Genomic DNA, 57,429 nt, shown 5'->3' on the forward strand with positions numbered 1-57,429 from the left:
ACGCTGGCCGAGGCGTTGGGACCGGAAACCGTTGTCCACGCCACCATTGCCGGCGACGGCAAACTTATCGCCGTTCTCAAGCAGCAGGGCGTTGAAACGCAAGGGCCGCCGATCAACCTCGCTCTGCCGCCGGAGCGCATGCATCTCTTCGATGCCGCCGGGCTGCGTGTCGCACCGCGTTAGCCGGCGGCAAGATAGCGGGTTGCTTTTCATGAACCGTCGCAACTGCGCACAGCGAACGCGTTGCGCGCTTGTCAAAATAGGTGAACGTTAAGACAACCGAACGCTTCAAGAGGGCGCCCTCTGCGATCATTGCTGCCAGGGTCTTCGGCAATACGGAGGTTCGCGCCGGCACGTTCGCGCGCCTGAATCCGGCTGACTGATAATACGACCTGTGCTGAGGTTCAGTACGAACTACCGATCAGGTTCTGTTGTCCGGCTTCGTCATCCAAAGGACCGGGATGCGCCCGATCACGCTTGCGCCATTTGGCATTCTGCTCTTCGCAGGCGCGATGTGGCTGCTGTCCGCTTCGACGAGCGGTAGCGGATCACCGGACCTGACCCTTGCTCTGCTGCTGCGAGGATTCGGCCTCGGCCTTCTGTTCGTGGCACTGACGCTGGTTACGCTGCAGGGCCTTGCCGCCAATGCGCTGCCGTTTGGCATCGGGCTATTCAACTTCGGCAAGCAGGTGGGCGGTCTGACCGGCACAGCCCTCTTGCAAACGTATATTGATCACCAGAATGTCCACAACCGGACGATACTGGCGTCCCACCTCGTCAATGGAGATCCAGCCGTAGACCAGCGCTTGAAAGCAACTGCGAACGCTCTGGCGAACAGTGTCGACAGCACTGCGGCGACAAAGGCCGCCCTGCCGCTGCTGCAGCGCGCGCTTGAGAAGCAGGTCGCCACGATCTCGTTCGACGAAGCTTTCTTCGCGCTCGTCCTGCTGTTCGCGGTCGCTGCGCCCTGTCTCATTCTGTCTCATTGTCGCCAAACAATTGCTCGGCCGCCAAGCCGCTCCGCAGAACTAAAACCGCGTCCACGCCCTATACTTTGGAACAGATGTATTGGTCGGGAGAGCCATCCAGATTATCTCATGAGCCGTGTTAACCGGACGAGACAGGGATGACGAATGCAGAGGTTTTTCCGGCTTCACTCTGCAGCCGACGAAGAGGCAGCCGAGCGTCTTACCTGTCCGGCTCGTATTCCCAGTGGTAGGTGTTGATGCATCGATCCGCGTCGCTCCTCGCGCGAGGCCATCGTTAGGGCCCCCCGTAGCGGCGATATCTCCGCGCAATGCATGGATTTCCATGAGATGCAGCCGAGGCATGGCGGAACTAGATTTAGGCGGTGAGTTCGCCTGTCCAGATATTGAAAACAAGTGCTATATCAAGCGCTGACCGTCCCCAGGCTTTTTTGTCCGACAGGAGAAGCCAATGACAGCAGCGTCCAACTCACTTGGCGAAATCGACCCCGAAGCAACGCTTGCGCTGCAAATCATCGAGAGCATGCCCGGCCACGCGTGGGCAGCCGATGCCGCCGGAAGATTCACCTATCTCAGCCCAAACACCCTGGCGTTCCTCGGCAACACGCATGAGGGTCTCAACACTTCCGAAGACGACGATGAGTTCGGCTGGCGTCGAGCCGTCCATCCCGACGATTATGATCCTGTAGCCGCCAGATGGCGGCATTGCCTCGAAACCGGCGATCCCTATGATACCGAGCATCGCCTGCGGCGCGCCGATGGCGTCTATCGCTGGTTTCGAAGCTCAGGACGACCATTTCGCGATAGCCAGGGGCGCATCGTTCAATGGTACGGCACGACAATAGACATTGAGGACCAGAAGCGGGCCGAGTCAGCATTGCGTGACCGGGAGCGGGAACTCTCGCAGCTCGTGGACATGGTCCCGAGTCACATCTGGCGGCTCGATCCCGACGGCGAGCCGATCTTCTTCAATGGGCGCATGGTCGACTTTCTCGGCCTCGATGTAGCGGATCTGGACCGACCGGGCATGAGCCGGCTGGCGGTGATGATACAGGCCGCCGTTCATCCGGACGACGCGGCAGCATTCGGCGATGCACTCCGTGGTTGCTTCGCTACCGGTGCGAGCTTCGCGATGCGCTATCGCCTGCGCCGTGCCGATGGCGTCTATCGCTGGATGTCGAGCCGGGCGGAGCCGATGCGCGATGACGCTGGCCGCATCGTCCAGTGGTACGGCCTCTGTCACGACATAGACGATCAGATGCACACCGAAGCGGCGTTGCGGCAGAGCGAGCAGCAACTTCAGCACATGATCGACGCGGTGCCGGTCCGCATCTGGAGTGTGATGCCGACCGGCGGGCCGGTCTACTTCAACAAGCGATACCAGGACCATTTCCGCTCCGTTATCGCGAACTTTGATGTGCTCGGCGAGCCGGGCATCGAAACGTTGCTGCACGAGGTGATTCATCCCGAAGATGCGCCCGAGGTGCAGCGCACGTTGTTGAGGTGTTTCGAAACTGGCGGCGGCTCCGCGATGCGGTTTCGCTGGCGCGAAAAAGACGGCACCTATCGCTGGGCTGAGTGTAGGGTCGAGCCGCGACGCGATGACGACGGAACGGTAGTGCAGTGGTACGGGGTTTCTCTCGACATCGACGATGAGGTGCGCGCGCAGGCGGCGTTGCGCAAAAGTGAGCGGCGCCTTCAGCAGCTGATCGACACCGTGCCCGCTTTGATCTGGAGTACGACACGGGAAGGGACGCCTTCCTACGTCAACAAACGGTTCACCGATGTAACCGGGGCCACGCTCCACGACATCACCGCCCCGGACGGCTCGCCGTCGCTGAGCGTGATCCATCCAGACGATATCGACACCGCACGGCAGGCGATCCGCCATTCATTCGCAACGGGCGTGCCTTACGTTCAGAGATATCGCCAGAGGCGGGCCGACGGCGGCTATCGCTGGACCGAGACTCGCGCCGAGCCGCTGCGCGACGAAGATGGCAGCATTCTCCAATGGTACGGCGTGAGCGTCGACATCCATGACCTGGTGACCACGCAAGCCGCGTTGCACGACCGGGAACGAGAGCTCTCGCAACTCGTCAACATGGTTCCGAGCTACCTCTGGCGGCTGTCTCCCAACGGTGAGCCGACCTTCTTCAACAAGCGCCTGATAGATTTTCTCGGCCTGGACATAGCGGACGCGGAAAAGCCGGACACGAGCCGGCTGGCGGCCTTCATTGCCACCGTCGTCCATCCCGACGATGCAGCCAGCCTGAGGGAAGCACTCGACAGCTGCTTTGCCACCGGCGAGCGATTCTTCATGAAGTATCGCCTGCGCCGTGCCGATGGCGTTTATCGTTGGATGGAGGGCCGTGCGGAGCCACTGCGGGACCAGGGTGGACGCATCGTCCAATGGTACGGCCTTACGCACGACATCGACGATCAGCTGCGCGTCGAAGAGGCGCTGCGCGAGAGAGAACGGGCTCTCTGGCAGCTAGTTGAAACGCTGCCGGCAATGATCGATTGCGCCGCGCCGGATGGCGAACCGATATATCGCAGCCAGCAGCTCCGCGAATTCCTCGGATACAATCTTGAGGAATTGGACGAAGCGGGAAAGTCCCGGCTGGCTGGCACACTCGACGCCGGTGTTCATCCCGACGACCTGACAGGTGTCAAAGAGAGATATGCCGATTGTCTGTCCACAGGCGAGCCGTATGCGCGACGGCACCGTCTGCGGCGCTTCGATGGTGAATATCGCTGGGTCGAGACGCGCGCCGCGCCGATGCGCAACGCTGAAGGCGCCATCGTGCAGTGGAACGTTATCTGCCTCGACATCGAAAATGAGATGCGGACACAAGAGGAGCTTCGGCTGGCACAAGAGAGACTTGCGCGTGCGAGCCAGGCGGCGAGCCTTGCCGAACTCTCCGCATCCATCGCTCATGAGGTGAACCAGCCGCTGGCCGCCATCGTCGCCAACTCCAACGCATGCCACCGTTGGCTGTCCGCCGAGCCCCCGAACGTCGAGCGCGCGAAGATCACGGCCGAGCGTATCATCCGCGATGCCAACTCGGCGGCGGATGTCGTCAGCCGCATCCGTGCCTTGTTCAGACCTTCGCTTGAAATGAGAACCAGCACACCGATCCCCAGCGTCGTTGCCGAAGCACGTGACCTTATGGCCGAGGAAGCCATGCGGCGTCGCGTTCGGATGGACATCGACGTCGAAAGCAACCTTCCGCTGGTTGCGTTCGATCGCGTCCAGATCCAGCAGGTCCTGGTCAATCTCATTCGCAACGGCATGGAGGCGATGGACACCACGGCGGGCGACAAGGTTCTCGGAATGCGCGTGCGCCGGATAGAGGACACGATCCAGACCGAGGTCCGCGACCGAGGCCCGGGTATCGAACGTCCTAACAAGATATTCGAGCCGTTCTTTACAACGAAAGGGAACGGAATGGGCATGGGGCTCGCGATCTCCCGTTCGATCATCGAGTCTCACGGCGGACGCCTTTGGGCGGAGAATAGCGTGCCGCGTGGGGCGACATTCATCTTCACCCTCCCGGTTGAAGCGAAAGCTGCGCAATAACTGGCGGCGCTCAGTAAGCGCTTGGTTTTTTCGGCTCTCGGTGAAGGGGCGCCGCCGCCCCGTGCAATGCATGGATTTCCATGAGGTGCGGTTGGGGCGTGGCGGGATTAGGGTGGCGACGTGAGTCCGTCAGCCCAGTCCAGCTATCAAGAGCAAGTGCCACACGAAGCGCCGACAATCTCCAGAGTTTGTTTGTCCGTCAGGGGCACCCGATGACGACAGCGCCCGACTTACTTGGCGAGACCGATTCCAGCGCAACGCTCGCGTTAACGCATGACTTGGACCGATCCGGACCGGGAAGTGGCCGACCTTTCGCGACGAATGAACCGGGCCTGATTCGCGGCAACCTGATTAGCGATCTTGAAAGAGGCGGGTTGTCGCGCGTCTGGTCGCACCGTCCCCAATTCTTGCATCTGGGGCTTTTTATTACGGCCTATGTCCTGGGCTGCGGCTTCGCCCAGTCGCTCGCAATCATACCTGGAACAGGGATTTCCATTTGGCCTCCGAGCGGGCTTTTCATCGCTACGCTTGTCTTCGCCTCCAGGTATAGCTGGCCGTGGTGGGTGCTGGGGGGCTGTCTGGCAGAACTGTTCAGCAACTTCTTGTGGTTCCACACTCCGCTGCCCGCGGCCTTCCTGATCTTTGCCGGCAACGCTCTTGAAGCGGTGGCCGGCGCATGGCTTGTGAACCAGACCTGCAAGCGCCCAGTTCGGCTGGAAACGTTGCGGGACGTTCTCGCATTCGTCGCACTGGCCGCTGGAGTTGCGCCAGTTGCAAGCGCGACGGTGGGAAGTGCGGCGCTTTCGTGGTTTGGCATACAATCGCAAACCTTTGCGACGGCTTGGCCGCTGTGGTGGATCGGAGACGCGACGGGAGTCCTGATCGTAGCGCCACTGGCGCTGGTCGTGTTCCAGAACTGGCGCGGCAAGGCGCAGCTCTCGGCAGCGCGATGGATGGAAGCTTGCGTCCTGGGGCTGATCTTTCTTGGTATCGCCGCCCTTTCCTTGAGCGGCTATCTGCCCTTCGCCTACATCATCATGCCGCCTCTTCTTTGGGCCGCGGTGCGCTTTGAGTTCCGAGGCGCCGCCGTAGCATTGACCGTTCTCGCTCTGATCACGGCGGTATTCACGATATCCGGCGCCAGCCAATTTGCCGGCGATCCCGAGTCCCAGAAGCACAACCAGATCATGCTGCAGCTTTTTCTGGCCATCTCGGCATTTTCGGCGCTCGTCGTGGCCGCCATTTCCAGGCAGCATCAGGCGGCGGTGCTCACTTTGCGCCAAAGTGTGGAGACCTTGCGGGAGCGGGAGCGAGAACTCTCGTTGCTGGTCGAAATGATCCCCGCTCACATCGCCCGTATGGCGCCCAACGGCGAACCAACCTTCTTCAGCAAGCGCACGACAGACTATATCGGCCTCAACGACATCGCGGGCTGGGACAAGCCGGGCACGAGCCGCCTGGCGACCGTAGTCGCGGCAGCCGTCCATCCCGACGATGGACCCAGGATGAGAGAATGGCTCAGCCGCTCCCTCGCCACCGGCGAACCCTATCCCATAAGGTATCGCCTGCGTCGCGCTGACGGTGTCTACCGCTGGAGGGAGGGCCGCGCCGAGCCGCTGCGGAACCAGAGTGGGGCGATCGTGCAATGGTACACGGCCAGCATCGACATCGACGATGAGGTGCGCGCGCAGGAGGCATTACGCGACCGGGAGCGGGAGCTCTCGCAGCTTGTCGACATGGTTCCGAGCCACGTTTGGCGCCTGACGCCGGACGGCGAGCCGACCTTTTTCAACAAGCGAATGGTCGACTTTCTCGGCCTTGACGTAACGGATTTGGACAAACAGGGCATCGGCCGGCTGGCGGCGATGATAGCGGCCACCGTCCATCCGGACGACGCAGCAGCATTCGGCGATACGCTCAGTCACTGCCTTGCTACCGGCGAGCGCTTCTCCATGAGGTATCGCCTGCGCCGCGCCGATGGCGTCTATCACTGGATGTCGAGCCGGGCAGAGCCGATGCGCGATCACGCTGGCCTGATCGTGCAGTGGTACGGCCTCTGTCACGACATAGACGATCAGATGCAAGCCGAAGAGGCGCTGCGGCGGAGCGAATTGCAGCTTCAGCAGATGATCGACGCTGTGCCGGTCCGCATTTGGAGCGCGATGCCGACCGGCGGGCCGGTCTACTTCAACAAGCGATACCAGGACCATTTCCGCGCCGTCATCGCCAATTTCGAAACACTCGGAGAGCCGCGCATCGAGGAATTGCTGCAAGAACTGGTTCATCCCGAAGATGCTCCCGAGGTGCTGCGCACGTTGCTGAGCTGTTTCGAAACAGGCGGCGGTTCCGCGATGCGGTTTCGCTGGCGCGAAACAGATGGCTATCGCTGGGCGGAGTGCAGGGTCGAGCCGCGGCGTGATGAAGACGGCGCGGTTGTGCAATGGTACGGGGTTTCCCTCGACATCGACGAAGAGGTGCGCGCCCAGGAAGCGCTGCGACAAGCCTCCGACAAACTCGCGCAAGCCACTCAGGCTGCAAGTCTCGCCGAGCTTTCCGCTTCGATCGCGCACGAGGTGAATCAGCCGCTGGCCGCGATCGTCGCCAATTCCCATGCATGCCACCGTTGGCTGTCCGCCGCCCCTCCGAACGTCGAACGCGCGAAGATTACGGCCGAGCGCATAATCCGGGACGCCAATTCGGCGGCGGACGTCGTCGGCCGCATTCGCGCGCTGTTCAAGCAATCCACCGAGACGAGGACCAATGCGACGCTCAGCAGTGTCATCGCAGAGGCACGCGACCTCGTGACCGAGGAAGCGATGCGGCGGGGCGTTCGCATCAGCGTTGATGTCGGAAGCGACATTCCGCTAGTCGCGTTCGATCGCGTCCAAATCCAGCAGGTTCTGGTCAATCTCATCCGCAACGGCATGGAGGCGATGGACTCTGGTGCGGATGACGGAGTTATCAGCATCCGCGTGCGCCATATCGGGGATGTTGTCCGGACCGAAGTCAGAGATCGCGGCCGGGGCGTCGAGTTTCCCGACCGGATATTCGAACCGTTCTTTACCACGAAAGAGCAAGGGATGGGCATGGGACTGGCGATCTGCCGTTCGATCATCGAGTCGCACAGCGGGCGTTTATGGGTCGAGAAGAACGAACCACGTGGAGCGACGTTTATCTTCACGTTGCCGATTGAAGCGAAAGCGGCGTGATGACGACGGACGGCCAAATTGTCTTCATCGTAGATGACGATGAACGCATCCGGGAGGCGCTCAGTGAGCTGCTGGCCGCACATGGCATGCGTGCCGTAGCGTTCGGATCGGCGGGCGATTATATCCGCGCTGACAAGCCGGACGTCCCTGCCTGCCTCATCCTCGATATCGAGTTGCCGGATATTAACGGCCTCGATCTGCAGCGGCAGATTGCCGAGGGCGATCATCCGCCGATCGTTTTCCTGACGGGACATGGCGATATCCCGTCCTCGGTGCGTGCGATCAAGCACGGCGCCGTGGATTTCCTGACCAAGCCCTTCAGCGATGCAGACCTCATGGCCGCAATCCATGCGGCGATTGCCCAGGATCGGGTACAGCGATCGGAGCGCGCCGAGCTGGGTGTGTTGAAGCAACGTTATCTCGAGCTGACGCCGCGCGAACGTGAGGTGCTACCGCTGGTGGTCAGCGGCTTGCTCAACAAGCAGGCCGCCGCTGAACTGGGGATCAGCGAAGTTACGCTGGAAATTCATAGAAGGAACGTCATGCAGAAGATGGTCGCGGCGTCGCTCGCCGACCCAGTGCGCATCGCCGAGCGATTGGGAATACCGATCACGCACTCGCGCCGGGCAGGGGGTAACTGAGGGTGAGCAAGCGGAGGCCTGTCGTGGCGATTGTCGACGATGACCCAAGACTGCTCGAGTCGCTGGAGGACCTTCTGGAGTCCGCCGGGTATGTGGCCCGCAGCTTCTCGTCGGCGGGGGCGTTGCTGGTCAGCGGCCTGTCTGGATTGGACATGCTTATCACCGACATCGGGATGCCCGGCATGGACGGCTTTGAACTTCGTGACTTGGTCAAGAAGGCGCGTCCGGACCTGCCTGTGTTCCTGATCACGGGCCGCCACGAGATAGTGGATCAGCACCGCGCCAAGGGCATTGGCGGGCTTTTCCGCAAGCCGTTCGATGGCCAGGCACTGCTTGCGGCGATCGGCGACGCTTTACGCAACCCAGAAACGGAGGCTAAACATGAGAGTTGACCAATTGCCCTTACCGAGATCGACGCCATCATCACAGCAGCGAAGGGCTGAAGCCGAGCAGCCGCTGGTCATTATTGTCGATGATGATGCCTCTGTTCGGGAGGCGCTGTCTGAATTGATCCTGTCGGCGGGTTTCCTGCCGGTGTGCTTTACCTCAACCCGTGAATTGCTTGACGCCGACGTGTTGGAGAGCCCCGGCTGCTTGATCCTCGACGTGCGCATGCCGGGCACGAGCGGTCTCGATCTGCAGCACCATCTTGCGAAAAACGGCAACCCCAAACCCATCATCTTCCTGACCGGGCATGGCGACATCCCGATGACTGTCCAGGCGATGAAGGCCGGCGCCGTGGACTTTCTCACCAAACCGGTGCGGGATCAGACGCTGCTTGACGCTGTGATCGCCGGCATTGCGGTGGATGCCAAACGGCGGGCGGATGCCGTGATCGTCAAGCGCAATATCGAGCGCGTCGAGACGCTGACGCCGCGCGAGCGCGAGGTCCTGCGTGAAGTGGCGCGCGGACGCCTCAACAAGCAGATCGCCTTCGACCTCGGCATCAGTGAAGTGACGGTCAAGCTTCACCGCGGCAATGTCATGCGCAAGATGGAAGCCGCTTCCATCGGTGAGCTGATCCGGGCGTGGGAAACGCTGCCCGCGCCGATGCGCGAGGTCTAGAATTTGGCACAAGCCGATCCATGCCCATCCAATAGGATCGCCCGGCCCGCCCGGCCATTTCAGGTGCTTTCTCAGCGCGCCCAGGCCTTCCTGCCTGTTGGTACGCTCGTGCTGCTGCGGGTGATCCTGATGTACATCGGTGGTCCTGTTGGGTGTTTCGCGGCAAGGCCCGCGCCAAACATCGGTTACCACTGAGCGGCGCTCTTTGGCAGCGCCAGTCTGACCGACAAACTCGCAACATTTCATGCAACAGCAACTGACGCCGGCCGTGCCGCGTCGGTCCCCGCGCCGCTACCCAAGCCTAAATTGACGTGTGTCTATAAGAGCTTGCCTTAGCCCGGCCCTATCTTCGGCGTGCCTGCCCTGCACTTTGGCATCGTATGACAGATGCTTCCGTAGAGTAGGTTCGCGGCCCGGATCGGTGCATCCTGTTCCTCGCAAGCCATCACGACCGTCGCGTTTCTACCGCTCCTCGCTCGCTCCTCCCCGAACGCGACCGCACAGGCCGACTCGACGGTCGTGATGGTGAGCAGGATGTTCAAAGCACATGGATGGACATGATGAACAAAGACGGACTTTTCTCCGTCGGCGGATCTCGCCGCGATGTCTTGTTGGCAGGCCTGATCTCTACGGTTGCCGCCGGACTGCCCCGCGCTGCTTCGGCAACGAGCCGAAAACAAAACCTTCCCTCTTCCCCCTCAATCAAAGGAACCAAGACGATGAGCACCATCACGACCAAGGATGGCACCGAAATCTACTACAAGGATTGGGGCAAGGGTCCTGTCGTCACGTTCTCGCACGGCTGGCCGCTGAATTCCGACGCCTGGGACGGCCAGATGCTCTTTCTTGCCCATAACGGCTTTCGCGTCGTTGCGCATGACCGGCGCGGCCATGGCCGATCGAGCCAGGCCACGTCCGGCAACGACATGAACGGCTATGCGGACGATCTTGCAGCCGTGATCGAGGCGCTGGATCTCCGGGACGCCACGCTGGTCGGCCATTCCACCGGAGGAGGCGAGGTTGCTCGCTATATCGGACGGCACGGGACGAAGCGGGTGGCCAAGGCTGTTCTTATCGCCGCTGTTCCGCCGATCATGGTGAAAACGCCGGCCAATCCGGAAGGTCTGCCAATCGAGGTATTCGACGGCATAAGGGCTGGCCTCGTCAAGGATCGTTCGCAGTACTACCGGGACCTCGCACCGTTGTTTTATGGCGCGAACAGGCCGGACGCCAAGGTTTCCCAGGGGACTCTGGATCAGTTCTGGCTCTGGAGCATGCAGGCGGGTCTCGTGAACGCGTACGAAAGCGTCAAGGCGTTCTCCGAGACCGATTTTACCGAGGACCTCAAGAAGTTCGACGTACCAACCCTCGTCCTGCATGGCGAAGACGATCAGATCGTCCCCGTCAAGGACTCGGCAGTCAAGTCGGCCCGATTGATCAAAGGCGCAAAGGATATCTATTACCCCGGCGCGCCCCACGGGATCACGGCCACACACCAGGATCAGGTCAATGCTGATCTGCTCGCCTTCATCAAAGGATAGCACGCCCTCAGTCACGACCGCATGTTGTCCGCAATTCCTTGGAGCCGCCGATGACCACCTTTGGCAATATTTCGCGCGCCCTGAACCGCATTTCGGGTGGCGCGCCAGGTCAAACCTTGTGCGCTCGCATAGCCGAGCGGTGGCCTGAATGCTGGTTCTGTCGGCTCATGTCCCGGATTGTGGAACCGAACCACTGCGCCATCGAGCTGGAGCGCTGGCAGAGGCGCGAAACATATGCTGCGCCACGGCTGCCGCTCGGGCAACTGCGCCTGTGCAGCGCGGAGGCGATCGCCGGCGTTCGACACTACGTCGCGCTGTCGGGGGTCGCCGCCGCGCGCTTGTTCTGCCTTGAAGGCCAAAGCGCTCTGCAAGACGTCAAACTGGCTAAGCGCCCGGAGTTTATCAATCGGTAGCCGTTTGCGATTGCCGCTCATTTTGGCGGTCTCAATTCGGCGTGAAATTTTCTTGGCCAGCAGTTGCGACTATCGCAGCAGCACCGGCACTATTTTTCGAAGGCAGGAACGACATGGGCGTACTCTCGGGGTGGTCACCGGCGGAAACAGCGGGATCGGACTATCGGCTGCAAAAGTCTTTGCGGCCGAGGGCGCGCAAGTCGTCATTACCGGCCGCCGGCGGCAGGCGGTCGAGGAAGCGGTCGCACAGATCGGGGCAGGCGCGCTGGGCATTCAGGGAAATGTGGCCGACGTGTCGCACCATGACGAGGTAGCGCAACAGATCCGCCAGAGGTTCGGGGCGCTCGACATCTATATGGCGAACGCCGGCATAAACACCATCACGCACTCGGCCGACGTCTCCGAGGCAGAATATGATGCGCAATTTGCCGTCAATACGCGAGGCGTCTTCTTCGCGTCCAGAAGCTGATTCCGATCATGCGGAATGGCGGCGCAATCATCCTCACAGGCTCGCTGGCCAGCGAGAAGGTTCTGGACGGTCATGCTGTTTACGCGGGCTCGAAGGCGGCCATAAATGCCTTTGCGCGCGCTTGGGCGATCGAACTGAAGTCTCGCGGCATCCGGGTCAACGTGCTCAGCCCAGGTCCGGTGGATACGGCTATTCTCGATAAGCTAGGCATACCGTTTGAGCAGCGCGGGCTGTTTGAAAAGGCGATGGCGGAGGCAATACCCCTGGGCCGGATGGGGCAGCCGGAAGAGCTGGCAAAAGCCGCCCTGTTCCTTGCCTCGGACGCGAGCAGTTTCGTCACGGGCATCAATCTGCGGGTCGACGGCGGGATGGCAGTGCTCTGAGCCACGACTGCGATGTCGCGCCAATAGACTGGCGAATAACGCCGGTCCGGCTGTTTGACCCATACCAAGGCATTTGGCGATGCGGGCCGAAGGCCAGGAACTATGTCGTTGACGAGAGGAGGCTTTGCCGCCGTGTTCGATCCGGCCGGCTCACCAGCGCTCAACGGATCGACCGCGCCAGGCTCTCGCCACGGCGGCAGCGGCGTCTTGCAAACACAACTCTCTGGCCGCGCGCCCTCAGTGTCTGTTCCGGCGACCGCCGCCAATGCACACCCCGCATAGATACCTCAATCATGCTGCAGGGCACCTGATCTCCCTGGTGACCTACCCTGCACCTTGGCATTGTATGACAGACCCTTCCGCACAATAGGTTGGCGGGCCGCGTCGGCGCATTCTCCTGAGCATTGGTCACCACAGGCCACACGGGAGAAAGCAAATGCGAAACATAACTCGAGTCCTGGCCCTCACCGCAGCGCTTGCCGCGTCGGGCGGCGGGATGGCGCAGGCCGCGAATTCTCAGCCCAAGCCGACGATCGTACTGGTGCACGGCGCCTTCGCGGAATCGTCGAGCTGGGATGCAGTCATCACCAAGCTCAGCAAAGACGGTTATGTAGCGATAGCCGCAGCTAATCCGCTCCGCGGCGTTGCCAGCGATGCGAAAGCAGTCTCAGCCATCGTCCGGTCGGTTTCCGGGCCGGTCGTGCTGGTGGGGCATTCCTACGGCGGGCCTGTCATCACCGAGGCCGCCAATGGCAATCCCAATGTGAAGGCATTGGTCTACGTGGCAGGTTTCGCGCCGGATACCGGCGAATCGAGCCTTACGTTGTCCAGCATGTTTCCCGGCAGCACCTTGGGGAGCGCGCTTGCTCCAGTCGCGTTGCCGGACGGCGGACAAGACCTCTTCATCGAGCCGGCCAAGTTCCGCGCCCAGTTCGCCGCCGACGTTCCGCAAGAGCAGACTTTGCTGATGGCTGCCACTCAACGCCCTGTTGCGCAGGCGGCTCTGGCTGAAGCCTCGGGCGTCGCCTCATGGAAGACGCTGCCGTCCTACATGATCTACGGCTCGGATGACCGGAACATCCCGGCAGCCGTCATGAGCTTCATGGCCAAGCGTGCGCATGCGGTAAAGACCGTCGTCATCGAGGGTGCGTCCCATGCGCTCATGGTTTCGCATCCCGACGAGGTCACGTCACTCATCGAGGATGCTGCTGCATCGGTCAGTCAGTAGCAGGCCGGAAACGCCCAGCATCCGATCGAGCAACGAAAAATAGACACGCAACACCAGGAGACCAGACATGAAGATCGTCGTCATCGGCGGAACCGGGCTGATCGGTTCAAAGACCGTGGAGAGACTGCGAAACAAAGGACACGACGTGCTTGCGGCGTCGCCGAATTCGGGCGTCAACACCGTTACGGGAGAGGGTCTGGCGGCCGCGCTTGCCGGTGCGCAGGTCGTCGTCGACCTCGCGAACTCGCCGTCGTTCGAGGAAAAGGCTGCCCTGGAGTTCTTCGAGGCATCCGGGCGTAATCTTTTTGCCGCCGAAACGGCCGCCGGCGTCCGTCATCACGTGGCGCTGTCGGTCGTCGGTACCGACCGGCTGCAGGGCATGGGCTATTTCCGCGGCAAGTTGCTTCAGGAAAAGCTGATCAGGGAGTCCGGAATTCCCTACACCATCGTTCACGCCACTCAATTCTTCGAATTCACCGCCGCCATCGCAAACACGGGCGCCGTCGGGGATACCATTCATATGTCGCCGGCCTACTTCCAACCCATGGCGGCTGATAATGTTGCCGATGCGATGGCGGACGTCGCGCTTGCCGCGCCGTTGAACGGCATGATCGAAATTGCCGGCCCGGAGCGTGTCCGCATGAGCGAACTTGTCGAGCGCTTCCTGAAGGCCACCAACGACCCGCGCAAAGTCGTCCCGGATCCCGGCGCGCTCTACTACGGCCAAGTGGCAATCGACGATCGAACGCTGGTGCCCGGCGAGAACGCGCGCATCGGCGCCGTGCGTTTCGATGATTGGCTCAGCCGATACACACCACCGAAGTAAGTAATCATCGGATAGGCCCGCCATTCGCACAACAAGGAGACCAGACATGATCAAAACACTTCTCTGCGCCGCGCTCACCTCCGCTTCCGTCACCGCAGCAATGGCCAATGACGCCGCCAACGTAAAGCTTGTCTACGACCAGGCTCTTCCAAACGTGCCCGGCAAGAGCATGAAAGCCGTGCTCGTCGAGTACGCGCCTGGGGGTACGTCGCCGGCTCATACCCATCCCAAATCCGCGTTCATCTATGCCACGGTCCTGGAGGGGGCGATCCGAAGCCAGGTCAACGACGGGCCGGTGAAGACTTATCGCGCCGGCGAGAGTTTCTCGGAATTCCCTGGCGACCGTCATGCCGTCAGCGAAAACGCCAGCAAGACGGAAGGCGCTCGTCTGCTTGCTATTTTCGTCGTCGACACCAGCGAGACGGAACTTACGACGAACGCGAAATGAAATCGTAGCCCCCGGGACCATCGGGGCGTACGCGAAGGGACGGTCAGTGACATGAATTCGATCGCCATCCGCACACTTGCGGGGATTTTGGTCCCCGATACTCCGCTTGTTGGCCGAGCGATCGAACATGCCCGCCAGCGATGTGAACCCTACCTGTTCAACCACGTGGTCCGATCCTGGCTTTTCGCGGCCCGGATCGGACAGATTCAGAATATCCAGCACGACGCGGAGGTTGTTGCCGTTGCAACCCTGTTGCATGACGTCACGCTCAATGAGGACTTCGCCGGGCCGCGCCGTTTCGAAGTGGAAGGCGCCGATCTTGCCCGCACCTTCGTTCGGGAGGGCGGCTTCGACGAGCGGCGCGCCCAATTGATCTGGGACAGCGTCGCCCTCAACTCGACGCCGTCAATCGGCCTCTACAAGGAGGCTGAGGTGGCGCTTTGCACAGCCGGCATCTGTCTCGATGTCGTCGGCTTGCAATACAGCCTCATTTCGTCAGCCGAGATTGCAAAGATCATCGGTGAGTTTCCACGCCTCCAAATGAAGCGACGGATGACGCGATGCTTTTGCCATATCGCCGAGGTCAGGCCGGAAACCACCTACGACAACTTTGCCCGGGACTTCGGCGAGCGCTTTGTTTCAGGCTACAAGGCGACTTCGGCAGTTGATCTTGTGATGAACGCTCCCTTCGAAGAGTGAACGCAGTTTCGATCCAGGTTCTATCGACACCGGTCGGTTCAGCCTCGCCCTTCAAGTGACCCAAACGCTGTGCGCCCGTCGCATGCCTGCGCCAAAGCGAATTGCCGAGGGCAGCGGTCAGGTGCCAATTTCCACCTCCTATACTTCGGTTTAGGCGCCCCAACCCAATCGAGTGGCAATACATATCATCGGCACGATAGCAACAGTTCGTCTCACCGGTCATCCTTACGCTGCAATGGATTGCAAACACCTCAAGGAGATAAGTAATGAATATTGCAGCGTCACCGGTCGCTCCGAAAGGAAAAGCCGTCGCCCAACGCGCGAGTTATGCCGAGCAGTCGCCGGAACTTCTGAAGAAATTTATTGAATTTCTTGGTGCGACGCGAGAGGGGTCGATCGAAGAACCGATCCGCGACCTTGTTGCAGTCCGAGCCGCGCAGGTGAACGGGTGCACCTTCTGCCTTGATATGCACGTCAAACAGGCGAAGATTCATGGCGAGCGCGAACTGCGCCTTTACCACCTGGCAGCCTGGCGGGATTCGACCTTGTTCGTTCCTCGCGAGCGTGCAGCCCTGGCATGGACGGAAGTCTTGACCAAGCTGCCCGAGCAGGGTGTCCCCGACGAGATCTACGATCGGGTCAGGTCACAGCTTTCCGAGAAGGAAATTTCCGATCTGACCTTCGTTGTCATGGCGGTCAATTCTTGGAACCGTCTGAACATCGGCTTCAAACCCGTCCCGGGCTCGGGGGATGCGAAGTTTGGCCTGAGCAAAGCAGCACTGAGCTAATCTTTGGAACGGGTCAGAATGGCGCTTGTTTGCGCGCCATTCTGACCGGCCAGGCGAAGGCGCCGAGCTCGGCGACCAACACTGGAACCGATCTCAGCCTCCCGGCCGCGGCCGCGAGGCGCTCTCAGGAGGGCGTCATGCGCATTGACAGTCTGCATCCAGTAATATCGGCCCGTCTCATGGTGATTGATGTCGACGCTCCACTCCGCAGTGCAGCACTCTCACTTTCCGGGCCCGCAATAGGCCTGGTCGTGGTGTGCCACGGCAGTGGGGAGGCGGCAGGCGTGCTGAGCAAGTCCGACCTTGTCCGCCATCTGGCGAATTCAGGGCCAACAGAAGCGCCGATTGCGGCATTGATGAGCACGTCCATCGTGTCCTGTGGTCCCGATGACGACCTTCATTCAGTCTGGCAGACCATGGCCGCGCAAGGCCTTCAGAATGTGCCGGTGCTAGGGGCTGACTCGAAACCGCTAGGCGTCCTCGATATCCGTGATGCGATGAAGGCGCTTTTCAAACAAGAGGAACTGCAGGAACGGCTGCTTGCCAACTACATCAGCGGGATCGGCTATCAATAGAGCTTGGTCTATCGTTTGGATATACAGAAGTATGTATCGGAGGCGTCTTAGATATAATTGACAATAAATGCCGTAAATTATAGCGTATTGAAGCAAATGGGTGTCGACTGAGCCAACGGGGTTATGAAATGTTTCGTCCGGACATAAAAGAAGATGTCTTCGACGGCCCGCCCGATGGTCTTGGAAGTGGTATGTCCGTGCAAATGTCGACGGCCGGCATCGTCCATGACCTCGGCAATCTCATTCAGGTCGCCTCGTCGGCGTTGAACCACCTGGCCCGCGATCCGAGCATCCAAGCGACTCCGGCGCTTGGGCCTGTAATTGCCGGCGCCAAAACGGCTTTGGAACGGGCTGGGGACCTTGTCCGGCAAACCATCAGCCTGGCTCGAGAGAGCCACGCGGAAATCGAATACACAAACGTAGATGCTTGCCTGGCTGAGATCGAAACCCTCGTGCGGAGCGCCTTGGATGCCAATTTCGGTCTTGAGCTTCGGGTTGGGTCCGACCTGCCTTTGGTGAGATGCGATCGCTTTGGGTTGCAAAATGCGGTTCTGAACCTTCTGTTCAACGCGCGCGATGCAATGCCTGACGGCGGTTTCATCTCGATCGATGCCGGCTTGGCCTCTGAAAGCTCTACCGCCGGTCAGGTAGATATCCGTGTCGCGGATAACGGTATCGGGATGACCAGCGAGACAATGGTCTGCGCCTTCGATCCGTTCTTCACCACCAAAAGCGAAGGCCTCGGCGGCGTCGGTTTGCCGATGGTGAAGCGCTTTGTCGAGCAGTCAGGCGGAAGCATCGACCTTCAGAGCACGCTCGGGGCAGGCACGACCGTCACTCTGCGGTTGCCTGCGGTGCGATAGCGGCCGGCCAATCTCCCCCCGGTGACAGACGTGACATACAATCGAGAGATAGAGATGGATGCACAAGTCGTTGAAAACGTCCAACAGCACCGTTTCGAGTTGCCGATCGCCGGCGATATGTTTGCGGCGGCCTACTATCGGCTCGAGGGCGGGCAGGTCGCGCTGATACACACCGAAGTCCCGTCGGAATTTTCCGGACAAGGGATCGCGTCGCGATTGGCCCAAGGGACCTTCGAACTGCTCCGCAAAACCGGCCGTAAAGCGATCTTGAAATGTCCCTTCATGAGCCGCTTTTTCGCCAAGCACCCGGACTATGCAGATGTCGTCGACGGCTAGTCAGGGCACCAATGTTGAGGGTTTCCCAAGGATCTATCCAAATGCCTGACGAGTATGATTTGCAGAGGTTCGTCAGCGCACAGGATCCGGTCTACGACGACGCGCTGGCCATTCTACGTCGAGGGATGATGTGCACTCCCTATATGGAGTTCATCTTCCCAAGGTTGGCCACCAGGCGAAGCGGTACTGCGCCTGAGCCATATGCAATCACATCGCTCGACGAAGCCAGCGCCTATCTGTCATTTCCGATCCTTGGAGGCCGTTATCGGGAATGCGTTGGCACCCTGCAGCGGCTCTCCGGCCTAAGCGCTCGCGCTGTCTTCGGTGACGTTGATGCGAAGAAGTTGCACGCGTCCCTGACGCTGTTTTCCGAAGCAAGCAACGACGAGTTCCTCCTCGAGACAATCTTCGACGTCTGGTTCGACGGTTTGCTCGATGAGGAAACGATGAACGATCTCTACTTGATGTCGTAGTGGTCTGCCTGCGCCACCCGGCGTCAAGCTGTCGCGGCGCTGAGGTCACCATCCGCTGCCTTATCCCTCACATGCTGCCATCCGGCAGAGGCATGAGCTCGTGCTCTCCCGGCACGCCGGGGAAGCGGCGTTCGCGCCAATCCGCCTTTGCCTGCTCGATCCGTTCGGCTGAAGAGGAGACGAAGTTACAATAGATATGACGTGGCTCGGCCAGGGGCTCACCTCCTATCAGCATCAGTCTCGCCGCATGGAAGGCAGGCGCCTGGAGCACAATCTCAACGCCGCGCGCCAGAGCTACTAATTCGGCTCATGAAACGTACCGAGCTGGCCGACAATTCCAACCTCACCGGCGACGATGTAGATCGCACGCTCACGGTGTTCGGGTTTCACCTGGTAGCGCGCACCGCTCGTGAGCACAATTTCGGCATAGACCATGTCGGAGAACGTCCGGTGGCGTGCGCTCGGAATGAACGATGCCCGACCCGGCCGTCATCCAGTTGGCCTCGCCAGGACGGATGGTCTGCACTTTACCCAAATTGTCGCGATGGACGATCTCGCCATCGATCAGGTAGGTCACGGCCGCAACGCCGATATGCGGATGCGGTCCCATATCGAAACCGTGACCTGCGTCGAACATAGCGGGGCCGAAATGGTCGAACAGGATGAAGGGCCCGATCATCAGGCGATTCGAGGACGGCAATACGCGCCTTATCTTCAGTCCGTCCGCAAAATCACGGATAGCCAGCTGGATGAGTGTATCGATGCCTGTGATATCGCTTTGGCGGATGGTCATGGATCTCTGTCCTTCTGCATGCCTTATCAGCCAGGTGCTCGAACGCGCTTGAACGGAGCGGCGCGAAAGACTGTCTGAATGGCTTTGAGGAGCGCGAATTTGGAGCCCGCGTGGTGCTGTCCGGCGATGCCGCTTTCATTAAGAGCCGACACCCTCATCGACAGGATCGCGGCAAGATCTTCGGCCATTTCGGGCCTGTCGTGCAGCAGCGGCGCAAAGTTTTCCTGGTCTATCTCGTAAACCGTGATGGGGGTCATTGCCCGCAAACTTGACATCTCGCCAATGCCGGCGAGCAAGCCGGTCTCGCCGAAGAAATCGCCAGGTGCAAGCCGGCCGATCTCCTGCAGTTGATCATCGCCCTCGCCAATTTGCCGGACGATGACTCCCGTCCGTACGATCATAAGCGACGGCAGCATCTCTCCCTGTCGTGCGATGATTTCGCCCTTATGGTAGGTGCGAACCGAGGCCGCTTTGGCGAGCGACTCCTGCTCGGTATCCGTTAGCGCCGAGAATACCGGTATGGAATTGATGAGTTCGATCGGGGTGAAGCCATGGGAGGCCGCCATCTCGTGGCCCGGCCGGTTGGTCATGGCAATCGAGCCCGAAAATGGCTCCGCCAGCAGCATGCCGGTCGACTTTGAATGGCGATAAATGAGATCGAAGATTTCGTTCCGAGCGGCACTTCGCTGGTCGATACTTGCGACGCGAAAAAACAACTCGATCTCGATAGCTGCGGCATCCAGGCTTCTGATGGTGACCGAAGGCGAAGGCTCCTGGAGGATTGAATTGCAGCTCAGCAAGACAGTGCGCATGAGCTCTACGATGATCGCCGGCGTCTTCGTTGGCGCCACCTTGACGGTTACGGCAAGTCCATGGCTCTCGTCCGGACCGCTTAGATTTGTTACCCCGATCTTGGCGAGAAGGCTGTTTGGCAGCGCCACGACATTGTGGGTCGGGGTCAGAAGTTGGGTCGACCGCCAGTTGGTCTCGACAACGCGGCCTTCGGTTCCGTCGCCTAGAATGATCCAGTTTCCAAGCACGTAAGGGCGGCCGAGGTTAAGCGCGATCGCCGAAAATACGTCACCAAGCGTATTCTGGAGCGCCAGTCCCAGGATGACGGCAAACACGCCCGACGTGGCAATGAGCGTTCCGACCGGCACTGCAAAGACAAACGCCAGGATCGACAGGAACATTCCAGCGTAGACGACACCGACCACGACGTCCTGCAGGAGACGTGCCTCGCGCGGCTTTCGCTCGAAGACGAGATAGATACGGACAAATCCGATTAGCGCCCAGGCAAGGTGAACCCACCAGAGCAGCTTGACCGAGCCGATGAGGATCGCTCCTCCGGTTGTCTCGTTGTCCCCTGCGGTCTCGTATGGCACGACGCGCAGGTCGAGAACCATGGCCGACATGGCGAGGAAAAAGCCGAGTTGGACGACCAGCTTCGCATTGGCGAAGCGTCTGGGGATGAGGGACCAAACGACGATCCCGGCGAGGCCGAGCAACACGATGTAGACCAGAGGAGAGTTCCACCAGCTCATGAACGATCCCCGCGATGCCAAGTTCAATGTTTGGTCTCCGGCCCGGCGATCGGGCCTCTGCCGCTGGCCTTGTCTTTTTCAAGAACTGCTTCGGTGATCGAATTCGGCAGCCGTCGCGGCTTTTCGATCAGCCCGAGCACCGGCATGGCGATAATGAAGAACGCAAAATAGTAAAGCGTCGCCAGTTGGGACATGACGACGTATGCGCCTTCCGCCGGCCGGGAGCCGAGCCAGCCGAGAAAGAGGGCATTGGCAACGAACAGCCAGAAGAGCACCCTGTACCAGGGCCGATAGACCGCCGAGCGCACCTTCGAGGTGTCGAGCCACGGCACCAGGAACAGCACCGCGATCGAGCCGAACATCGCGAGCACGCCGCCGAGCTTGGAATCGATGGGCCCGATATTGAAGGTGATGGCCCGCAGGATCGCGTAAAACGGCAGGAAGTACCATTCCGGGACGATGTGGGCCGGCGTCTTCAGCGGATTGGCGATGCTGCTATTGTCGGGATGGCCGAGGTAGTTCGGCAGGTAGAAAACGAAATAGGCGAAGAAGAACAGGAACACGAGGATGCCGAAGGCATCTTTGACGGTGGCATAGGGCGTGAAGTCCACGACATCAGTTTTCGATTTGACCTCGATGCCGGTCGGATTGTTCTGGCCGACGACGTGAAGCGCCCAGATATGCAAGGTCACCACGCCCGCAAGCACAAATGGCAGCAGGTAATGCAGCGCAAAGAAGCGGTTCAGCGTCGGATTGTCGACCGCGAACCCGCCGAGCAAAAGCTGCTGGAGCCAGTCGCCGATCAGTGGGACGGCGGTGAAGAAGTTGGTGATGACAGTAGCGCCCCAGAACGACATCTGTCCCCAAGGCAGCACGTAGCCCATGAAGGCCGTCGCCATCATCAGCAGGAGGTTGGTGCAACCGAGCACCCACAGCAGCTCACGCGGCGCCTTGTACGAACCATAGTAGAGCCCGCGGCAGATGTGGAGGTAGACGGCAATGAAGAAGAACGACGCGCCGTTGGAATGGAGGTAGCGCAGCAGCCAGCCCGAATTCACGTCGCGCATGATCTGCTCGACCGAGTTGAAGGCCAGCCCCGTATCAGGGGCGTAATGCATCGCCAGCACGATGCCGGTCAGGATCTATGAAACCAGCATGATCGTGAGAATACCGCCGAACGTATAGGCGTAGTTCAGGTTGCGCGGCACCGGATAGACGATGAAGCTGTCATAGACCAGCCGCGGCAGCGGCAGGCGGGCATCGAACCAACGTTCGATTCTGGTTTTGGGCGTATAGGTCGAGTGTTTGTCGCCGCTCATCGAAATGCCCCCTGCCTCAGCCGATACGGATCTTGGTGTCGGAAATGAACTGGAACACCGGCACCGCCATGTTCTCCGGCGCCGGCCCCTTCCGGACGCGGCCGGCGGTGTCGTATTGCGAACCATGGCAGGGGCAGAACCAGCCGTCGAAATCGCCTTCCTGACCATGCGGGATGCAGCCGAGATGGGTGCAGACCTGGATCATCACCACCCAGGCTTCCTTGCCCGGCATAGTTCGATTGGCGTCGGTTGCCGGCGCATCGGCCGGCAGGTTGGCGTTGCGGGCAATTGGATCCTTGAGCTCGGCGAGACTGACTGCCTGGCCGTCCTTCCTCTCTTTTTCGGTGCGGTTGCGCACGACCACCGGCTTGCCGTGCCAGTCGACGATCAGCGACGTTCCCGGCGTCAGCGAGGAGACGTCGACCTCGATCGCGGCGGGCGCTTCGACGCGCAATGTGTGCTCGGCTGTGGGGGTTTCGGAAAGGTCGGCCATGATGGCGACTCCTATTGTTGGAAGCTGCGTCATCGCGTTGGTGGCAATCGAGCAAAAGCAGGCCACGGCTTTCGCCTTTCCAGTCTGCTCACGTCGCGTGAAATATGCCGGCCGTGGCCGGGTGTGAGCCATCGTGCCAACGGCACGTGCGTCCAATACTTTCGTTTAGGATTTCCTGAGCGAAGGACTGGCAGGGCTGGCGATGATGCCATCATGGAAGGTTCTGGATTCCTCCAGATAAACGTTGGCCACTGAGCTGGCATACGCCCCGGCATTGCGCACGGCGATCCCGAACTTCAGCCCGACCATACCTCGGCATAGGCACGCCTGGCTGTCGGTGTCGTAGTCGTCGTCTCCGCCAAGTGCGAGTTTCTGGAGCGGTTGTCTCGCGTGGCGCGGGGCAGGTTTTCCGCCGGGCGACGACCAATTGCGGGATTCAATCGGGTTTAGAAAAGGGAAAAGCGGTGAAACTCTACTACAGCCCTCTCGCCTGCAGCCTGGCGGACCACATCGCTCTGGAAGAGGCCGGTGTTCCCTTCGAGCGCGAAAGTGTGAACCTCAAGACCAAACGGACAGGCTCCGGGGATGATTTCACTACCGTCACGCGCAAGGGCTACGTTCCAGCCCTCGTGCTGGATAGCGGCGAAACGCTGACGGAAAATATCGCCGTCCTCGACTGGATTGCGTCGCAATACCCGCCACTGGGAGTGGCGGGGCCGTTGGGCCGTACCCGCCTTCTCGAAGCGCTGACCTACGTCTCAACTGAAATACACCGAAGCTTCAAGCCGATGTGGCACCAAAGCAGCGATGCCGAAAAGGCCAAGGCGAGCGCGACGATTACGAGCCAACTCGAGTTCTTCGCTGACGGGCTCGAGACCGACTATCTGTTCGGCGACAAACCCAGCGTCGCGGATTTTTATCTTTTCGTGATGCTGCTTTGGGCGGCCCGCTTCCACGTCCCTGTTCCCGCGCCTTTGCAAGCCCTTCGCGTCCGAATGGCTGCCCGACCGGCCGTGCGCATCGCAATGGATCGTGAGGGCCTCGTCTGAAGCCGAGGGCGACTTCGAGCATAAGATCAGATGCAACATATCCTCTCGCCCAAACAGAAGATCAGGAGTCATTCTCATGCTGCCGTTCCTGCGGATGCTACATCCAGCCGCTTCCAAGCGCGGGGATGGCCTACGTCTCGAATTTCTCCGGAGGGAAATCGAGGAAACGCTGGACCTTACCGACGTTCAGTCAGAGCTCGCCGCACTGCCCCCTGGCCGAGTGGTTGCAATACTGGATTCGCCGCAGTCACCGTCGAAATAAGCGCAATATTTCCTGTCGGCCGATGCAGCGGCCGGTCTAGTTGTTCCCGCTTGTTGGTCATCATAGAGGCTTCATCATGAATGCGAGTAAGGCTCCCGACACGGTCGATCATCGCCGCCGGCGCATTGTCGGTGCGACAGCAATGACGTTCGCCGCCACCGAACTCGGCTTGAGCGCGCCGGCAGCCACTTGGATGGTCGAGGCGAGGGCGTCCGCGACGCAAGCCAGGCCGGAATCATTCGGCTCGCTCAGACAGGTCAATGCCGAAAAACTGAGCGTCGGATATGCGGAGCTGGGGCCTGCCGAAGGTGCTCCAGTGATCCTGCTTCATGGCTGGCCCTATGACATTCACACCTACACCGACGTCGCTCCTCTGCTTGCCGCAAAGGGGTACCGCGTGATTGTGCCCTACCTGCGCGGCTACGGCACTACGCGATTCCTGTCGGACGAGACGATGCGCAATGGCCAGCAGTCGGCGCTCGCCGCGGATACGATCGCCCTGATGGATGCGCTGGGGATCGAAAAGGCCACGATCGCCGGCTGCGACTGGGGCGCCCGAACGGCCAATGTCGTTGCCGCGCTCTGGCCTGAGCGTTGCAAGGCGATCGTCTCGGTGAGCGGCTATCTCATCGGAAATCAGCAGGTCGGCATGGTGCCGCTGGCACCGGAGGCGGAGCTTCAATGGTGGTATCAGTATTACTTCGCCACGGATCGCGGCCGCGCCGGCTACGAGAAATACACGCGCGATTTCGCCAAACTCATCTGGCAACTCGCTTCGCCGCAGTGGAATTTCGACGATGAAATCTTCCAGCGCAGCGCCGCAGCCTTGGACAACCCGGATCACGTCAGCATCGTCATTCACAATTACGGCTGGAGGCTCGGCCTGGCACAGGGCGAGCCGGAATATGACGGTCTGGAAAACCGGCTGGCCGAAGCTCCCGTGATCACAGTGCCGACCATTACCCTTGAGGGTGATGCCAATGGCGCACCCCATCCCGACAGCAGTTCCTACGCCAAGAAATTCTCGGGCAGATACACGCACCGGATCATCACCGGCGGTATCGGCCACAACTTGCCTCAAGAAAGCCCGCAAGCCTTTGCCCAGGCTGTCATCGACGTTGACGAATACTGATCAGGCAAGCTGAGTGAGCTGCTGATGCCTGCGCTGGATGGGCGGCGAGGACATGATGGTTGCGAGCTGAACATCGAGGCGCGGCCTTGCTCCACATCGACGTTGCGCTTGACTCGTCCATATTATCCATAATAAATCATACATATCGCCTTCAAAAAAAGGCGGCAGGTCTGGGAGGACCAATGAAAATTACGGCCATCAAGGCGCGCGTCTGCAATGCGGAAATGCGCAACTGGGTTTTCGTCCGGGTCGAAACCGACGAGCCCGGGCTGTTTGGCTGGGGTGAGGCAACGCTGGAATGGAAGACCCGAGCCGTCGTTGGGGCGCTTCAGGACCTTGAGGCCCTGCTCATCGGGCAGGATCCGCGCAACGTGGAGCAGTGCTACCAGATACTTACGCGCCACGGATTTTGGCGTCTTGGCGTCGAGGGAATGTCTGCCGTCAGCGGCATTGAGATCGCGCTCTGGGACATCCTGGGCAAATCATTGGGAGTCCCCGTCTGGCGCCTTCTGGGCGGACAGGTTCGCGACTATCTGCGCACCTACACGCATCTCGGCCTCGGAGACATGAAGGCGGTCTATGAGACCGGATCCGCGGACGCGATCGTGGAACGCGGACGCATCGTGACGCAGGCAGGCTACGACGCTGTCAAGGTCGTCTGCATTCCCTACACCCACTACGTATCGCCTGCGAAAGCCGTTGATTCTGTCGCCAACATGGTTGGCTCACTTCGCGAGGCCATAGGTCCGGACATCGGCATCATGGTCGATTTCCATGGACGCCCTGCATCCGTTAACGCTGCGATGGATTACCTCAAGGCAATCGAGCCGGCCCGCATCATGTTCGCGGAAGAACCCGTGCCGCCCGAAGATGTTGCCGGACTGGCGCATATCACGGCGCGATCGGCCGTGCCGATCGCTTCCGGCGAGCGGCTGATCGGACGTCGCGAATTCACGCACTCGATCGCAGCCCGTGCCTTCAACATTGCCCAGCCTGATATCTGCCACACTGGCGGTCTGCTGGAGACAAAGAAGATCGCGGCCATGGCGGAAACGGCAGGCATCGGCCTTGCGCCGCACAACCCGCTCGGTCCGATCGCTGGCGTCGCTGCTCTTCACTTCGGCATATCGACGCCAAACGTCGTCATTCAGGAGGAGATGTCCGGTGCCGTCGCCTGGTACGACGAGGTCGTTACCTGGCCAATTCGGCGTAAACCAGGCCGCTGGGACTTGCCCGAACTGCCGGGCCTTGGCGTCACCGTCAATGAGGACGTGATCGCGCGTCACCCCTTTGAGCAGGAAGTGCTGCATGCCCGCAATGCCGTCATGCCGGACGGCACCGTGGTTGACTGGTGAATGCAATGGCAGGCCGGCTGCAAGGAAAGGTCGCAATCGTCACGGGCGCCGGCCAAGGCATAGGTGCCGCCACCGCCCGGGCTTTTGCGATGCATGGGGCAAAGACCGTCATTGCTGAACTGAATGCGGCAAGCGGGAAAGCGGTCGCCGACAAATTGCGGGCCCAGGGCGCGGACGCCCTGTTCATCGAGACGGACGTCACCGACGCATCCGCAGTCGCGGACATGATCGCGCGGACGATCACGGCCTATGGCGGCGTCGACGTTCTCGTCAACAATGCCGGCGCCAACGTCTTCTACGAACCATTGATGATGCCGGATGAGGAATGGGAGCGCTGCCTCAAGCTCGACCTCCAGGCCGCGTGGTTCTGCGCCAAGGCGGTTTTGCCGACGATGCTGGCGAAGGGCTCGGGGTCCATCGTCAACATAGCGAGCTGTCACGCCTTCCAGATCATTCCCCATACGTTCCCGTATCCGGTCGCCAAGCATGCACTTTTGGGCCTGACCCGTTCGCTGGCCATCGAATATGCCGCACGCGGTATCCGGGTGAACGCGATCGCCCCCGGCTATATCGAGACGCCAATCGCGGAAGCCTACTGGAACACATTCCCGAACCCCGCCGAGGAGAAGCGGCGAGCCTACGACCTCCATCCGCCCAAGCGAATTGGCCGGCCGGACGAGGTTGCAATGACGGCGGTTTTCCTCGCTTCGGACGAAGCGCCGTTCATAAATGCCGAGACGATCACCATCGATGGTGGGCGCTCGGTTCTCTACCACGACTAGCAACCACCATTGAGCTCAGGGAGGATCTTCATGAAAACCACAACAAAGGCTTTGGCGACATTTGCGGTACTGGCTGCCGGACTGATGAGTGGCGCAGCAAGCGCAGACGACATCAAGATCGGCTACATCAACAAGATGGGAGACCATCCATGGTTTGTCGCCGAAGTCGGCGGCGCCAAGAAAGCGGCTGAGGCGGCAGGGGCCGCGTTCGTGTCGCAGGACGTTCAGTTCGACGCCAATTTGACGATCACGACCTTCGATACGATGGTCGGCGATGGCGTGAAAGGCATCGCCATCGTCGTCCCCGACAAGGCGCTGGGACCGGTCATCGCTGAGAAAGCAAAGGCCGCAAAAATTCCCTTGGTGGCGGTGGACGACGATATCTACTACCAGGATGGCACCCAGGTCCCCTATGTCGGCATGAATGCTTACAATATCGGTGCGCGGGTGGGCGAAGAGCTTGCCAAGCTCTACAAGGCTGAAGGCTGGGCGGGCAAAGAGGTGCGCATCGCCTCGATCGAGGACCGCAAGGCCGATACCTGCATGCAGCGCAACAAGGGCGCGGAAGAAGCGTTCCTGAAGGCGGTGCCCGATTTCAAGCCGGGCAGCATCGTTCGCGTCCCCTACGACAATACGATGGTCAACGCCATCGATGTGATGACCACCACATTGACGGCCAATCCCAGCGTCACGAACTGGATATTCTATTCATGCAACGATGACGGCGTGCTGGGTGGTGCGCGAGCACTGGAGAATGCCGGCTATTCCGCAGACCAGGGCATGGGGATCGGCATCGACGGCAGCCGCGCCTGCGATGCCTTCGGATCCGGAAAGCCCTCGGCGTTCCGTGGTACGATGTGGCTCAATTCGGAAAATCATGGCGCGCTGGCGGTGAAGATTCTCTTGGCCTCCATCAAGGACGGAACCAAGCTTCCCGTTCAATCCTTCACTGACCCGGAATACATCACCGCCGACAATTTTGCGTCGGACTACAAAGCGAAGCTCTGCCACTGAACCAGATATGCGTCATGCGCCGCAGTGCGCATGACGCTCTTTGGGCCGGCAGTTCGTCGGCGGGCACACGGGATCGATCCTCGGGAGTGAGCTTTTGATGCAATCGGATTTCTTCTCGCTCGACAGGATATCGAAGCGCTTCGGCGTCGTGCAGGCGCTCGACAATGTCTCGATTGCCTTTCGGCCAGGAGAGGTGCTTGCCCTGGTTGGCGAGAATGGCGCCGGCAAGTCGACAATGATGCGAATTCTCGAGGGCGTGTTCGCACCGGACACCGGCACCGTGCTGCATGGCTCCACGCCGATCGTTTTCAGCGAACCGCGCGACAGCCACAGAGCCGGAATACGGGTCATCCATCAGGAGCCGGAGATCGTTCCGAACCTGACCGTGGCCGAGAACATTTTCGTCGGCGAACTGCCGCGGCTGGCAGGCGTCCTGCTCGACTGGCACAAGCTCGAGGACCAGACCGATAAGGTGCTTGCGACCTTCGGCATGCAGCAGGATATGCGGCCGCGGCAACTTTGCAGCACGCTCGGTCCGGCACAGCGTCAGATGATCGAAATCATGCGCGCCATACGTGCCGGCGGCCGGCTGATCGCATTTGATGAGCCGACCTCGTCACTGACCGACGACGAAGCGCGCCGTCTGTTTTCAGTAATTCGCCGGCTGCGCGGCGAGGGCACTTCGATCGTCTACATCTCTCACAGGCTGAACGAGGTCATCGACCTTGCGGATCGCATTGTCGTCTTGCGGGACGGCCGGCTGGTCGATGATTCCCCCGCTGCCGGTGCCAGCGAGCAGACCATAGCCAAGCTCATGGTGGGCCGCGACATCGCCGATCTGTTTACGCGCGAGATGTGGCAATCGGGGCAACCGTTGCTGGAGGTGACAGGCCTGACCACCGACCACGTCACCGATGTGAGCCTCAAGGTCCGCCGCGGCGAGGTGCTCGGCATTGCCGGCCTTATGGGTGCGGGTCGATCCGAACTGGCAAAGGCGATTGTCGGCTATGATAGGCGCGTCGACGGAACCATAACGATGAATGGTGCGCCCGTTGGCCCTAACAGCCCGCATGCAGCGATCGTGGCCGGTATCGGCTTTGCCCCGGAAGACCGCAAGCACGAGGCGCTGCTGTTGTTCCGAAGCATTCTTGATAACGCCTCGCTTTGCGTGCCCGACAGAACGTCGACCTTCGGCTTCTTCAACCGGCGCAAGGCACTGGAGATCGTCTCACCGCTTGCAGCAAAGATGTCGATCAAGGCGCCCAACCTCGACGAACAGGTTTCGAAATTATCGGGTGGCAACCAACAGAAGGTCGTTCTCGCGCGTTGGCTTGCGCGGCAGCCGATGCTTCTCATCCTCGACGAGCCGACCCGCGGCATCGACATCGGCGCCAAGGCGGAAATCTATCGCCTGATCGACGAACTCGCCGCCAGCGGCATCGGCATAATCCTGATTTCCTCGGAAATGCCGGAACTGATCGGGCTGGCTGACAGGGTGCTTGTTATGGCTGGAGGCCGGATCACGGCCGAACTTTCCCGCCCTGACATCGACGAGGCCACGATCCTGAGACATGCCATGCCTCAATCTGCAGCATCGCTTGGAGGACAAATTCAGTGAACAGCCTTGAGCTCAGGACAGCAACAACGCAAACCGGCAAAAGGCGCGCTTCCTTGCGCATCGCAGAGCGCATCGGCATTCACAACATAAGCCTTCTTGTTGCTCTCGCCATTCTCGTGCTCATTTTCGGCACCCTGAGAGGCGACGTGTTCTTCTCCAGCCGAAACCTGCTGAACATCGGTCTAGGCATTACCATCCTGGGCGTTCTGGCGATGAGCCAGACCGTGGTTATTGTCGCCGGAGGGCTCGATATTGCCGTCGGCGCAATTGTCGGTCTGACCACAGTATCGACGGCAATGGCCATCCAGGCCACCGGATCACCCGCCGCGGGCATTCTTGCCGGCCTGGTCCTGGGCGGTCTTGCCGGCCTCGTGAACGGCATCATCATCACCTATGGGCGGGTCAACGCTGTCATCGCGACTCTCGGTACGATGGCGATCTTCCGCGGCATCGCGTTCATCATGTCCGATGGGCAATCGATCGCGATTTTCAGCGACACTTTCCGCTTCATCGGGATCGGACGAATCCTCGGCCTGCCTCTGCTGATCTGGATTCTCTTGCTGACCGCGATCGTGTTCCATCTCTTCCTTGCCCGCTCGATCGTTGGCCGCAACATCTATGCCCTGGGCGGCAATCCCGTTGTCGCACGCTTCTCCGGCATCAACATCAACCGCTACCGCGTCGGCATCTATATCATGAGTGGAGTGGCGGCCGGATTGGCCGGGATTCTGTTGGCTGCCCGTACCGGCTCCGGGCAGCCAGTATCCGGATCCCAAGGCCTGGAACTCGAGGCCATCACAGCGGCCGTTCTGGGTGGCTGCGCCTTGCAGGGCGGCAAGGGCACGATCGTCGGCGCACTGCTGGGCGTCGCGATCATTGGCGTCCTCAACAACGGAATGATACTGACGTCCGTGCCAACCTTCTATCAGTTGCTTGCCAAGGGCTCGCTGCTGATACTTGCTGTGGTAATTGCCGAGTACCACTTGAACAGGACATGACGATGGACGCGGCGATCGCTTCGACTGGCCAAGGCAAGCAGGACATTCCTGCCGCAGATGGCACCACGTCATCGCTCAAGGATCGCATCGCACGCGATCTCGGACAGCGCATCCTCGCCGGCTCCTACGCCCAGCACTCCGTCCTGCCGACGGAAGCCGAACTTTGCGTTATCTACGGGGCGAGCCGCACCGCGCTTCGCGATGCTCTTCTGACGCTTTCGGCGAAAGGATTGATCGAGGCACGCAAGCGGGCCGGGACGCGTGTGCGCGTGTCGAGTGAATGGAACAGGCTGGATGCTCAGGTTCTGGAATGGATGCGCGATATCGAGCCCGATCTCGATTTCGTCCGCGGATTGATCGAGGCGCGGCTGGTCATTGAACCCGCTGCCGCCCAACTTGCGGCCAAGATGGCGACGTCAGGCGATCTCGCAGTCATCGAAGCGGCCTATGAAGCCATGCGCATTGCTCCGCAGGACGATCTCGCTGTGTGTCTCGATGCCGACGTCAGGTTTCATACCGCCATCCTTCGTGCCAGCCGCAACCCGGTGTTCGCCAATCTCGGCAATATGCTTGCGGCCGCCCTCAGCTTCTCCTTCCGCTTGACCACATCGGCCACCGCTAATTACCAGCAGACGCTGAGCGCGCATGGCGACGTGCTGGAGGCAATCCGGATGCGCAGGGCCGACGATGCACACGATCAGATGAAGGCGCTCATCGGGATCGCGTCGAACGACCTTCTTGCAGTGGCTCGCAAAGGCCGCCATCAACAGCCGATCGCCGCTGCCAAGGCCGATACCGTCTGAAGCGGATGGTCGGGACGATCAAGATCAGAAGCGGAGACCTGTCTGCTGAAATCGTCCCATCGCTTGGGGCAGGTCTTGCGAGGTTCGACTATGGGCGCGTGCCGCTCTTCAGGCCTTGGCCAAACGGCGGGAGCAGCAAACCGTTCGACCTTGCCTGCAACCTGCTTTTGCCATGGTCAAATCGCATCTCGGGCGGCGGCTTCATATTCGAGTCCAAATTCCACGAACTGCCTGCCAACGTCGCAGGCGAACCATTTCCAGTTCACGGCAATGGATTTTCGAGCGCGTGGAACGTCGACAGTCTGACGCAGGACAAAGCGAAGCTATCGCTCATCAGCAACGGACCCGGCCCATATCGATATCGCGCCGAGGTGAGCTACGCGCTGGCCGGGCAGGGGCTCGAGCTGAAGCTTCGCATCGTCAATCAGGCGCCGGTCAGGCTCCCGTTCGGGCTTGGCATCCATCCATGGTTCCCAAGAACGGCACGGACCACGCTTCATGCGCCGGCCTCGCAGGTTTGTCTCGAACTGCCCAGCCATCTCCCTGAACGGTTTGTCGATATCAAAACTCGTCCCGACTGGGATTTCGGCGCCCCGGCCGTATTGCCGAACGGATGGATAAACGATCTGTTTGCCGGTTGGAACGGCGTCGCTACCATATCGTGGCCGGAGCACAGTTGCAGCCTGCGGATTGAAGCTTCATCGCCCTTGAATTTCTACCTGGTCTATTCGCCATCGGACGAGAGCGACTTCTTCTGTTTTGAACCGGTCAGTCATACTGTCGATGCTCACAATCGTGGTTCGATCGACAAATGGAATGGACTGTCGGTGCTTGGGCCTGGCGAGAGCCTGGCAGCCCGTTGCAGCTTTGCCGTCAGTTAGGCGGACCTCTGCGGCGCCCTCGAATTGGCGGATGTCGGCCAGCATGTCCGGTGAGAACGAAGCCGGCTTTTCGTCCAAACGGAGCTTGGGAAGAGGGAACTCCGGCGACAGGGAACCCGTGAGCCAGGTCGACGTTTGCCGGATGTCGCTGCGCAGCTCGTCTGCTTGAGGGCCCACCAAATGTGCCTGGCAGGATTGGATCAATGACGGATGTTGAACCAAAAGAATTCGTGCTCGCAGGCATCGTCATGAAGCGACTGGTCTCCGGCGAACAGACGGGAGGCTTGTTGAGTCTCTTCGAAAACAGAAGCGACGGGCACACGAAAACGCCAATCCATGTTCATGCGAATGACGACGAGACGGTCTACGTCATCGAAGGGCACTTGACCGCAATTGTGGACGGCGAGGTGCGAACGCTCTCGCCCGGCGAGAGCATGTTTTTGAAGCGCGGCATCCCGCACCAGCTCATGAATCCCGGCAATCAGCCCGTTCGCTATATCCTGATAGACACGCCAAGTGTGTTCGAGCAGTTTCTCGCCGAAGGTGGCCATGAACGCAGCAAGGGAGAGGTGGTCGGGCCGCCGACGCCTGCCGATATCGAGCGGCTCAAAGTAGCCGCGCCGAAGTTTGGGATTACGCTTCTGCAGGACTGGCCGGCAAGAGAGTAGATGGCTTCGTGATGGCGGCTTGGATCGCCGCTAAAGCCGGCCCTTGCCCGAGGAACCGGTATTGGCTAGCCGCCGGCAAGCCAATCCGAGAGGCTGCGGGCAAAACTTCGCGGCACGATGAGTTCGCACGCGGTCTCGCCGGTGCGCAGGAAGAGCACGGGCACGTGATGGAAGGATGTTTGCACGGCGCGGCCCGGAGCGGCGGCCGGCGCGTGCCAGTTGACGGCAATGCATCCGGACAGAAGCCTTGCGATACCAGGGCCGGCCATTTTCAAACGAACACGACCTTCGCCGAGGGGAACCGAACAGCCGAGGTCGGGGTCGACGGCAAGCGCGGGCGCTTGCGCGCTCTCATCGAGAACCAGCCAGAGGCGGCGAGGTGCAACGCGGACGACGAGTAGACCTTTGTGGCGAACCGTCTCTCCAACCGAGGTGGGAAGTTTCGTGTTGAGCGACGCCGAGACGCTCTTTTCGAATTGTCTCAGTGTCGCGTCCCAGCCCTCGATCTGGATAAGCGGACAATCCGCCACGGACAGGCTGAAATCCCGAGAAGAGGTCAAGCTAGCCATGCAGCCGTTCTCCCTGCGGATCGATGAATACCGGCGAGACAACGCGGGCGCGAACCGTTTCGGCCTTCATCGGATAGACCGCCACGACCTCGCTTCCTTCTGCCGCGACATCACCGGCAAGCAGAGCCAACCCGACATAATGGCCGCGTTCGGAGCTGAAAGTGACGGAGGTGACACGACCGCGCCCATGGCCATGGGGTTTCTCATCCGGCAGGAACAGGATGGCGCCGCCGCGCAGGCGTTTTCCGTCCTCGATGCATTCCAGTCCGACCAGACGCTGCCGGTTGGGCGCCCGGAGGGCAGGGCGCCGTCGCAGGACGTCGCCGACGAAGCCGCTGCGCTTGCCGGCCATGCGGCCGAGGCCGAGATCGTCGAGCGTCGTGCGCCCATCGATCTCCGGTCCGGCGACATGGCCCTTTTCGACCCGCAGCGCGCCAAGCGCCTCGACACCGTAAGGCTTCAGGTCGAAGGGTCTGCCGGCTTCGAGCATGCGGCTCCAGAGCTGTTCACCGGCAGTGGCGCCGACATAGATTTCGTAAGCGCGCTCGCCGGAATAACTGAGACGCAGGATGCGGAGCGCACGGCCCTCCCATTCGCTTTCGAGTAGCCCCATATGCGAAAGCGCCTCCTCGGAAACGTCGAGAGCGGGAAACGCTGCATTCAGGATCGCGCGGCTGTTAGGCCCGGCAACCGACATCGCCGCCCAGTCGTCGCTGACCGAAGTGACGGTCACGCGCAAATCCGGCCAGGCCGTGTCGAGCAGGAATTCGAGACGCGACAGCACATCGGCGGCCTTGGCGGTCGAAGTGGTCATGAAGAATCGGTTTTCCGCTAGCCGCGTCGTGGTGCCGTCGTCGAAGACAATGCCGTCGTCGCGCAGCATGACGCCGTAGCGGGCGCGGCCTACCGCCAGCTTGGCAAAGCCGTTGGCGTAGACGCGATCGAGGAAGATTGCCGCATCCGAGCCCTGGACATCGATCTTGCCGAGCGTGGAGATGTCCATCAGCCCCGCGGCCTGGCGCACATTCCGCATTTCGGCGACATAGGCGTCGTTCACGTGGCGCCCCGACTGCCGGTAGAAATAGGGCCGCATCCAGAGCCCGACCTCGAGCATCTCGGCGCCGTTCGCCATGTGCCAATCGTGCATCGGCGTGCGGCGGATCGGCTTGAAATGATGGCCGATGGCGCGCCCGGCAAGCGCCCCGATGGCAACCGGCGTATAGGGCGGGCGGAAGGTCGTGGTGCCGGTCTCAGGAATCGTTGCGTTGCGCAGCGCTGCCATCGCGGCAAGTGCGGGAAAATTGCTGGTCTTGCCTTGGTCGGTGCCCATGCCGAGCGTGGTGTAGCGCTTCAGGTGCTCGACCGATTCATAGCCCTCGCGATGGGCGAGCCCGATATCCCCAGTTGTCACATCCATCTGGAAATCGACGAAGGCTTTTTCACGTCCGACCGAAGGGGCTTCGCGAAGTAGCGTCGTAGCGGTCTCGCCGAGATCGAGTTTGGACGGAGCGGGCACCGGCGCCGACTTGCCGCAGTAGGCTGCCGCTTCGATGCCGGCGCGATGGCCGTCCTCGACGGCAGCGGCGGTCGCATAGGCTCCTATCATTGCGCCGGCGCCGAACTGGCTGGCTGAAAAGACGCCCGGCACGAAGCCGTCAATGTCGTCGCGATAGACAGGTTTGACACCGAGGTGTGAGGTGAGATGCACGGTTGGCGACCAGCCGCCGGAGATGCAGACCAGGTCACAGGCGGCCGAGGATTGTCCCTCCGGTCCATTGAGCGTTACGCGCCTGACGGCATGGCCGCCGTGCAGGTCGACGATGCGCGTTGCGGCCCGCACCACCACGCCGAGCCGTGCGGCTTCCGCGGCAAGTGCTGCGGGCGGGACGGCGCGCAGATCGGCAACCGTCACCTCCGCGCCGGCTGCGGCATAGTCGAAGGCGGTGCGCCAGGCACCGTCATTGGTGGTGGCGACAATGATTTTCTTGCCCGGCAGGACGGCGAAACGATTGAGATAGGTCCGGGCGGCCGAGGCAAGCATGACGCCGGGCCGGTCATTGTTCGAGAACACCATCGGCCGCTCGATGGCGCCGGTGGCGAAAACAATCGAGCGGGCGCGCAGCATAGTGACCGTTTGGCGGGCCTCGCCATTCGGCTTCTGATCGGTTGGATCGCGCTGTTTGACCAGTCCAAGGACATTGCCGTCATAGCTGCCGAAAGCGGTCGTCCGCTTCATCAGCGCGACGGTTTCGAAGTCCTCCAACTCGGCCTCGGCCTGCCTCAGCCATGCGGCCGCTGCGCTGTCGGACGGTTCCGCCAAAAGCTGGCCGCCAAGCAGAAAATCTTGCTCGATCAGCGCGACCCGCGCGCCGGCTGCGGCGGCTGTCCGCGCCGCCGACAGTCCCGCCGGGCCGCCGCCGACGATGGCGACATCGGCAAAGGCATGACGAACCTCATAGCGGTCGGGATCGGGGTCGGTGCCGGCCCTGCCCAGGCCGGCCGCCTTGCGGATGAAATGTTCGTAGAACATCCAGGCGCGGCGCGTCGGGCCCATGAAGGTCTTGTAGTAGAAGCCGGCGGACAGAAACGGTGCCAACAGTCCGTTGACGCTTTGCACGTCGAAGGCAAGCGACGGCCAGCGGTTCTGACTCTCCACGACCATGCCGTCGGCGAGTTCCAGCGTCGTCGCCGGCAGGTTCGGCTCGCGCCTGCCGGCGCTCCCGAGCGTAACCAGCGCATTCGGCTCTTCGGGCCCGGCGGAAAAAATGCCACGCGGGCGATGATATTTGAAGCTGCGACCAACCAGCGCGACGCCGTTGGCGAGCAGCGCCGAGGCAAGTGTGTCGCCGCGATACCCAGCCAGCTTGCGGCCGTCGAAGGTGAAATTGACCGGCACCTCGCGACTGATACGGCCACCCACTGGCAGGCGTTTGCGGTTCGAACTCATGCCGGTTGTTTCCTGACGGTCGATTTCCTGGCGAAGTCGACGGATGCGATCGCGTGGTTGCGGGTGTCGCGTTCGACCACCAGCCATTGCCGGCAACCGGTCACGTGCTGCCAGAATTCGCGATGCTGGCCGGCCGGGTTTTTCCTGACGTAGACATAACGGTACCAGGCCTCAGGATCGGGATCGTCATGGGCCGGACGCGTGACCGAGGCATCGCCGCCATAGCGGAGTTCGTCATGGTCGCGCGGGCCGCAGCAGGGGCATTCGATGCGCAGCATTTTGTCCCGCCTCTTATTGCAGCCAGGCGGAAGGGCCGACTCCGGCCTCATCGAGCGTGTGGCCGGCGCGGAAACGATCGAGCCCGTAGGCCGCGATCAAGGGATGCGGCTTGCCGGTGGCGATCGTGTGGGCGAAGCACCAGCCGGAAGCCGGCGTCGCCTTGAAGCCGCCATAGCACCAGCCGCCATTGAGATAGAGGCCGTCGATCGGCGTCGGGCAGATGATCGGGCTGGCATCGGGGGTCATGTCCATGACGCCGCCCCAGTGGCGCAGCAGGCGGACGCGCGAAATGCACGGCATCAATGCAATCGCCGCCTCCGCCACCTCGCGAACGACGCCGAGATTGCCGCGCTGGGCGTATGAATTGTAGCCGTCGAGATTGCCGCCGAAGACCAACCCGCCCTTGTCGGACTGGCTGACGTAGAAATGGTCGGCGCCGTAAGCGACGACGTGATCTACCAGCGGCTTCAGCGGTTCGGTGACAAAGGCTTGCAGGACGTGGCTTTCGATCGGCAGTTCAAGGCCGGCCTTGGCACCGAGCACGGATGTATGACCGGCAACAGCGAGGCCGACCTTGCCGGCGCCGATCCGGCCTTTCGTCGTTTCGACGCCGACGATACTGTCGCGGTCGCGGAGGAAGCCGGTCACTTCGCAGTTCTGGATGATGTCGACGCCATGGCCGTCGGCGGCGCGCGCATAGCCCCAGGCGACGGCGTCGTGGCGCGCCGTGCCCGCCCGGCCCTGGAAGATAGCGCCATGGATCGGGAAGCGGGCGGTGTCGGAAAAGTCGAGATAAGGCACCAGCCGGCGCACGTCTTCCCGGTCGAGGATATCGGCATCGATGCCGTTCAGCCGCATGACATTGGCGCGGTGGCTGAAGCCGTCGAGCTGATCGGCCGAATGCGCTGTGACGAGCTGGCCGCGCTGCGAGAACATGACGTTGAAGTTCAGCGCCCGCGACATGCCCTCCCAAAGCTTCATCGAGAATTCGTAGAACTGGGTATTGCCGTCGAGCAGGTAGTTGGAGCGGATGACGGTGGTGTTGCGGCCGACATTGCCGCCGCCGACATAACCCTTTTCGAGCACGGCGACGTTACGGATGCCGTGGTTCTCGGCGAGGTAGAAGGCGGTGGCGAGGCCGTGTCCGCCGCCGCCAATAACGATCACGTCATAGGACGATTTTGGCTCCGCTGCCCGCCAGGCGCGCTGCCAATTCTTCTGGCCGGACAGCGCGTTGCGTAAGATCCAAAATGCCGAGTAGCGCGCCATGTGTGCAGGCCTATCGAACGATCGGGCCGGCCGGCGTGCGGGTAAGCACTTCGGCGCCCGCATCGGTCAACAGCACCGTGTTGGAAACGAAGTCATCGCCGCGACCGGTGCCCATCAGCCATGACAGGATGTGGAAGCTCATCCCGGTCTCGATCTCGAGGTCGGAATCGTGCCTCAAGCCCGTCACCGAATTGCCGCCGGTCCATGATGGCGGCTGGCCGGCGCCGACCAGGTAACCGCAGTGATGGCGGCGATAGTGGGAAAGACCGGACTCGTCGACGACAGCCTGCCAGGCGGCGTAGACATCGCGCGCCTTGGCGCCCGGCCGCAACGCCTCGACGACCGCGTTGAACGCCTTGGCGGTCACTTCCGCCATTGCGGCGTCTTCGTCGCTGATGTGGCCGATGCGAACGAGCCGGCCGAGCGGGGCGTGGTAGCGCGAGATGCACCCGGACAATTCGACAAAGACCGGCTCGCCCTTGCGGTAGATCCCGTCGCCCCAGGTCGTGTGCTCTTCACCCAGGCGCGCGGCTGGGCGGATGAACGGTCCGAAGCCCGGCGCATGACCGCCTGCGCGGATCATTGCCGCAACACATTGGGCGGCGACCTCCTGTTCGGAAGCGCCATCGGAGATCGCGGCGATCGCGGCACCGGCGGCGGCGTCCGTCACCTTGGCGGCTCGACGCATCAGCGCCTGTTCCTCGGCGCTCTTCACCCACCGCATCTTGTCGATCAGACCGGAGACATCGCTCCATTTGGCGTCCGCCTGCGTCTGGAACGCAACGGCAAGCCCATGGCTGAGGCCAGCCGTCCAGTATTCGAGGCCGATCCGCTTGCCGGACAGGCCGAGCTCCACAAGTACCCGCGCGGCAAGCTCGGCCGCCGTTTCGCTGTCGGAATGGCCACGGAATTCCGCTGCCTTCACCTGCTTCTCGATCGTCACCTTCTCCATCGAGCGGGTGACCAGAACAGGTTTTCCCCGGAGCGGGACGATCAGCAGGTGAGGGGCAAAATACCCCCAGTGATCGAGCCCGGTGAGATAGAAGACGTTCTCCGGCGAGGCGAAGACCGCCGCATCGAGCTCGCGCTCAACCAGTGCAGTACGGACCTTTGCCAGGCGGCCGGCGATTTCGGCTTCGGAAAACGGATTGCGGTCCATCGGGCGTCCTCGTGCTTGTTGCCGGGTTGGTGGCGGGCATGGTTCTTTTCGGCAGCCGGTTTCCCGGCCACCATGTCAGTCGATGACGATGAGTTCGCGCGCCACATCGCAGAGGCGTTCGCCGCCGCGTTCCGTGACGACGAACGATTCCGAGATGGCGATGCCGAAATCGTCGAGCCAGACGCCGGCCATGAAATGGAAGCACATCCCAGGCTGCATCTCGGTGGTGTCGCCGGGACGAAGGCTTGCGGTGCGTTCACCCCAATCGGGCGGGTATGCGAGCCCGACCGGATAGCCGACGCGGCTTTCCTTCTTCAGCCCGTTCTTCCTCAACACTGCCTGCCAGGCGGCTTCCACCTCCTCGGCGGTGTAGCCGGGGCGCGCCTTCTCGAGGCCAGCGTCGACGCCCTCGACGATCGCCTTGGCCATGTCGAGGATGGCTTGCGGCGGCTTTCCGAAATGTACCGTCCGGGTCAGCGCCGCATGATAGCGGCGGCGCACGCCGGCGATCTCCAGAATGGCGAGGCCGCTGTCCGGCAGCGGCGCGTCGGACCACGTCAGATGCGGCGTGCTGGTGCCCTCGCCAACGGGCATCAGCGGACAGATCGCGGCATAGTCGCCGCCCGCTCCGGGCACCCCCATGATCTGCGCGTGATAGATTTCGGCAATGACATGGTTCTGAGGCACACCGGGCCGCATTTTCTCGATGGCGCGGTTCATGGCATGCGTGCAGATCGCACCCGCCTCGCGGATCAGCACCAGCTCGGCCTCGGATTTGACCAGCCGCGCCCAGTTGACGAGATCGTGGTTGTTGGCGAAGTGCGCGTCGGGCAGCCCTTGGACCAGATGGGCGTGGCAGCGCGCCGTATAATAATGCGCGTCCATCTCGACGCCGATGCGGGCTTTTCCCCAACCACGCGACCGGATCAGTTGGGCGAGTTCGTCATAAGGGTGCTCGACGGGCTGTTGCACCAGCCGTTCCGAGAACGGCATGATGTTTTTCTCCGGCAGGCCGGTGGTTAGGCGTGCGCTCTTGGCATCTTGCGACCTACCGAACCAGATCGGCCGGTCCTCCTCCAGATGGACGAGCACGCACTGCGGAACGTAGAACGACCATCCGTCATAGCCGGTCAGCCAGCACATGTTGGCGGGATCCTGACAAACGATGAGATCGAAGCCGGCTTTTTGCATACGTGTCTTCACGCCGGCGAGGCGCTGCCCATACTCCGCTTGCGTGAATGTCCCGAAGCCGTTCGCGGTCGCCACCGAAATCCTGCCTTCCAGGTACGCCGTTTGCCTTTTGTAAATGGCAACTAGGCCAAATTGTGCACAACTCGACGTCAATTTGCTGGCTAACTGCGAATTGTCGCCGAATTTTCATGGTTTTTATATCTCTGCTTGCGAAATGTCTAGGGCAGTTGTATACGTCTGATCAAGCAGGCGTCGACCTCGAAGAAGGCCGCGCCCTGGGAACCATCCACAGTTGTCCAATGGGAGAAAAGCATGCTCAAATCATCGATATCGCGCCGTATGGTCGTGAAGGCGGCTGCCTGCATCGCGCTCGCCGCGACGTCATTGACGTCGTTGTCCGCTCACGCGGAAACCACCCTCGAACGGGCCAAGAAGGACGGCTACATCCGCGTCGGTTTCGCCAACGAGGCGCCGTTCGGTTACGCCACGCCAGACGGCAAGCTGACCGGCGAGGCCCCTGAAGTCGCCAAGGCGGTGCTCGCCAAGATGGGCATATCGCAGGTCGACGGTGTTTTGACCGAATTCGGCTCGCTCATTCCGGGTCTCAAGGCCGGCCGCTTCGACATCATCGCCGCCGGCATGTTCATCACTCCGAAGCGCTGCGCCGAGATCAACTACTCCGAGCCGTCCTACGGCATCGGCGAGGCTATGCTGGTGGCAAAAAGCAATCCGAAAGGCATCAAGGATTTTTCCAGCATCAAGGACAATCCGGATCTCAAGCTTGCCGTGATGGCCGGCGCCGTTGAAGGCGGCTTCGCCAAGGAAGCGGGCGTTGCCGATGGGCAGATCGTCTCCTTGCCTGACCAGTCCAGCCTGGTCGCCGCCGTCCAGTCGGGCCGCGCCGACGCTGCCGCGCTGACCGCTCTTTCGATCGCCGACATGGCCAAGAAAGCCGACGGTGTCGAATCGACCAAGCCCTTCGGCGAGGTTGCCGGCAAGTCGGTGAAAGGCCATGGCGGCTTCGGCTTCCGCAAGGAAGACACCGACCTGCAGGAGGCGTTCAACGCCGAACTGAAGAAGTTCCTCGGTTCGCCGGAGCATATCGCGCTGGTCGAGCCACTCGGCTTCGGCAAGGACTATCTCCCCAACAAGACCACCGCAGAGCTCTGCGCGGGCAAATAGGCTCCCAACTGCTGGCGGCGCGAAAGCGCCGCCCTTTTCCTTCGGGGAATCGCATGGGTATCCGTACGCTCGTTGCCATGCTGGTCATCGCGCTTGTCGTGATCGGTGCCTTGGCAACACAGGAATCATATCAAGTGTTTATGCCGGGGCTGCTGCAAGGCGCGGTCCTGACAATCGAGATCGCCGTCCTCGGCAGCCTGCTCGCAATTATCATGGGCGTGCTTGCAGCACTTGCAAGGATGTATGGCCCGACGCCGCTCAGATGGCTGGCCACGGTTTACGTCGAGATCTTCCGCGGAACGTCGGCACTGGTGCAATTGTTCTGGCTGTTTTTCGTGCTCCCGCAATTCGGCGTCACGATCAACGCGTTCGTGGTGGCGGTGCTCGCGCTCGGCCTGAATGTCGGCGCTTACGGATCGGAGTGCGTGCGCGGCGCGATCCAGTCCGTCGCCCGCGGCCAGTGGGAAGCGTGTACTGCATTGAACATGAGCCGCCCGCAGATGTTGCGTCGGATCATCCTGCCGCAGGCCTTTGTCGCGATGATCCCACCCTGGGGTAATCTGTTCATCGAGCTTCTGAAATCGACGGCGCTGGTCTCGCTGATCACGCTTTCGGACCTCGCCTTCAAGGCGCAGCAAATGAACCAGAACACGTTCAAGACCATTCCGATCTTCACCCTCGTTCTTTTGATGTACCTGGCAATGTCGCTGGTTGTGACCATCGGCATGCGGCTTCTTGAAAGGCGGGCGTCGCTCGGACTGGCGCGGGGGAAGGCGGCATGATCTGGGATTGGGGATTTGCCCTGGAAATCCTGCCGGTGCTTGCTCGCGCCGCCGTCATTTCCATCGAAGCGACGCTGATCGGCTTTGCGCTTGCCGCCTCGCTCGGCCTGGTGCTGGCCGTTGTCCGCATCGCCGTGCCATGGACCAGCTGGACGATTTCGGTGCTGGTCGAGCTGATCCGCTCGACCCCGCTGCTCATCCAGATATTCTTTCTCTATTTCGTCTTTCCGAAATTCGGTGTCGTGCTCGACGCTTTCACCGCCGGGGTGCTGGCCATCGGCATCCACTACGCCGCCTATTGCTCCGAGGTTTATCGCGCCGGATTCGACAACATCCACCGCGGCCAGTGGGAAGCCTCGATCGCGCTCAATCTTTCGTCCTGGACGACGTTCCGCGACATCATCATTCCGCAGGCGGTCCCGCCGATCGTTCCGGCGCTCGGCAATTATCTGGTGGCCTTGTTCAAGGAAACGCCGTTGCTTTCCGCAATCGCCGTGATGGAACTGATGCAGACCGCCAAGATCATCGGCTCCGAAACGTTCCGCTACACCGAGCCGATCACGCTGGTCGGCCTGTTTTTCCTTGCCATGAGCCTGGTTTCGGCGGCGCTCATCCGCTCCCTCGAAGGGCTGCTCAACCGGAGGACCACCCGATGACTGAACAACCGATGGTCCGCTTCGACAATGTATCGAAACGCTACGGCACGTTAACCGTTCTCGACGGGCTCAATCTCGAAATAGCGCGCGGCGAAAAAGTCTCGGTCATCGGTCCGTCGGGTTCGGGCAAGACGACGGTGCTGCGCATGCTGATGACGCTGGAGACGATCAATGACGGCGTCATCTGGGTCGAAGGCGAGCCGCTGACCCATATGGAGAGGAACGGCAAGCTTGTTCCCGCCGATCTCGCCCACATCCGCAAGATCCGCGCCAAGATCGGCATGGTGTTCCAGTCGTTCAACCTGTTTCCGCATATGACGGCGATGCAGAACTGCATCGAGGCGCCGATAACGGTGCTCGGAATGAAGCGGGCGGACGCCGAGGCACGAGCGGCCGAGCTGCTGGAGCTGGTCGGTCTGGCCCAGAAGAAGGACCACTATCCGTCACAGCTTTCTGGTGGCCAGCAGCAGCGCGTCGCCATCGCCAGGGCGCTGGCCATGCGGCCCAAGATCATGCTGTTCGACGAGGTGACGTCTGCGCTCGACCCGGAGCTTGTCGGCGAAGTGCTGCAGGTGATAAGGCAGATCGGGCGCGAGCATGATCTAACCATGCTGATGGTCACCCATCAGATGGGCTTCGCCAAGGAGTTTTCCGACCGCGTTTGCTTCTTCTATCAAGGCAAGATCTGCGAGCAGGGGCCGCCAAGCGAACTGTTTGGTGCTCCCAAGAACGAGCGGACACGGCAATTCCTGCACGCTGTCCTGGAGGCTGGGTGACGATCGAGACAGAGGCCAAGCCGCCCACGACGGTGACCGCCGCGCCGCCGCGCCCGCTCTCCGCGCGGGAGCGGTTCGAGCGCATCTACCGGATATTGCGTGACCGCATCTGCCTGCTCGATTATGCGCCGGGAAGCCACCTGTCCGAGGAAGAACTTGCCCAGGAATTCGAGATCAGCCGCACGCCGGTCCGGCGCGTGCTGGCGCGCCTTGAATCCGAGGGTCTGGTTCAATCCGTCCACGGCGTCGGCACGATCGTCACCGACGTCGACATCGAGGAATTGCAGCAGGTCTATCATCTGCGCCTGGAGCTGGCGCTCCTCGTCGGCAAGCTTTCGCCGATCCCGCGCACGGCGGACGACCTCGACCGGATACGGGCGCTCATCGCGCGCTGCGATTCCGACATACTCAATCCCGACCAGCGCGCTTTCCTGCGCCTCAACATGGATTTTTTCTACGAGCTCACGGCGATGACCGGCAACCAGCCACTGCGCGAGATCAGCGAGCGCCTGTATTTTCAGGTCGCGCGCGTCGTCCTGAAGCTGATGCCGCAATTGGGCCTCGTCGAGGAATTCACCGCGTTCCGCCGCGAAATGGAAGAGGTCCTTGCCGCGGCCGAAATCGGCGACTGGGAGTCCATCGGGCACATAAGGCGGGCGCATATCTCGATGAGCTTCCGCCGCATGATGCGCCATGCAGGCGAGGCGAATCTGGATAGAGCTACATAATCAGCCCCGTAAGATTGTGCTAGTGGACTGCCGTCGAACTGGCTTCGTTTGCCAGGGAAAGCAGGCCGCCCGCCCCGATCCCGACAGAATTTGCCAGCACCGGGAATGACCAGAACGGCCCGATCCTGCAGGCCCATACCTGCCCTCAGAGAGCGTCCTCATTCGGTATGTTGGCGGGGTTCCAGACGACCTCCCACAGGTGTCCGTTCGGATCGCGGAAGTATCCGGCATACCCGCCAAAGAATGTGTCCCGAGCAGGCTTGATGATCTCGGCTTCGGCGCGAGCGGCCTCATCCATCACTTGATCGACTTCTTCGCGGCGCACAACGTTGTGGCCGATTGTGAACGAGGTCGAGCTGATCGGCGCCTTGGGCAGGCCGGTGTCGCAGGCGAGGTCGTCCTGAGCCCAGATCGCGAGCTTCAACCCGCCGGACAGCGTGAAGAACGCGACGGCGCCATGCTCGAACTCGCGGCCGATGATCCCTTCCGTCGGCAAGCCGAAACCGTCGCGGTAGAACGCGAGAGAACTCTCGAGGTTGGCGACAGCGATAGTCAAAACCGAAATGCGCGGTTTCATGGCAGTCTCCTGTGGTTGTCGGAGACACCAGGATAAAGTCGGGCGACAGTGAAGACTTGAACAAAACGGCCAATGAAGAGCGCGACGTGGTTTCACCCGTTCTGCAGCAGGTGATGAATCTGTCGCGGGGTGCTTCCCGTCAGGCGGCGGCTCTCGCGGACAAGATGCGCCTGGTCGGAATAGCCCGCCTCGGCTGCCAGGATGGCCGTAGCGCTGTTCGATTGGCTCGAAAGCCGCAGAAAGCGCTGGTAGCGGAGGATACGGTCAAGCGTCTTGGGGCCATAGCCGAAGCTCTCGTCGAAGCGCCGGCGCAACGTTCTTTCGCTCATCTCGAGCGCGCGCATCAACCAGGGGACGAGAGGCGCGTCGGGTGGCGGCCCGCGCTCGATCAAGCGATATGCCGCCTGCATGGGAACGTCTGTCGCGTGGGAGGCCATTTCCTCGGCGACGACCTGTTCGAGCGAACAGGCGAGATCCTCGAGATTGTCACCAGCGCGCACGCGGCTGGCGAGGCGCCGGGCTCGCGCTCCCCATAAATCGTCGAGGGACAGCCTCTGGCCGACAAGCTCGATTTGCGGCACGCCGAGCCATGCCGCCGCCGTGGCAGGATAAAAGCGCAAGCCGATCACGACCTCGTCTGCCGCCAGAACCTCGGTCTGCGGCTCCTTGTCGGGGCCGGCAACTCGGAAGCTGCCTCCGATCCATTGCAGATCGATCGTTGCGTCGGGCATGACGACGATTGGCGGTGCGCCCGCCGGGTCCATTCGATGCACCCACACCGAAGCAAAGCATCCGCGAAGCCGCGCCGACGGTGGACGTTGCTGAAATGAACCCGTTGCCTGCGCTGGGACGGGATCGCTCATCTCGCTCCTCTTCGGATTACCGGCGGTGAACCTACGACGCAGTGGCTGCGCCCGCCGTCGCTCGAGACAAGAATCTGCACGACCGACAACGTCTGCCAATCGAGAACGGTTGCAAGAATCGGTTGTTTTCTTCCGGCCGGAAGGAAGAGGGCAGGTGAGGGGTGATGCTACGTGCATCGCCATCGGCAGCGCCGTGTGCGGCTCATACGGCGATGGCCGTTTCGTTCAATCCGGCAAGCGAGATGCGTGCTTATCTTTCGGCGTCGTACATCACACGAGAGGTATGCATCATGAGCAACAACAACGATCAACGGATCGACTACGTCGAATTCAACGTGAAAGACATTCAGCGGTCACGCGACTTCTACGGAAAGGCCTTCGGCTGGACCTTCACTGACTACGGCCCGCAATATTGCGAGTTCAACGACGGGCGCTTGTCAGGTGGCTTCGCCGCTGGCCCAGCGAGGTCCGGAGGAGGCCCGCTCGTCATCCTCTATGCAGATGATTTGCCGGGAACGGTCAAGCGGGTCGAGCAGGCGGGAGGCAAGATCGTCAAGCCGATCTATGGATTCCCGGGCGGCAGGCGCTTCCATTTCGCGGACCCGGATGGTTACGAGCTTGCGGTTTACACCGAGGACGGCAGCAAGGAATGATCGCGTTCTTCCACCACCTCGGATTGGTTTTTGCTCGGCGGCGTCTTTATCTGGGCGGGCGCCGGGCATTTTCCTCAGATTCCGGGCGATTGTAGCGTCCCTGGCCGAGCGGCCTTTCCTGCTCCCAGGCCTCTTCTCGCGGCCGGATCGGTGCTGGAGATCCCAGGCGGCTTTTGCCTCGCAACGGGCCTTGGTGGGCCCTTTCCCGCCGCGGCATTGGCCGTATTCACCATTGCAGCGTCCTTCATGGCGCTCAATTTCTGGCGCTACAGCGGCGATGAACGCGAAGCCCTTCGTACCGTCTTCACCATCAATGTCGCCGTCTTGGGCGGATTGATTGTCGCCGCGACCAGTAGCCTGTGACGTCGTTTCGGGGCGGCGGCTTCGTCTTCATCTGCCATCAGCCGCTGGTCGTTGGCGATCCGGCGTCTTTGCAGCATTCGCCTATCGCTGCCAGAAGGGCAGCTTCGCGATCTCTTCCTCGGCCTGTCGTCTCGTCAGACCGATATCGTCGATCAGATGGGGATTGGTCTCCGCCAATCGCTTGAGGTCCCAGCGAAAGCGTGTCGGCTCGCGCCCGGCCGCGATAATGCTTCGCAGCGTCGTCAGGCTGTAGCGCCGACGCGACGCTTCCGCCGGCCGCGCTGCCTGAAGCGGGGCCGAGGCAAGGGTGGGAATATCGCTCATGGCAACCTCCATATGGTTTGAGGGGGCCCTTACGGTTTGGGGGGGCCTCGTCCTGAAAGAGGCTGAATTCTGCAGGATACGACCGGCGTCGTAATTAAGATCTCCCAAATAGTTCTCAAAACTTCCAAACGGGCTATAGATGCGCCGTATGCAGGGACCGCGCTTTGCCTTTGGTCCGTTCGTGCTTGATCCGGGTGCGGGAACGCCGCAAGCAGCTTTAGTCCGCGGTAGCTGACGGCAACGGGGACATCGTTCCGAAGGAGCGCTTCGATCGCAGCCTGGAAGATATTTTTGCCGTTCAGGACGAGGTCACCGGCAAGATCGTCGAGGCGTTACTCGGCCGGCTGCGTGCACCGTCGCCGCGCAATCGGCCCCAAAATCTCGAGGCCTACGATCTCTGCGTGCGGGCGCGCAAGCTGATGGATGATTCGCCGCAGACGGCGCAGGAAGCGCATCTTGATGCTGACCCGCGCGGTTTCACTCGATCCGGAATATGCCGAGGCCTATCGCTGGCTTGCCATGAACCACTGGATGGGATGGGTGCATTCCGGCGGACCAACCGACGCATCCCGTAGCGCTGGTTTGGAACTGGCGCGCAAAGCCGTGGCGATCGACCCCAACGATGCCGGCTGCCGCTGGGTTTTGGCTTACCTGCTTGCCTACGAGCGCAGCTTCGCCGAGGCGGATGCGGAATTCGCCAAGGCGATCGAGCTCGACCCGAACGAGGCCGATGCCTGGGCGGCATTGTCCGACATCGCGGTCCTGGCCGGACGGGTCGAGGAGGGTCTTGAGCACATTCGCAAGGCGTTCCGGCTGAATCCGTTTCCGGCAAGTTGGTATTATCTCGCGCTCGGCCAGGCGCAATATGCGGCCGGCGAATACGAAGCCGCTGTCGGGACACTGCGCAGGGACGAGACTTATCGTACAAGCTCACGCCGTTTCCTGGCGGCAAGCCTTGCCCAACTGGGGCGGCTCGACGAGGCGCGCGCAGAGGTCGAACTGTTCCTCGTCGGCAACCCGCATTTCACAACCCGCCACTGGGCCACGACGGAGCCATTCCGCGACGCTGCGGCGCTTGAGCATTTCGTCGATGGCTTCCGCAAGGCCGGCCTTCCGGAGTGACGCGCGCCGGCGCCTTCGCACCGTTCGTGCAACCTACTCCTCAAAGCGACCCGAGGCGTCACGATCGCGCTCGTATCGTCTGGTGAGCGGAAACGGCGGCAACCAGGACTCGCGACGAATGATCCAGCTTTCGTAGGTTGGCATCAGCTGGTCAGGCGCATCCAGGGATCCCAGGTTCACTTCGATTTCGTCGGCGGTGCGTCCGAAAATGGACGAGCCGCAGCGGGGACAGAAAAACCGCCCGGCGTAGTCGCGTGTTTCGCCGTCGATCGTCACCGCATCCTCAGGAAAAATCGCGGAAGCGTGAAAAAGGGCGCCATGGTGCTTGCGGCAGTCAAGACAGTGACAAAGGCCGACCCGGTATGGGCGCCCCGACGCGATAATTCGAACGTTGCCGCACAGGCAACCGCCGGTGATTCGGTCCATGCTGCGTCTCCTCCAAAATCAAGCCGCCGGAATGGTTACAACGACCGGCACTGTTGTTGCAATCGCCGCGCCGGGGGCGGGGACACGTCGTTCTTCCGTGGCGATGACATTGCAGCCGCCTGTCTATGCCTTGCGCGAGCTTGCCGCCGAAAATAGGCTTTGGTTTGTTATATGGAACGAAACGGCGCGTTCCATTGTGCCGCCAACTCGGCGGCCGAGGCGATCTTGATGCCGCAGTCGGCGAGTATGCGTGCGACGGTCGCTACCGGTTCGGCGTTGGACGAGGCTATGCTGCCGTCCGGAAGGAAAAGATTGTTTTCGAACCCGACCCGGACATGACCGCCGAGCAGTGCCGCGGCCGTCACACACGCCCCTTCGTTGCGGCCGAAGGCGCAGACGCTCCAATGATCGAAGCGCGGCATGTTCGCCGCGAGGAATGGCAGGAGATCGGCAGGAACGGACGTCTGTCCCGGCGTGTAGCGGCCCAGCACGTAGAGAACCGGTATGCTTGCCCAGGGGATCAGTCCGCGTTGCTGCATATCCGAAAGCCTGACAGCCTCCTCGGGCGAATAGAGGATGATCTGCGGCGCCACACGCTCCTTATGCAGCCAGGCCATGAAGCGCGCGAAGGCGGGTTCCGATCCGGCATCTGGAACGATTTCGCGAAGCGCCAGGGAGACCGCTTGCGGCTTCACATCTTGTACGACGGCCATCTGTTGGACCGGCGAATAGATACCGAGCGCTTCGGAAGTGATCTGAATTAACAGCCGGTCACCGGCAGCACCGCGGATGGCCGCGATTGCCTGGCGGTAGGCGTCGGCGTCGAGCAGATGGTTGCCGCTTCTGTCGCGGACATGAACGTGGATCATAGCCGCACCGGCATCGGCGCATTCCGCGGCCGTCCGCGCCAGCTCGGCCGGTGTGAGCGGAATCGCCGGATGGTCGGCCTTGCTGCGACGCCCCCCGTTCGGCGCGACGGCTATGGCGATGCGGCCGAGACCAGTGGCCGGCTTCATGGAGACGGTTTTCGGGCGATAAGAGTCATATGAATCAATCTTTGACCATATTGAAACAGACGTTGCAATCGCCGGTCTGGCGAGCTAGCAATATCCATGGACCAGGGAGAGCTTGCTGGACAGATCATCAGTGCCTTCGACGGCATGTCGGCGCAGCTTCGGTCCGCCGCGCGGTATGTCCTTGATAAACCGTATGATGTCGCGAGTTGTCCATGCGCGAGCAGGCCCGGCACGCAGGAGTGCAGCCGGCGACGATGACGCGGCTGGCCCAGCATCTCGGCCTTGATGGCTACGAGACCGTACGCGATATTTACGCCGCCGCGATCCGGGACGGCGAAATCGGTTTCGCCGGCAAGGCGGGCCTCCAGGTGGCCAGCCAAAAGCTCAAGGGCGACCACGCGCTGGCGGCCGATATTCTGGATTCGATTTCCAGCCAGCTTTCCCATCTGGCCGAAGGTAGGTCGATCGACCGTCTGGTCGAGACGGCCAGGGCGCTGAGTGCGGCAAGGCGCGTCTATTGCCTCGGCCTGCGCTCAAGCCACGCAGTCGCCTGGCATCTGCATTACATCCTGTCGCTGATCGGCGAGAAGTCGGTGCTGCTGCACGGCATCGGCGGAACCGATGGCGACGCTCTGGCCCATGCGACCAAGGACGACGTGCTGATCGCCGCCAGCGTCCTGCCCTACACGCGCTTCACCATCGAGCTTGTCGAGTACGCTGCCGGCCGCGGCGTACCGGTCATTGCGATCACCGACAGCGGGGTAGCGCCCTTGGCGCTGCTTGGCGATCACCTAGTCGTCGTGCCGACCGGCAGCCCGTCCTTTTTCCACACCATGACGCCAGCTTTCATCGTTGCTGAGATCCTCGGTGCTCTTGTCGCAGGGCAGGCAGGCGAGGGCGCTGTTGAGTCCCTGCGACGTTTCGATGAGCAGGGCGCCGCTCTCAAGACCCATCTGAACCAACGTCCGCCGAAGAAAATGCCCATGAGGGACCGTCGATGACACACATTCTTCATCGAATCATCCACTCGATGCTGCCGGTCGCCATTCGCGGCCAAGGCATCGAACTGTTCGATGCCGAGGGCAAGTCCTATTTCGACGCGTCGGGCGGCGCGGCCGTGTCCTGTCTCGGCCACGGCCATCCCGACGTGATCGCTGCACTGCACACCCAGCTTGACCGCATCGCCTACGCCCACACCAGCTTCTTCACCACCGAGGTGGCGGAGCGCTTGGCGGATCGGCTGGTCGAGGACGCGCCGAAAGGCTTGGACCACGTCTATCTAGTCAGCGGCGGCTCGGAGGCGGTCGAGGCCGCGCTCAAGATGGCCAGGCAATATTTTGTCGAGAAAGGCGAGCCGCAACGGCGCCATCTCATCGCACGCCGGCAGAGCTATCACGGCAATACGCTCGGCGCTCTCGCCACCGGCGGCAACGAGTGGCGGCGCGCCCAGTTCAGGCCGTTGCTGATCGAGACCCACCATATCGACCCCTGTTACGCCTATCGCTATCAAAAGCATGGCGAAAGCGACGAAGCCTATGCGGCGCGCGCCGCCCAGCAGCTCGAAGACAAGATCCTCGAACTCGGCGCGGACGAGGTCATCGCCTTCGTCGCCGAGCCGGTGGTGGGTGCCACGCTCGGCGCGGTGCCGCCGGTCGCGGACTACTTCAAGCACATTCGCGCGATTTGCGACCGCTACGGCGTGCTGCTCATTCTCGACGAGGTGATGTGCGGCATGGGCCGTACCGGCACGCTGCATGCGTGCGAGCAGGACGGCATCGCTCCCGACCTGCTGACCATCGCCAAGGGACTCGGCGGTGGCTACCAGCCGATTGGCGCGGTGCTGCTCGGCCGGCATATCTTCGACGCCTTTGCCCAAGGCTCGGGCTTCTTCCAGCATGGGCATACCTATATGGGCCATCCAATGGCGGCGGCGGCCGGCCTTGCCGTGCAGGAGGTCATCCGGCGTGACGGTCTGCTCGACAACGTCAGCGCAATGGGCGCGCAGCTGGACGAACGCCTGCACCACCGCTTCGATAACCACCATAACGTCGGCGACATTCGCGGGCGGGGTCTATTTAGGGGAATCGAGCTGGTGGTTGATCGCGCCAGCAAGGAACCATTCGACCAGAGGCTTGAACTCAACGCCCGCATCAAGCGCGAAGCAATGGCCCGCGGCCTAATGATTTATCCGATGGCCGGGACGATTGACGGCGTGCGGGGCGTTCATGTGCTTGTGGCGCCGCCTTTCATTATTTCCAAACAGGATATCGATCGGATCGTCGAACGGCTCGGTGAGGCCATCGACGCTGCGATCGCTTCAGCGGCCTGACCCGCACGACGCGGACCGCCTCAACCCAGTTCCAACGCGTCATCGGCGACGGGGCCGGGACAACCACCAGAGAGGTAGCAACCATGTTTAATTCAATGAAAACCCTGATCGGCGCGGCGGCCTGCATGCTGCTGGCGCTGCCATCCGTCGCTGCCGAGCAGCACTTCGTCACGGTCGGCACCGGCGGGGTCACCGGCGTCTACTACGCTGTTGGCGGCGCCATTTGCCGACTGATGAACAAGGACCGGCAGAAAACCGGCATCCGATGCTCGACGGAGTCGACCGGCGGTTCGGTCTTCAACGTCAACTCCATCCAGACCGGCGACCTCGATTTCGGCTTGACCCAATCGGACGTCCAGTACCAGGCCTATGAGGGGACCGGAAATTTCGACGGCAAGTCGTTCAAGGATCTGCGCGCCGTGTTCTCCGTCCATCCCGAGCCGTTTACCGTGCTAGCGCGGCCGGACGCCGGCGTCACCAAATTCGAGGACTTCAAAGGCAAACGCTTCAACGTCGGCAATCCCGGGTCAGGCACCCGCTCGTCCATGGAGGAGTTGCTCAAGCAGATGGGCTGGACGCTCGGCGATTTCTCGCTTGCCGCGGAGCTGAAGGCGGACGAGCAGGGCAGCGCGCTGTGCGACAACAAGATCGACGGTTTCTTCTACGGCGTCGGTCATCCTTCCGCCGCGATCCAGGATCCGACCACGGCCTGTGGCGCCAAACTCATCCCGCTGACCGGTCCGGCAGTGGACGCGCTGTTGGCAGCTCATCCGTACTATTCAGTCGCCACCATCAAGGGCGGCATGTACGCCAACAATCCGGACGACGTGACGACATTCGGCGTCCGCGCGACAGTGGTGACGAATGCCAGCACGCCCGATGAGGTGGTCTACGAACTGGTGAAGTCGGTCTTCGAAAATTTCGACGACTTCAAGAAACTGCATCCGGCTTTCGCCAATCTCGATCCCAAGGAGATGATCAAGACCGGTCTGTCGGCGCCAATGCATCCGGGCGCGGAGCGCTATTACAAGGAGAAGGGCTGGCTCTGAGGCCTTCAATGCGAGGCGCCACAGGCGCCTCGCATCGCAAATAATTGTGGGGAACGATGACAGATCAAAGCCAGCGGGCGGCAGGGCCTGACCAACCCGTTATCGGCATTGACAAGCTTAGCGAGATCGTCGCCGAAGCCGACACCGGTGGGCGCAAGCCGACCGGCCGCACCGCGAAGCTGATCCTCGGCGTATCGCTGGCATGGTCGCTGTTCCAGCTCTGGTATGCCTCGCCCCTTCCGTTCATGCTCAATTTTGGTGTCGTCAGCGACGGCATCGCCCGCTCCATCCATCTGGCCTTCGCCCTGTTTCTGGCGATGCTGACGTTTCCGGCCTTCAAGACCTCGTCGCGCAGCCGGGTGCCGCTGCCCGACTGGGTGCTAGGCATCGCCGGGGCGGCGTCCGCCCTCTATCTGTTGGTCTTTTACAGCGATATCGCCCATCGGCCGGGCCTTCCTACTACGGCTGACCTGGTCGTCTCGATCGCCGGCGTCCTCATCCTGCTCGAGGCCGCCCGTCGCGCCGTCGGGCCTGCTATCACCGTCATCGCGGCGATCATGCTGATCTATATCTTCGCCGGGCCTCACCTACCTGGCCTGCTCGGCCACAAGGGCGCGACGTTATCGCGCGCAGCCTCGCAGATGTGGCTGACGTCGGAGGGGGTCTTCGGTGTTGCCCTCGGTGTGTCCACCAACGTCGTCTTCATGTTCGTTCTGTTCGGAACATTGCTGGAGCGCGCCGGCGCCGGCGGCTTTTTCATCCAGCTTGCCTTCTCGCTGCTCGGCAAATACCGCGGCGGTCCGGCCAAGGCCGGTGTCGTGGCTTCCGGCCTGACCGGCATGATTTCCGGGTCGTCGATCGCCAATGTCGTGACCACCGGAACCTTCACCATCCCGCTGATGCGCCGGGTCGGATATTCTGCGGTGAAGGCGGGCGCCATCGAATGCGCGGCCGGCGTCAATGGTCAGCTGATGCCTCCGGTGATGGGCGCCGCCGCGTTCTTGATCGCGGAATATGTCGGCATCTCCTATGCCGAGGTGGTCAAGCACGCCTTCTATCCGGCGCTGCTGACCTACGGCTCGCTGTTCTACATCGTCGATATCGAGGCGATGAAGACGGGGATGAAGGGCCTGCCGTCACGCAGCACGCACTCCGCATTTCAGGGCGCGCTGCGCGGGCTGATGGGCGTATGCGGTTTCATCATCCTCGTAGGGCTTGTCTATTACGGCATTGGCTGGACGAAGATCGTTTTGGGCGCGGCCGCGACCTGGATGATCACTGCCGCGCTGATCGCCGTTTACATCGGCCTTGTCGCCTACCGGGCGCGTTATCCCGACCTGCCGCTGGAGGATCTGGAGGGCGAGATCGTCAGGATTCCCCACTTCGGCGAGACGGCGCGCACCGGCCTGCATTTTCTGCTGCCTGTGATCCTGCTGATCTGGTGCCTGATGGTGGAGGAGTTGTCGCCCGGCCTGTCGGCATTCTGGGGCGCTGTCGCCCTTATGGCGCTGATCGTCACGCAGCGGCCGCTCACCGCCTTTTTCCGCAAGGACCGCGCGCTGGCGCAGCATTGGCTTCACGGTTTCGACGATCTGGTCGGTGGGCTGTCCGCCGCCGCACGCAACATGACGACGGTCGGCATCGCCACTGCGACGGCCGGCATCATCGTCGGCACGGTTCTGCTCACGGGCATCGGGCTGGTAATGACCGAGCTGGTCGAATTCATCTCGGGCGGCAGCTTCATCGTCATGCTTTTGTTCACCGCGGTGATCTGCATCATTCTCGGCATGGGCATGCCGACCACCGCAAGCTATGTCGTCGTCGCCACCTTGATGGCGCCGGTCATCGTCGATTTGGCGGCGCAGAACGATCTCGCTGTGCCGCTGGTCGCCGTCCATATGTTCGTTTTCTATTTCGGGCTGATGGCGGACGTGACGCCGCCAGTGGGCCTGGCGGCTTATGCTGCTGCGGCAATTTCCGGCGCCGACCCGGTGAAGACCGGAATTCAGGGTTTCAAATACGAGATCCGTACCGGTCTCTTGCCGTTCATCTTCATCTTCAACACCGGGCTGCTGATGATCGATCTCGAAGGTCCGTTCGACTTCGTCGCGATGGTCGTGACATCGACACTGGCCATGGTCTCGTTTGTTGCAGCGACGCAGAATTGGATGCTCGTGCGCAACCGCTGGTACGAGACGATTGCGTTGCTTGTGGCCTGTTTCATCTTGTTCAGGCCGGGATTATTGCTCGATCAGGTGAGCGAACCGTATCGGGCAGTACCTGCCTCCCAACTCAGCCGTATCGTCGACGAGACAGCCGAGGGGGGCGCAGTTCGCTTGCGCCTGACGACACTGAACCTCAACGGCGATGAGATATCGAAGCTGGTACGTCTACAACTCGGGCCTGCAAATTCATCGGCAGAACGCCTGAAGGCCGCGGGCCTGGACGTCAGTGCGCTTGGCGATAGCATGACGATCGGCGTGGTGCGGCTGGGCAGCCAGGCGGCCAAATTCGGCCTGCAGCCCGGCGACGAAATCAACCAGGTGCTAGTCCCTGCGGAACGGACGTCGCGCTATTGGTTCGCCATTCCGGCTCTGCTGTTGCTCGGTCTCGTCGTCTGGGGCCAGAAGCGGCGAAGGCGGGCGGTTGGTCTGTAAACGTCTTGTGAGCGGAAGCGTCTTGGCCAGCATGTCGGTAACCAGAGAACCAAACGACGCCCCGGAGCCGGCTAACGCGGAAATGCGCATGGCTACGCGCGACCGCCCCTTCGAACCCGTCGACTACGGGCTTTACGCGCTGACGGTCATTGCCTGGAGCGCATCGTGGTTCGCGATCGAGCTTCAGGTCGGCAGCGGCGTGTCGAACGAGGTCAATCTGGTTTGGCGCTTCGCCATCGCCACGCTGCTGATGTTTGCCTGGGCAGGTTTTTCCGGCCGGCGGCTCCGCTTTTCGATCACCGATCATCTGCGCTTTGCAGTGCTCGGCATCCTCATCTTCTCGTCGAACTTCCTGTTTTTCTATTACGGCGCCGGCTATCTCGTCAGCGGCTTGCTCTCGGTCGTCTTCTCGCTCGCCTCGGTAATCAACATGCTGCTCGGTGCCTTGGTCATCGGCGAGCGCCCGGCGCCGCGCATTCTCGCCGGCGGCCTCATCGGCTTCGCTGGCATAGCGCTGATGTTCTTTCCCGAAATCGCCGCCAACGGGCTTTCCGGCGGCACGTTGGTGGGCCTTCTTCTGTGCCTCTGCGGCACGCTGAGCTTCTGCGTCGGCAATCTCGTCTCCGTCGCAAACCAGCGCCGCGGCCTGCCGCTCGTTTCAACGAGCGCCTGGGGCATGCTTTATGGCACTCTGTGGTCGACGTTCCTGGCCTTGCTGCTTGGTGAGCCGTTCGTGTTCGCGACGACCGCCTCTTTTATCGGCTCGCTGGTCTTCCTCGCCGTCATATCGACCGTCGTGGCTTTCGCTGCCTACCTGACGCTGCTCGGACGCATTGGCGGCGCCCGCGCCGGCTATGCGACCGTCATATTTCCCGTCTTTGCGCTTTTGATCTCCACGGCGCTGGAAGGCTATGCCTGGACCGCTTACGCGATCGCCGGGCTCGTCCTCGTCGCCGCCGGGAACGTCCTGGTCATTCGCGGGGGACGGCGCTGACGCATGGAATGCTTGCGCAATGCCGCCGAGTTCCGGTTGTGCGGGCCGCGGTTCTATCGAGCTTGACTCTCCGCATCCTCTGTCTAAGCTGCGGTCAATGGGTCAGACCAATGTACCAGGGTTGGCCCGGGAGGGAACTAAACGCGCATGCCGATCCAGGCCGTTGAACCTCGCCGGCTATACCGACAGGTCGCCGATCAGCTCAGGCAGCTGATCGATGCCGGCGAGTTTTCCGTCGGCGACCGTCTGCCGACCGAGCGGGATCTGGCCGACCAGCTCGGAAT

Annotated in this window: 53 protein-coding genes and 5 pseudogenes (2 of these 58 running past the window's edge); 43 read left to right on the plus strand and 15 right to left on the minus strand. The window is 61.6% G+C overall.

The features are described from left to right. From NKI47_RS18875 to NKI47_RS18965, 19 genes and pseudogenes are all read left to right on the plus strand, one after another. On the plus strand, positions 1 to 183 hold the final stretch of the coding sequence (locus NKI47_RS18875; protein ID WP_352592481.1) for an ABC transporter ATP-binding protein. The gene continues 906 nt to the left of window position 1, outside the view; only the last 183 of its 1,089 coding nucleotides appear in the window; the start codon falls outside the window, past its left edge; its stop codon occupies positions 181 to 183. A gap of 248 nt (positions 184 to 431) precedes the next feature. After that, on the plus strand, positions 432 to 1,130 hold the full coding sequence (locus tag NKI47_RS18880) for an MFS transporter (RefSeq protein ID WP_352592484.1): 699 nt from the start codon (positions 432 to 434) through the stop codon (positions 1,128 to 1,130). Positions 1,131 to 1,437: 307 nt separating this feature from the next. Then, entirely contained in the window at positions 1,438 to 4,566 is a 3,129-nt protein-coding gene (locus NKI47_RS18885) for a PAS domain-containing protein (RefSeq protein WP_352592487.1), read from the plus strand. A 374-nt stretch (positions 4,567 to 4,940) separates the two neighbouring features. Then, positions 4,941 to 7,775, plus strand: coding sequence for a sensor histidine kinase (locus NKI47_RS18890; RefSeq protein WP_352592675.1), 2,835 nt, complete (start codon positions 4,941 to 4,943; stop codon positions 7,773 to 7,775). After that, positions 7,775 to 8,416 carry a response regulator transcription factor gene (locus NKI47_RS18895; RefSeq protein ID WP_352592678.1) on the plus strand — a complete coding sequence of 214 codons (642 nt, stop codon included), beginning with the start codon at positions 7,775 to 7,777 and terminating at the stop codon, positions 8,414 to 8,416. The genes NKI47_RS18890 and NKI47_RS18895 overlap by 1 nt, the downstream gene beginning before the upstream one ends. Positions 8,417 to 8,418: 2 nt before the next feature. Next, positions 8,419 to 8,808 (plus strand): response regulator, encoded by a 390-nt coding sequence (locus NKI47_RS18900; protein WP_023716983.1) that lies wholly within the window; start codon positions 8,419 to 8,421, stop codon positions 8,806 to 8,808. Then, positions 8,798 to 9,481, plus strand: a complete 684-nt coding sequence (locus NKI47_RS18905; protein ID WP_031211078.1) for a response regulator transcription factor — start codon at positions 8,798 to 8,800, stop codon at positions 9,479 to 9,481. Before NKI47_RS18900 ends, NKI47_RS18905 begins: the two co-directional genes overlap by 11 nt. A 560-nt stretch (positions 9,482 to 10,041) precedes the next feature. Beyond that, complete coding sequence (locus NKI47_RS18910; protein ID WP_502897380.1) at positions 10,042 to 11,022, plus strand: alpha/beta fold hydrolase; 981 nt, start codon at positions 10,042 to 10,044, stop codon at positions 11,020 to 11,022. A gap of 50 nt (positions 11,023 to 11,072) precedes the next feature. Beyond that, positions 11,073 to 11,435 carry a hypothetical protein gene (locus NKI47_RS18915; protein WP_352592493.1) on the plus strand — a complete coding sequence of 121 codons (363 nt, stop codon included), beginning with the start codon at positions 11,073 to 11,075 and terminating at the stop codon, positions 11,433 to 11,435. A 91-nt stretch (positions 11,436 to 11,526) separates the two neighbouring features. Beyond that, positions 11,527 to 12,287, plus strand: a pseudogene (locus tag NKI47_RS18920) (glucose 1-dehydrogenase). Positions 12,288 to 12,723: 436 nt separating this feature from the next. Next, positions 12,724 to 13,515, plus strand: coding sequence for an alpha/beta fold hydrolase (locus NKI47_RS18925; protein ID WP_352592496.1), 792 nt, complete (start codon positions 12,724 to 12,726; stop codon positions 13,513 to 13,515). 67 nt (positions 13,516 to 13,582) lie between these two features. Further along, entirely contained in the window at positions 13,583 to 14,341 is a 759-nt protein-coding gene (locus NKI47_RS18930; RefSeq protein ID WP_023674205.1) for an SDR family oxidoreductase, read from the plus strand. 46 nt (positions 14,342 to 14,387) lie between these two features. Continuing rightward, positions 14,388 to 14,789 carry a cupin domain-containing protein gene (locus tag NKI47_RS18935; protein ID WP_352455791.1) on the plus strand — a complete coding sequence of 134 codons (402 nt, stop codon included), beginning with the start codon at positions 14,388 to 14,390 and terminating at the stop codon, positions 14,787 to 14,789. A gap of 51 nt (positions 14,790 to 14,840) precedes the next feature. Then, positions 14,841 to 15,488, plus strand: coding sequence for an HD domain-containing protein (locus NKI47_RS18940; protein WP_352455792.1), 648 nt, complete (start codon positions 14,841 to 14,843; stop codon positions 15,486 to 15,488). A gap of 266 nt (positions 15,489 to 15,754) precedes the next feature. Next, positions 15,755 to 16,276, plus strand: a complete 522-nt coding sequence (locus tag NKI47_RS18945) for a carboxymuconolactone decarboxylase family protein (RefSeq protein WP_352592499.1) — start codon at positions 15,755 to 15,757, stop codon at positions 16,274 to 16,276. A gap of 137 nt (positions 16,277 to 16,413) precedes the next feature. Further along, entirely contained in the window at positions 16,414 to 16,851 is a 438-nt protein-coding gene (locus tag NKI47_RS18950) for a CBS domain-containing protein (protein WP_352592502.1), read from the plus strand. 128 nt (positions 16,852 to 16,979) lie between these two features. Then, on the plus strand, positions 16,980 to 17,714 hold the full coding sequence (locus NKI47_RS18955; protein WP_352592505.1) for a sensor histidine kinase: 735 nt from the start codon (positions 16,980 to 16,982) through the stop codon (positions 17,712 to 17,714). A 54-nt stretch (positions 17,715 to 17,768) separates the two neighbouring features. Continuing rightward, the gene (locus NKI47_RS18960; protein ID WP_023674211.1) at positions 17,769 to 18,050 is read left to right on the plus strand and encodes a GNAT family N-acetyltransferase; all 282 of its coding nucleotides are present in this window, start codon (positions 17,769 to 17,771) and stop codon (positions 18,048 to 18,050) included. A gap of 41 nt (positions 18,051 to 18,091) precedes the next feature. Next, positions 18,092 to 18,523, plus strand: a complete 432-nt coding sequence (locus NKI47_RS18965) for a DUF1810 domain-containing protein (RefSeq protein ID WP_352592508.1) — start codon at positions 18,092 to 18,094, stop codon at positions 18,521 to 18,523. Between the two features lie 67 nt (positions 18,524 to 18,590). On the opposite strand, the pseudogene NKI47_RS35160 reads toward NKI47_RS18965, so the two are convergent. The 4 genes and pseudogenes from NKI47_RS35160 to petA form a co-directional block, all read right to left on the minus strand. Next, positions 18,591 to 19,316: pseudogene (locus NKI47_RS35160) on the minus strand (pirin family protein). Positions 19,317 to 19,342: 26 nt separating this feature from the next. Beyond that, a complete protein-coding gene (locus NKI47_RS18980; protein WP_352622866.1) occupies positions 19,343 to 20,860 on the minus strand; it encodes a mechanosensitive ion channel family protein in 1,518 nt (505 codons plus the stop codon). 23 nt (positions 20,861 to 20,883) lie between these two features. Next, positions 20,884 to 22,179, minus strand: a pseudogene (locus tag NKI47_RS18985) (cytochrome b). A gap of 16 nt (positions 22,180 to 22,195) precedes the next feature. Beyond that, positions 22,196 to 22,672 carry a ubiquinol-cytochrome c reductase iron-sulfur subunit gene (petA, locus tag NKI47_RS18990; protein WP_352592517.1) on the minus strand — a complete coding sequence of 159 codons (477 nt, stop codon included), beginning with the start codon at positions 22,670 to 22,672 and terminating at the stop codon, positions 22,196 to 22,198. Between the two features lie 464 nt (positions 22,673 to 23,136). Here petA and NKI47_RS18995 point away from each other — a divergent pair, with 464 nt between their 5' ends. From NKI47_RS18995 to NKI47_RS19040, 10 genes are all read left to right on the plus strand, one after another. After that, positions 23,137 to 23,721: a glutathione binding-like protein gene (locus NKI47_RS18995; RefSeq protein ID WP_352592520.1), complete on the plus strand. Its 585-nt coding sequence runs from the start codon at positions 23,137 to 23,139 to the stop codon at positions 23,719 to 23,721. Between the two features lie 338 nt (positions 23,722 to 24,059). Beyond that, a complete protein-coding gene (locus NKI47_RS19000; RefSeq protein ID WP_352592523.1) occupies positions 24,060 to 25,115 on the plus strand; it encodes an alpha/beta fold hydrolase in 1,056 nt (351 codons plus the stop codon). A 182-nt stretch (positions 25,116 to 25,297) separates the two neighbouring features. Beyond that, positions 25,298 to 26,470, plus strand: a complete 1,173-nt coding sequence (dgoD, locus tag NKI47_RS19005) for a galactonate dehydratase (protein WP_352592526.1) — start codon at positions 25,298 to 25,300, stop codon at positions 26,468 to 26,470. A gap of 5 nt (positions 26,471 to 26,475) precedes the next feature. Continuing rightward, positions 26,476 to 27,252, plus strand: a complete 777-nt coding sequence (locus tag NKI47_RS19010; RefSeq protein ID WP_352592529.1) for an SDR family oxidoreductase — start codon at positions 26,476 to 26,478, stop codon at positions 27,250 to 27,252. Positions 27,253 to 27,282: 30 nt separating this feature from the next. Beyond that, complete coding sequence (locus NKI47_RS19015; protein ID WP_023674245.1) at positions 27,283 to 28,266, plus strand: substrate-binding domain-containing protein; 984 nt, start codon at positions 27,283 to 27,285, stop codon at positions 28,264 to 28,266. Positions 28,267 to 28,363: 97 nt separating this feature from the next. Continuing rightward, positions 28,364 to 29,884 (plus strand): sugar ABC transporter ATP-binding protein, encoded by a 1,521-nt coding sequence (locus NKI47_RS19020; protein WP_352592536.1) that lies wholly within the window; start codon positions 28,364 to 28,366, stop codon positions 29,882 to 29,884. 53 nt (positions 29,885 to 29,937) lie between these two features. After that, positions 29,938 to 30,882, plus strand: a complete 945-nt coding sequence (locus NKI47_RS19025; protein WP_352592539.1) for an ABC transporter permease — start codon at positions 29,938 to 29,940, stop codon at positions 30,880 to 30,882. A gap of 2 nt (positions 30,883 to 30,884) precedes the next feature. Beyond that, complete coding sequence (locus tag NKI47_RS19030; RefSeq protein ID WP_352592542.1) at positions 30,885 to 31,685, plus strand: FadR/GntR family transcriptional regulator; 801 nt, start codon at positions 30,885 to 30,887, stop codon at positions 31,683 to 31,685. A gap of 5 nt (positions 31,686 to 31,690) precedes the next feature. Continuing rightward, positions 31,691 to 32,566, plus strand: coding sequence for an aldose 1-epimerase (locus NKI47_RS19035; RefSeq protein ID WP_352592545.1), 876 nt, complete (start codon positions 31,691 to 31,693; stop codon positions 32,564 to 32,566). Positions 32,567 to 32,769: 203 nt separating this feature from the next. Further along, a complete protein-coding gene (locus NKI47_RS19040; RefSeq protein WP_352592548.1) occupies positions 32,770 to 33,234 on the plus strand; it encodes a cupin domain-containing protein in 465 nt (154 codons plus the stop codon). A 65-nt stretch (positions 33,235 to 33,299) separates the two neighbouring features. On the opposite strand, the gene NKI47_RS19045 is transcribed toward NKI47_RS19040, so the two are convergent. The 6 genes from NKI47_RS19045 to NKI47_RS19070 form a co-directional block, all read right to left on the minus strand. Continuing rightward, a complete protein-coding gene (locus NKI47_RS19045; protein WP_352592551.1) occupies positions 33,300 to 33,803 on the minus strand; it encodes a sarcosine oxidase subunit gamma in 504 nt (167 codons plus the stop codon). Further along, positions 33,796 to 36,750: a sarcosine oxidase subunit alpha family protein gene (locus tag NKI47_RS19050; RefSeq protein ID WP_352592554.1), complete on the minus strand. Its 2,955-nt coding sequence runs from the start codon at positions 36,748 to 36,750 to the stop codon at positions 33,796 to 33,798. The genes NKI47_RS19045 and NKI47_RS19050 overlap by 8 nt, the downstream gene beginning before the upstream one ends. After that, complete coding sequence (locus NKI47_RS19055) at positions 36,747 to 37,028, minus strand: sarcosine oxidase subunit delta (protein ID WP_352592557.1); 282 nt, start codon at positions 37,026 to 37,028, stop codon at positions 36,747 to 36,749. Before NKI47_RS19055 ends, NKI47_RS19050 begins: the two co-directional genes overlap by 4 nt. Before the next feature lie 13 nt (positions 37,029 to 37,041). Continuing rightward, positions 37,042 to 38,298 (minus strand): sarcosine oxidase subunit beta family protein, encoded by a 1,257-nt coding sequence (locus tag NKI47_RS19060; protein ID WP_352592560.1) that lies wholly within the window; start codon positions 38,296 to 38,298, stop codon positions 37,042 to 37,044. 10 nt (positions 38,299 to 38,308) lie between these two features. Beyond that, a complete protein-coding gene (locus NKI47_RS19065; RefSeq protein ID WP_352592563.1) occupies positions 38,309 to 39,457 on the minus strand; it encodes a M24 family metallopeptidase in 1,149 nt (382 codons plus the stop codon). A 75-nt stretch (positions 39,458 to 39,532) separates the two neighbouring features. After that, on the minus strand, positions 39,533 to 40,723 hold the full coding sequence (locus NKI47_RS19070; protein WP_352592566.1) for a M24 family metallopeptidase: 1,191 nt from the start codon (positions 40,721 to 40,723) through the stop codon (positions 39,533 to 39,535). Between the two features lie 237 nt (positions 40,724 to 40,960). On the opposite strand from NKI47_RS19070, the gene ehuB reads away from it, so the two are divergent. From ehuB to NKI47_RS19095, 5 genes are read left to right on the plus strand one after another with little or no spacing between them, the layout of a single operon-like run. Further along, complete coding sequence (gene ehuB / locus NKI47_RS19075) at positions 40,961 to 41,830, plus strand: ectoine/hydroxyectoine ABC transporter substrate-binding protein EhuB (protein WP_352592569.1); 870 nt, start codon at positions 40,961 to 40,963, stop codon at positions 41,828 to 41,830. Positions 41,831 to 41,883: 53 nt separating this feature from the next. Next, on the plus strand, positions 41,884 to 42,612 hold the full coding sequence (ehuC, locus tag NKI47_RS19080; RefSeq protein WP_352592572.1) for an ectoine/hydroxyectoine ABC transporter permease subunit EhuC: 729 nt from the start codon (positions 41,884 to 41,886) through the stop codon (positions 42,610 to 42,612). Continuing rightward, positions 42,609 to 43,268: an ectoine/hydroxyectoine ABC transporter permease subunit EhuD gene (ehuD, locus tag NKI47_RS19085; protein WP_352592574.1), complete on the plus strand. Its 660-nt coding sequence runs from the start codon at positions 42,609 to 42,611 to the stop codon at positions 43,266 to 43,268. The genes ehuC and ehuD overlap by 4 nt, the downstream gene beginning before the upstream one ends. Further along, complete coding sequence (gene ehuA, locus NKI47_RS19090) at positions 43,265 to 44,044, plus strand: ectoine/hydroxyectoine ABC transporter ATP-binding protein EhuA (RefSeq protein ID WP_023717024.1); 780 nt, start codon at positions 43,265 to 43,267, stop codon at positions 44,042 to 44,044. Before ehuD ends, ehuA begins: the two co-directional genes overlap by 4 nt. Continuing rightward, on the plus strand, positions 44,041 to 44,772 hold the full coding sequence (locus tag NKI47_RS19095) for a GntR family transcriptional regulator (protein WP_023674261.1): 732 nt from the start codon (positions 44,041 to 44,043) through the stop codon (positions 44,770 to 44,772). The genes ehuA and NKI47_RS19095 overlap by 4 nt, the downstream gene beginning before the upstream one ends. 145 nt (positions 44,773 to 44,917) lie before the next feature. Here the strand turns inward: NKI47_RS19095 and NKI47_RS19100 are convergent, their stop codons facing one another. Both NKI47_RS19100 and NKI47_RS19105 read right to left on the minus strand, forming a co-directional pair. Continuing rightward, complete coding sequence (locus NKI47_RS19100) at positions 44,918 to 45,349, minus strand: VOC family protein (protein WP_352592577.1); 432 nt, start codon at positions 45,347 to 45,349, stop codon at positions 44,918 to 44,920. Positions 45,350 to 45,441: 92 nt separating this feature from the next. Further along, complete coding sequence (locus tag NKI47_RS19105; protein WP_352592580.1) at positions 45,442 to 46,212, minus strand: helix-turn-helix domain-containing protein; 771 nt, start codon at positions 46,210 to 46,212, stop codon at positions 45,442 to 45,444. A 287-nt stretch (positions 46,213 to 46,499) separates the two neighbouring features. On the opposite strand from NKI47_RS19105, the gene NKI47_RS19110 reads away from it, so the two are divergent. Continuing rightward, the gene (locus NKI47_RS19110) at positions 46,500 to 46,865 is read left to right on the plus strand and encodes a VOC family protein (protein ID WP_352592683.1); all 366 of its coding nucleotides are present in this window, start codon (positions 46,500 to 46,502) and stop codon (positions 46,863 to 46,865) included. A 30-nt stretch (positions 46,866 to 46,895) separates the two neighbouring features. After that, positions 46,896 to 47,228, plus strand: coding sequence for a DoxX family protein (locus NKI47_RS19115; RefSeq protein ID WP_352592583.1), 333 nt, complete (start codon positions 46,896 to 46,898; stop codon positions 47,226 to 47,228). A gap of 81 nt (positions 47,229 to 47,309) precedes the next feature. Here the strand turns inward: NKI47_RS19115 and NKI47_RS19120 are convergent, their stop codons facing one another. After that, a complete protein-coding gene (locus NKI47_RS19120; protein WP_352592586.1) occupies positions 47,310 to 47,552 on the minus strand; it encodes a DUF1127 domain-containing protein in 243 nt (80 codons plus the stop codon). A gap of 257 nt (positions 47,553 to 47,809) precedes the next feature. Here NKI47_RS19120 and NKI47_RS19125 point away from each other — a divergent pair. After that, a pseudogene (locus NKI47_RS19125) lies at positions 47,810 to 48,674 on the plus strand (tetratricopeptide repeat protein); the annotation flags it as partial. 33 nt (positions 48,675 to 48,707) lie between these two features. Here the strand turns inward: NKI47_RS19125 and NKI47_RS19130 are convergent. Next, positions 48,708 to 49,100, minus strand: coding sequence for a GFA family protein (locus NKI47_RS19130; protein ID WP_352592589.1), 393 nt, complete (start codon positions 49,098 to 49,100; stop codon positions 48,708 to 48,710). A gap of 167 nt (positions 49,101 to 49,267) precedes the next feature. Next, positions 49,268 to 50,116, minus strand: coding sequence for a beta-keto acid cleavage family enzyme (locus tag NKI47_RS19135; RefSeq protein WP_352592592.1), 849 nt, complete (start codon positions 50,114 to 50,116; stop codon positions 49,268 to 49,270). A 96-nt stretch (positions 50,117 to 50,212) separates the two neighbouring features. On the opposite strand from NKI47_RS19135, the pseudogene NKI47_RS19140 reads away from it, so the two are divergent. The 6 genes and pseudogenes from NKI47_RS19140 to NKI47_RS19165 all read left to right on the plus strand — a co-directional run. Continuing rightward, positions 50,213 to 51,117: pseudogene (locus NKI47_RS19140) on the plus strand (MurR/RpiR family transcriptional regulator). Continuing rightward, positions 51,114 to 52,445, plus strand: a complete 1,332-nt coding sequence (locus NKI47_RS19145; protein WP_352592595.1) for an aspartate aminotransferase family protein — start codon at positions 51,114 to 51,116, stop codon at positions 52,443 to 52,445. The pseudogene NKI47_RS19140 and the gene NKI47_RS19145 overlap by 4 nt, the downstream one beginning before the upstream one ends. 95 nt (positions 52,446 to 52,540) lie before the next feature. Next, a complete protein-coding gene (locus tag NKI47_RS19150; protein ID WP_352592598.1) occupies positions 52,541 to 53,494 on the plus strand; it encodes a TAXI family TRAP transporter solute-binding subunit in 954 nt (317 codons plus the stop codon). A gap of 56 nt (positions 53,495 to 53,550) precedes the next feature. Beyond that, on the plus strand, positions 53,551 to 56,151 hold the full coding sequence (locus NKI47_RS19155) for a TRAP transporter permease (protein ID WP_352592601.1): 2,601 nt from the start codon (positions 53,551 to 53,553) through the stop codon (positions 56,149 to 56,151). Between the two features lie 88 nt (positions 56,152 to 56,239). Continuing rightward, on the plus strand, positions 56,240 to 57,145 hold the full coding sequence (locus NKI47_RS19160; RefSeq protein WP_352592604.1) for a DMT family transporter: 906 nt from the start codon (positions 56,240 to 56,242) through the stop codon (positions 57,143 to 57,145). A gap of 147 nt (positions 57,146 to 57,292) precedes the next feature. Next, positions 57,293 to 57,429, plus strand: partial view of a FadR/GntR family transcriptional regulator gene (locus NKI47_RS19165; protein WP_352452148.1) — the beginning only. 583 nt of this gene lie beyond the right edge of the window; the window shows 137 of its 720 coding nt (coding positions 1–137); its start codon is at positions 57,293 to 57,295; the stop codon falls past the right edge of the window.

The sequence above is a fragment of the Mesorhizobium sp. M0633 genome, from assembly GCF_040320645.1.
Lineage (GTDB): Bacteria > Pseudomonadota > Alphaproteobacteria > Rhizobiales > Rhizobiaceae > Mesorhizobium.

Bases quoted from the DNA above. Each gene is read 5' to 3' on its own strand.
- NKI47_RS18885 (WP_352592487.1), top strand. From the start codon at position 1,438: ATGACAGCAGCGTCCAACTCACTTGGCGAAATCGACCCCGAAGCAACG.
- NKI47_RS18895 (WP_352592678.1), top strand. From the start codon at position 7,775: ATGACGACGGACGGCCAAATTGTCTTCATCGTAGATGACGATGAACGC.
- NKI47_RS18905 (WP_031211078.1), top strand. From the start codon at position 8,798: ATGAGAGTTGACCAATTGCCCTTACCGAGATCGACGCCATCATCACAG.
- NKI47_RS18910 (WP_502897380.1), top strand. From the start codon at position 10,042: ATGAACAAAGACGGACTTTTCTCCGTCGGCGGATCTCGCCGCGATGTC.
- NKI47_RS18915 (WP_352592493.1), top strand. From the start codon at position 11,073: ATGACCACCTTTGGCAATATTTCGCGCGCCCTGAACCGCATTTCGGGT.
- NKI47_RS18925 (WP_352592496.1), top strand. From the start codon at position 12,724: ATGCGAAACATAACTCGAGTCCTGGCCCTCACCGCAGCGCTTGCCGCG.
- NKI47_RS18930 (WP_023674205.1), top strand. From the start codon at position 13,583: ATGAAGATCGTCGTCATCGGCGGAACCGGGCTGATCGGTTCAAAGACC.
- NKI47_RS18935 (WP_352455791.1), top strand. From the start codon at position 14,388: ATGATCAAAACACTTCTCTGCGCCGCGCTCACCTCCGCTTCCGTCACC.
- NKI47_RS18940 (WP_352455792.1), top strand. From the start codon at position 14,841: ATGAATTCGATCGCCATCCGCACACTTGCGGGGATTTTGGTCCCCGAT.
- NKI47_RS18945 (WP_352592499.1), top strand. From the start codon at position 15,755: ATGAATATTGCAGCGTCACCGGTCGCTCCGAAAGGAAAAGCCGTCGCC.
- NKI47_RS18950 (WP_352592502.1), top strand. From the start codon at position 16,414: ATGCGCATTGACAGTCTGCATCCAGTAATATCGGCCCGTCTCATGGTG.
- NKI47_RS18955 (WP_352592505.1), top strand. From the start codon at position 16,980: ATGTTTCGTCCGGACATAAAAGAAGATGTCTTCGACGGCCCGCCCGAT.
- NKI47_RS18960 (WP_023674211.1), top strand. From the start codon at position 17,769: ATGGATGCACAAGTCGTTGAAAACGTCCAACAGCACCGTTTCGAGTTG.
- NKI47_RS18965 (WP_352592508.1), top strand. From the start codon at position 18,092: ATGCCTGACGAGTATGATTTGCAGAGGTTCGTCAGCGCACAGGATCCG.
- NKI47_RS18980 (WP_352622866.1), bottom strand. From the start codon at position 20,860: ATGAGCTGGTGGAACTCTCCTCTGGTCTACATCGTGTTGCTCGGCCTC.
- petA (WP_352592517.1), bottom strand. From the start codon at position 22,672: ATGGCCGACCTTTCCGAAACCCCCACAGCCGAGCACACATTGCGCGTC.
- NKI47_RS19000 (WP_352592523.1), top strand. From the start codon at position 24,060: ATGAATGCGAGTAAGGCTCCCGACACGGTCGATCATCGCCGCCGGCGC.
- dgoD (WP_352592526.1), top strand. From the start codon at position 25,298: ATGAAAATTACGGCCATCAAGGCGCGCGTCTGCAATGCGGAAATGCGC.
- NKI47_RS19010 (WP_352592529.1), top strand. From the start codon at position 26,476: ATGGCAGGCCGGCTGCAAGGAAAGGTCGCAATCGTCACGGGCGCCGGC.
- NKI47_RS19015 (WP_023674245.1), top strand. From the start codon at position 27,283: ATGAAAACCACAACAAAGGCTTTGGCGACATTTGCGGTACTGGCTGCC.
- NKI47_RS19020 (WP_352592536.1), top strand. From the start codon at position 28,364: ATGCAATCGGATTTCTTCTCGCTCGACAGGATATCGAAGCGCTTCGGC.
- NKI47_RS19030 (WP_352592542.1), top strand. From the start codon at position 30,885: ATGGACGCGGCGATCGCTTCGACTGGCCAAGGCAAGCAGGACATTCCT.
- NKI47_RS19035 (WP_352592545.1), top strand. From the start codon at position 31,691: ATGGTCGGGACGATCAAGATCAGAAGCGGAGACCTGTCTGCTGAAATC.
- NKI47_RS19040 (WP_352592548.1), top strand. From the start codon at position 32,770: ATGACGGATGTTGAACCAAAAGAATTCGTGCTCGCAGGCATCGTCATG.
- NKI47_RS19045 (WP_352592551.1), bottom strand. From the start codon at position 33,803: ATGGCTAGCTTGACCTCTTCTCGGGATTTCAGCCTGTCCGTGGCGGAT.
- NKI47_RS19050 (WP_352592554.1), bottom strand. From the start codon at position 36,750: ATGAGTTCGAACCGCAAACGCCTGCCAGTGGGTGGCCGTATCAGTCGC.
- NKI47_RS19055 (WP_352592557.1), bottom strand. From the start codon at position 37,028: ATGCTGCGCATCGAATGCCCCTGCTGCGGCCCGCGCGACCATGACGAA.
- NKI47_RS19060 (WP_352592560.1), bottom strand. From the start codon at position 38,298: ATGGCGCGCTACTCGGCATTTTGGATCTTACGCAACGCGCTGTCCGGC.
- NKI47_RS19065 (WP_352592563.1), bottom strand. From the start codon at position 39,457: ATGGACCGCAATCCGTTTTCCGAAGCCGAAATCGCCGGCCGCCTGGCA.
- ehuB (WP_352592569.1), top strand. From the start codon at position 40,961: ATGCTCAAATCATCGATATCGCGCCGTATGGTCGTGAAGGCGGCTGCC.
- ehuC (WP_352592572.1), top strand. From the start codon at position 41,884: ATGGGTATCCGTACGCTCGTTGCCATGCTGGTCATCGCGCTTGTCGTG.
- ehuD (WP_352592574.1), top strand. From the start codon at position 42,609: ATGATCTGGGATTGGGGATTTGCCCTGGAAATCCTGCCGGTGCTTGCT.
- ehuA (WP_023717024.1), top strand. From the start codon at position 43,265: ATGACTGAACAACCGATGGTCCGCTTCGACAATGTATCGAAACGCTAC.
- NKI47_RS19100 (WP_352592577.1), bottom strand. From the start codon at position 45,349: ATGAAACCGCGCATTTCGGTTTTGACTATCGCTGTCGCCAACCTCGAG.
- NKI47_RS19105 (WP_352592580.1), bottom strand. From the start codon at position 46,212: ATGAGCGATCCCGTCCCAGCGCAGGCAACGGGTTCATTTCAGCAACGT.
- NKI47_RS19120 (WP_352592586.1), bottom strand. From the start codon at position 47,552: ATGAGCGATATTCCCACCCTTGCCTCGGCCCCGCTTCAGGCAGCGCGG.
- NKI47_RS19130 (WP_352592589.1), bottom strand. From the start codon at position 49,100: ATGGACCGAATCACCGGCGGTTGCCTGTGCGGCAACGTTCGAATTATC.
- NKI47_RS19135 (WP_352592592.1), bottom strand. From the start codon at position 50,116: ATGAAGCCGGCCACTGGTCTCGGCCGCATCGCCATAGCCGTCGCGCCG.
- NKI47_RS19145 (WP_352592595.1), top strand. From the start codon at position 51,114: ATGACACACATTCTTCATCGAATCATCCACTCGATGCTGCCGGTCGCC.
- NKI47_RS19150 (WP_352592598.1), top strand. From the start codon at position 52,541: ATGAAAACCCTGATCGGCGCGGCGGCCTGCATGCTGCTGGCGCTGCCA.
- NKI47_RS19155 (WP_352592601.1), top strand. From the start codon at position 53,551: ATGACAGATCAAAGCCAGCGGGCGGCAGGGCCTGACCAACCCGTTATC.
- NKI47_RS19160 (WP_352592604.1), top strand. From the start codon at position 56,240: ATGGCTACGCGCGACCGCCCCTTCGAACCCGTCGACTACGGGCTTTAC.